We start from the raw sequence: 54,604 nt of genomic DNA, 5'->3' as shown, positions 1-54,604 counted from the left end.
GCCGCGACGTCCTCGACGACCCCAACTGGGGCCTCGGTGACGCCCACGACTGGTACGCGGCCGCCCAGGAGGCCGCCGACCGCATCCTCACCGAGGCCAACCCGAACCTGCTCATCGTCATCGAGGGCATCAACTGGACCGGCATCCCGGTCGACGGCTTCCCGCACGGACGCCCGGCCCTCACGCCCGTCCGTACCCTCTCCCACACCCTCGTCGTCTCCCACAAGCTCGTCTACTCCGCCCACTTCTACGGGTACACCGGCCCGCACCACAGCGGAGCCACCGGCCTCGGCGAGACCAGCGACCTCCGCTACCAGGACATGAGCCCCGCCCAGCTCGAACAGACCGTCTACGACCAGGCCTTCTTCGTCTCCGCCGAAACCGGCAACCACTTCACCGCCCCCGTCTGGATCAGCGAGTTCGGCATCGGCGCCGACGAGGGCGGCGCCGCTCCGCGCGCCTGGTTCACACGCTTCACCTCCTACCTCGCCACGTCCGACGCCGACTTCGCGTACTGGCCGCTCGTCGGCTGGAGCACCACCGCCCAGGGCGCCCCCGGCGGCGACAGCTGGGCGCTGCTGCGCTACGACCAGACCGGCCGCCGCACCGGAGTCCTCGACCAGGGCGACTGGCGGACCCCCGCGTGGTCCGGGCTCCTCACCGCCGGCGGCCGCACCGGGCCGGTCCCCGCCACCCCGGCCTGGTACCAGCTGAACACCGACCACCAGGACCACAGCGCCTCGCTGCTCACCCGCGCCGCCGGCGACTGGGACAGCGGGGCCCGCAAAGCGGTCTGCCCCGACGGCGCAATGCTGACCGGCCTGAGCCACACCGGCGGCCGGGGCCTGTGCACCGGGTCCGACCTGCGCGCCCCGGCCGGCGGCCACACGGTGGTCCGCGACGAGACGTACGTGCCGCCGGGCGGCGACTGGGCCTCCGGGTACACGAAGCTCCAGTGCCCGGCGGGGCGCTTCCTGATCGGGTACAGCCTGCGGGGCGAGCGCGTCTCGGCGGCCCTGTGCGCGCCGGCCCGTACCGCCCTCCCGGCGGCAGCGGGCCGTACGGTCTGGTTCGACCGGGGCGACAGCCGGCCGCCGGGCGCCGCCGGAGGCGACTTCGCGTACGGCGGCTACAAGGGCCAGTGCCTGCCCACCGAGTACGCGGCCGGCGTCGCCTTCACCACCCGGGCGGGATTCCGCCCCTCCGCGGCGGCCCTGCTCTGCCGCCCGCTGGCCGCCTCCTGAACCCGCGCCCCCGGGCCCGGTTCGGCATGCGATGGGTCAAGTGCCGTGCCGGGGCGGGCTATCCGCCCTAGGGTGCGCCCGTACGCACGACCGCCCGGCCCCGGAAGCGGGCCGGAGGGCCGTACGGCCGTGCCCCGCGCGGCGCCACGGCGGGGGACGCACACCGAACTGGGGGGTTCATGCGTAGATCCAGAGGATTTGCCACCGCTCTCGCACTTTCCCTGGCCGGCACCGGCGCCGTCCTCGGCCCCGTCCCACCGGCGGCGGCCGTCACCCCGCCCGTGGCCTTCACCGCCGACGCGCTGCCCACCTGGCAGCCCAACGGCATCGTCTGGGCCCTCGCCGAGACCGGCGGCACGGTCTTCGTCGGCGGTACCTTCTCGGCCGTACGCCCCCCGGCGGGCGGCGGCGGCAGCGAGCGGCCGGCGGTGAACTTCGCGGCCCTCGACGCCGCGACCGGCGCCCCGACCTCCTGCTCCCTGGACTTCACCCTCGGCGGGGGCACCGCCACCGTCCGCGCGCTCACCCTCTCGCCCGACAAGAAGACCCTCTACGCGGGCGGTTACTTCGGAGCCGTCAACGGCATCCCCGTCTCCAGCATCGCCGCCATCGACGTGGCGAGCTGCACGGTGAAGACCTCCTTCCGGCCGGCCTTCGCCGCCACCGTGCGATCCCTCGCCGTCACCGACGACACCGTCTACGCGGGCGGTGACTTCCTGACCGTCTCCGGCCAGCCGCGCAGCCGCTTCGCGGCAGTCGGCGCGGCCGACGGCGCCGTCAAGCCCTTCACCGCCGACGCCGACGAGCCCGGCCGGGCCGTCGAGGTCACCCCGGACGGCGCCAACGTCGTACTGGGCGGCGACTTCTTCACCGTCAACGGTACGAACACCCACGCCCTGGCCGTCGTCAACGCCACGAGCGGCGCACTCACCAAGGCCTACCCCGGCTTCATCGAGACCAACTCCGTGGTCAAGGACATCGCCACCGACGCGACCGGCTTCTACACGGGCAACGAGGGCACGGGCGGCGGCGTCTTCGACGGCCGCATCGCCCTCGACCTCAGCGACTTCAACCAGCGCTGGCGCGACACCTGCCTCGGTGCCACCCAGGCCGTGCTGCCCTACCAGGGCGTGCTGTACAGCGCCTCGCACGCGCACGACTGCTCCAGCGTCGGCGAGTACCCCGACGGCCGGCGCCACCACCTGCTGGCCCAGCCGACCACCTCCGTCGGCAAACTGGGCTGGGCGCCCGACACCGACGACGGCATCGGCGAGGGCATCGGCCCGCGCGTGATGACGGTGGGCTCCGAGGCCGGGGTCAAGTACCTGTGGGTCGGCGGGGAATTCACCACCGTCAACGGGACCGCCCAGCAGAGCCTGACCCGCTTCGCCTCGACGGGCGACACCGGCGCGCCCACCGTCCCCGTCGCGAGCGCCGTCAGTTTCAGGCCCGGCGAAGTCCAGGTGCGCTGGCGCACCAGCCTCGACCTGGACGACAGCGCGCTGACCTACCGGATCTACCGCAACGGCTCGGCGGCACCGATCGGCACGGTCGCCGGGGACTCGCTGTTCTTCAGGCGACCGCAGGCCTCCTGGACGGACACCACCGTCCTCACCGGGCAGTCCTACACCTACCGGGTGACGGCGACCGACGCGGCCGGCAACACCAGCGCGCTGTCCGCGACCGCGTCCGTCACCGTCCCGGCCTCGGTCGACGCGTACCCCAACGCGGTCCGTACCGACGGCGCCCAGCAGTACTGGCGCTACGACGAGTCGGCCCTGCCGTTCGTCGCCGACTCCTCGGCCGCGGGCAACCGCAGCGGCGTCCACCTGAACGGACCGGCGCTGCGGCAGTCACCCGGCGCGGTCACCGGCGCGAGCACGGCGATCGGTTTCAACGGCAGCAACACCCAGGTCTACGGGGACCAGCGGCAGACGGTGGGCAGCAGCTACTCCATCGAGACCTGGTTCAAGACGAACACCACCCGGGGCGGCAAGCTCGTCGGCTTCGGCAACAACCAGGACCGGACCAGCAGTCAGTACGACAAGCACATCTACATGACCAATGACGGCCGGCTGGTCTACGGCGTCTACACCGGGGCAACCCGCACCATCACCACCGGGGGCACCGACCGGTACAACGACGACAAGTGGCACCACGTCGTCGCCACCCAGGGCCCCGGCGGAATGACCCTCTACGTGGACGGCGCCCCGAAGGGCACCCTCAACGTCACCACGCACGAGAACTTCGCCGGCTACTGGCACGCGGGCGGCGACAACCTGAACGCCTGGCCCGACCGCCCGACGAGCGACTACTGGGCGGGCCTGCTCGACGAGACGGCCGTCTACCCCGGCGTACTGAGCGCGGCGCAGGTCCAGAACCACTACGCCCTCGCCTCCGCACCCGCCGACTCGGTCGTGCAGCTCACGGCGGCCGAGGACACGTACGCGAACGCGGGCGCCCCCGACGCCAATTTCGGGACCTCGGGCTCACTCGCCGTCCGCGGGGCTCCGCTGTACGCGAGCTACCTGCGCTTCGACCTGCCCGCCGCGCCCGCGGGCACGGTGCTCAAGTCGGCGACGCTCAGCGTGAAGACCAGCACCATGTCCGGCGCGGGTACTACGGACACCGTCCCGGTGGTCCCGGTCACCGGCGCGTGGACCGAAGGCGGGACGACGTACAACAACCGCCCCGGACTGGGCGCGCCGGCGCTCGGCAGCTTCCCGGGCATCCCGGACGGCTCGGCCGTCCACACCACCGGACTGGACCCGGCCACCGTCGCGTCCGCCCTCGGCGGCAGCTACGGGCTGGCGCTGACCAGCACCGGGACGGACGCCTTGTGGCTCTGGTCCTCGGAAGCCGCCGCCAACGAAGGAACCCCGCGGCTGACGCTGACGTTCGGCACCCCGTGACCCCCGGCTGAGCCCGAGGCGGTACGGTCCCTCCCGGTTCGTACCGCCTCGCCCGCCTCAGCCCCCGGGCCGGCTTTCCCAGCGGACCTCGCCGTCCCGGCGGTGCGGGGTGGGAGCGAGGCCGCAGGCCCGGGCGACCGCCGCCGAGGCGTGGTGGTCCGGGTGGACGTGGGCCAGGAGGCGGCCGACGGGCAGTGCCAGCAGCCACGCGCCCACCGCACCGGCGGCCTCCGTCGCGAAGCCCCTGCCCTGCCAGGGCGCGCCGACCACCCAGGCCAGTTCGGCGCTGTCCTCGGCCGGGGCGACGGTGGTCTGGACGGTCCCGACGAGCCGCCGCTCCGCGCGCAGCCGCAGCGCCCAGTTGCCCCACACCAGCGCCGGATCCGGTGAACCGGCGGCCAGCCGCCCGTAGCGCTCGCGTAGGGCGGCCGGGTCCGGCGGCTCGCCGCCGATGAAGGCGTACAGCGCGGGGTCCTCCAGTACCCCGGCCATCTCCTCGGCGTGCTCGGGCCGCAGCGGCACCAGGTCCAGCCGCGGCGTGGCGAGGGCGCCGGGCCGGATCGCGGGACGGGTCCCGTCCCGGGCGGCGGCCGCGCCGGGAGGCGTGTCGGGAATCGCGTCGGGCTCGCTCATCCGCCGAGTCTGCCCGGGCAGTGGGGCGGCGCGGAAACCCTTTTCGGGCTGTTGCGAAGCAGGACGGGCCGGTTCAGCGGGCTGGTTCGACCTCCAGGAAGCGGCGTCGGCGGGGGCCGCGGTACAACAGGCACTCCCATCCGTGCCGCTCCAGCACCCGGGCGCACTCCGCCAGCCGGTCCTGCTCCTCCTCCACCGCGCCGCCACCGGGCGGGCCGAGCCACGACACGTGCACCCGCCCCGGCTCCGGCGCGGCCGCCACCCGGTAGCCGGTGTGCGAACGCCGCCCGTCCGGGGCCACCGCCGACGGCGCGATGCCCGCGGCCTCCAGTACGAGGGCCACCGCGCGCGGCATCCGGCGCAGCTCCCACGGGGCGGGAACCTCCGTACCCCGCGGGCCGTTCACCAGACGCCGGATCTGCATCAGCCCTTCGTACGCCGTCCGCACCTCGGCCGCCCGCCCGGGGACCGGATGCGGCGCGGGGCCGTCCCCGGTCGCCGCCTCGAAGCCCTGCCCGTCCGGTCCGTCCGCCACGCACACCACCCACCCCGTCTGAGTACCTCAGGTCCAACGGCTCGAGTATCCGCGCCGATTCCCCGCCCGGCCCGCGCTGATCCAATGGCGCCATGACGTACGAAGCCGCGCGCGGCACGCACCGCCCGCGCATGCAGCAGGTGAGCACCGCCGGTTCGGCGCTGGCGGTGGCGCTGGTACCGCTGGTGGCCGGGATCCTGATCGCCAAGGGGATGGCCGCCGACCCGCACGCCCCGGTCAACGCCTTGATCACCGGCGGCGGCCAGCGCGCCGGGCTGCCCCGCGCCGAGTGGCGCCGACGCGGCCACACCGCCCTGCGCCGGCTGCGGACCGCCCGCGAGGGCACCACCCGCTCGGCCCGGCGCTGCGCCGCCGCCTGCGGGCGCCGCGCGGAGCGGGTCCCGGCGGCGCTCAGGGGGCCAGGGGCTCCTGGAGCTCGGTGACCCACTGGTCGCGGTCCTGCGGACAGGCCAGGTTCAGCTCGCGCGCGAATCCGGTGGAGCGGTGGCCGTGGGCGTCGATCCACCGGGCCAGCGCCTGGGCCGTCGGCAGCACGCCGTCCATCGACCCCCGGTGCACCACGGTCGCCGCCCGTTCGACCCCGGGCAGCTCGACGATCCGCACCCCGCCCCCGAGGTCCTCGGCACGGACGGCCGCCGCGACGGGGAGCCCGGCGTGCACCAGGACGGATCCGGGCGCGGCGTCCGGAGCGTCCTCGTAGTAGGCCAGACCCGGACCCGTCGGAACGACCCCAGCGGCCTCGACCCGGCCGCACAGCTCCTCGTACAAAGGACCGATGACCGGCCCGATGTCCTGCGGGGCGTACCCGGCGGCGACGCCGGTCAGTTCCGCCAGGCGGACGGGCGGCAGGCTCTTCACAACGATCTCGTCGGCCGGCATGGTTCCCTCGCTCTCGATGGTCCGGAGCCTCGTCTCGACCGCCGCCAGCCGCGCCGCGGCGGCGGCCACGGCGTCCTCCAGTTCCGCCTGCCGCTGCCGCAGCATGCCGCGCAGCCCGGCCACGCCAGGCCGCTCGTTGAGGATGGCCCCCACCTCTTCGAGGCTGAAGCCGAGTTCCTTGAGCGCGATGACACGGTTGAGGCGGGAGAGCTGTTCGGCCTCGTAGAAGCGGTAGCCGCTCGCGGGGTCGACACGTGCCGGGCGGAGCAGTCCGAGGGCGTCGTAATGGCGCAGCATGCGGACCGATACCCGGCCGTACTTGGCGAAGTCTCCGATGGTGAACATGACGCCTCCCACGGCACAGCCTGACACGGTGTGAGGGTCAAGCCCGATGCGTTCGCAGGGGAGTCCTGGCCGGTCAGCGGGTGTACTGGCGCACGCAGAGGTCGACGACGGAGGGCGGGACCACGCCCTGCGCCGCGGCGCACAGCTCCTCCCCGCGCGGGGCGTGCGCCGGGTGCCGGGGAACGGCAGGTTTCGCGGCGTGCTCGCCGCCCCGGCGGGCGGGACGGGTCCGGGGCCGCTGCTTCGGCCCCCCGGCCGCGTCCGGGCCGGTGTCGGGGGCCGGATGACGGGGGCCGGCGTCGGGGAGCGGGCTCAGCGGCAGCGCGGGGGGCGGGGGCGCGGCGGGCGGGGTGTCCGCCGCTCCGACCGGAGGCGGGGAACCCGGCGCGGCACCCGCGGCACGTTCCCCCGGTCCGGCCGGCACGCAGCCGGTGCTCGTCAGGAGCGCGAGGAGGCAGAGGGGCAGGGCGGCCCGGCGGAACTGCATTCCTCCACCATGCCGTACGCCCGGACGGCCGAGCCGCACCCCTCACACGTCCGGGTGACGCCGGTTCAGGCCGGATCTCCCGCCCGGAGGGAACGGGCGGATCGGACACCCGGCTTGACCCGGGGCGTCCCGGGAGGCGAGAGTGCGCCCGATCCAGAATCACGGCGCGACCCGCACTCCGAAAGACGCAATCCATGCTGCTGCCCGCCCGCACGGCGGTCCCCCGTGCCACCGGCCCGAAGCGGGCCCATGCCTGACGACGGCCTGCTGGTGCGCCCCTACGTCGCCGCCCCGGGCCGGCCGTCCCCCGCGCCGGACGGTCCGACCTGGCCCGAGGACGCGGCGCCGCCGGTCCGGGCACCGCAACCGGTTCCCGGCGCCGCGCCGTCGGGTGCGCCCGGGCGGCGTCGGCGGCCGCGGACGCCGGCCGTCCTCGCCCTGCTCGCGCTCGCGTGCGCCGGGGGTCTGGTGCTGCTGCTGAGCGGTCCCGACCCGCAGCCCCGGCGGGCCGGGGCGCCGCCCGGCCTGACCGTGCCGGCGCTTCCGGCGCGCAGCCCCGACACCGGGCCGGCCGCCCCGTCCGCCGCCCCGCCCCGGCCGAAGGCCTCCGCCTCGCCGCCGGGCACGACGGCCACGCCCTCGGCGCCCTCGGTGCCCGCGGCGGGCCCGAGCACCCGGCCCGCGGGCCCGTCCGGCGCCGCCCCGCCGCCCCCGGCCGGGGGCGGCGGCACCCTGCGCCAGGGGGACAAGGGCCCCGAGGTGCGGATCCTGCAGCAGCGGCTGTACGAGCAGGGGTTCACGTACGTCGCCGTCACCGGCGTCTACGACGGACGCACCCGGCGCGGCGTCGCGCAGCTCCAGAGCGACCGCGGCATCAAGGGCGACCCGCCCGGCGTCTACGGTCCGGTCACGCGGGCCGCCTTCGGCTGACCCGCGGCGGTCCCGCGCCGCCGGCTCAGCGGCCGCCCGACACCCGCAGCACGGCTCCCGTCGTGTACGAGGAGTCCGGAGACAGCAGCCAGGCGATGGCGCCCGCCACCTCCCGCGGGTGGCCCGGCCGTCCGAGCGGGATCGTCCCGGCGGCCCGGGCGGGCCGGCCGGGGTCGCCCATCGCGGCGTGCATGTCGGTGTCGATGATGCCGGGCGCCACGGCATTGACCCGGATCCCGTCCGGGCCGAGCTCCTTGGCCAGGCCCACGGTCAGTGCGTCGGTGGCCGCCTTGGTCGCCGCGTAGTGGACGTACTCCCCGGGGCTGCCGAGCGTGGCCGCCGTGGAGGAGACGTTGACGATCGCGCCGCCGCCGGAGGCCGCCATGTCCTGGGCGGCCCGGCGGCAGCAGAGCAGGTACCCCAGGAGGTTCACCTCCATCACGCGGCGCAGGTCCTCGGTCCGGGCTTCGGCGAGCCGCCCCAGCGGGCCGGTGACCCCGGCGTTGTTGACCAGCCCGGTGACCGCGCCGAGTTCGGCCCCCGCGATGTCGAAGAGCCGCTCGACCCCGCACTCCGTGGACGTGTCGCCGCGTACGGTCACGCACCGCGAACCGGTCGCCCGGACCAGGCCGGCGGTGGCCTGGGCGGCCGCGTCGTCGCTGATGTAGCCGAGCGCCACGTCGTGCCCCTCGGCGGCGAGCCTGACGCAGGTCGCCGCGCCTATGCCCCGGCTCCCTCCGGTGACGACGGTGACCGGACGATGCGACATGTGAGCCTCCCAAGTGACGGGGAGGCAGGCTAGCAAGCGCCGGGGTCCGCCCGAGCACCGGCGGCGCGGCTTGCCGGGGCGCGCCCGGCCGTCCGTGATGGGATTGGCGCCACGCAGCCGATCGCACGAGCTCACGAAAGAGGCCGGGTACATGTCCGAGGAAACGATGCGGGCCATGGCATACGAGACGTACGGCGGTACGGAGGTACTCGCCGAAACCAGGCTCCCCGTCCCCAAGGTCGCACCCGGCGAGGTGCTCGTCCGCGTCAAGTACGCCGGGGTGAACCCCGTCGACTGGAAGATCATGGCGGGCGCGCTCGACGGGCTGATGGACGTCGTGTACCCGGTGGTCCCGGGCTGGGACGTGGCCGGCACCGTCGAGCGGGTCGGCATCGACGTCCCCGAGTTCGCGGTCGGCGACGAGGTCATCGCGTACACCCGGAAGGACTACGTGCACGGCGGCACCTTCGCCGAGTTCGTGAGCGCGCCCGTACGGACGCTGGCGGCGAAGCCCGCGTCGCTCGACTGGAAGCAGGCGGCCGGGCTGCCGCTGGCCGGTCTCACCGCCTACCAGTTGCTCACCCGCCTCGGCACCGGCAAGGAGGACACCGTCCTCGTGCACGGCGCGTCGGGCGGGGTCGGCTCCCTCGGCGTGCAGATCGCCCGTGCGCTCGGCGCCCGCGTCATCGGTACCGCCTCGCCGCGCAACCACGACCGGCTGCGCGAGCTGGGCTGCGAGCCCGTCGCGTACGGGGACGGCCTGGCGGGCCGCGTCCGCGAACTGGCCCCCGAAGGGGTGACCGTCGTCGCGGACTTCGTCGGCGGGGTGCTGGACGTGACGCGGGCGGTCCTTGCCGACGGCGGGCGGCACGCGTCGATCGCCGACCACACCGTGCTCGGCGCGGGCGGTCAGTGGATGTGGGTCAGGCCCGTCGCGAGCGACCTCACCGAACTGGGCCGGCTCGCCGACAGCGGGCTGCTGACGGTGCCGGTCGCCGAGACGTTCCCGCTGGCCGAGCTGGCGGCCGCCTTCGAGCTGAGCCAGGCCGGGCACACCGCCGGGAAGATCGTCATCGAGCTCTGAGCACCGCCCGGCCCCGGGGGGTTCAGCCGAGCGAGGGCACCGCCCCGCACTCCGCCCACGCGACCTGGACACCGGGCAGCCCACGGGACCACGGGGCGGCGAGGGCGGCGAGCCGGGTCGCGTCCGGCGGGGCGGTACCGAGGCCGATCGCGTACCGGGCCAGGGTGTCGCCGCGCTCGAACGGGCGGGGCCACGCGTGCGCGTCGGGCAGGCCGGCGTCCGCGAGGGCGCCGAGCAGGGCGCGCAGCCGGCCGCGCATCCGGCCCAGGTTCTCCTCGAACTCCCCGGGCCGGGCGCCCCGTACGGTGACCACCGCCCAGGCGGCGTGCCGCCGGTGCGGCGGAGCGGGGGCGGCGGGGGAGCGGCGGTCCGGGTCGGCCTCCAGCCACTCCCACGCCGCGTACAGCTCCCGTACCAGCAGGTCCCGCATTCCGGGGGTCACCTGTGCCGTGCAACTGCGGACGGGGTGGGAGGGCGTGAGTACGGTGACGGCCGCGCCGGGTCCGGGGGCGGCGGGGTGCGCGTCCGGGCCGCTCGGCCCGCTGAGGGTGACCGGGACGTGCCAGTCCCATGCCGCCCACGTGGCGAAGAACTCCCGTACCAGCGCCGCAGGGGCCAGGTCCGCGGCCTCGGAGACGGTGCGCGCCGCCAGTACCGCCCAGGCCAGCCCGGGCAGGCCGCCGAACGGCGCCGAGTCCAGGCCCCGGGCCCGGGCCCAGGCCTTCACCTCGCGCGCCAGCCCCGCGAACGCCTCGGACCGTGCGGATACGGAGCCGCGCACCGCGTCGGCGTCACTCACCGCGCTGAGCGCCACCGCCGCCGCGCCCGCCCCGGCCCGCCGGGCCACCGCTTGCGCCGGGGCCGCCCCGCCCGTGGCGACGGCCACCAGGTCCACGTCCAGGGCGCCCATCCGGAACCGCAGCCCCGGCACCCGCGCGCCCGTGACCAGCCGGAGCCGCCGGGCCTCCGGCAGCGCCGCCGCCATCCGCTCCCGCAGCCGTTCGGGGCTCACCTCGCCCGGCAGGGCCGCCACCAGGTCCAGGTCCGCCCCGGGCAGCGCGCAGCCCATGCGCCGCGAACCGGCCAGGTGCACCACCCCGTCGGCGAGCGCGGCCGCGACCCGTTCGGCGACCGGCCCGGCGGGTCCCGTCTCCCTCGGCGACGGAGCCCCCTCCGGGAGCCACCGCACCGAACCGGTGCCCAGTTCCACGGCCGCCCGGATCCGCATCGGCTCGTCCCCGCGCCGCGACAGCACCGCGAGCGATCCGACCCGCGCCGCCGAACCCCCTTCCGGGAGCCGGGCCCCGAACTCGCGGACCGCCCGCTGCGGATCGCGGCTGCGCCCCAGCGTCAGGTGCGGGGTGAACCCCCGCGCGTCGCCCCGCCCGCCACACCCGGGGAAGCGTTCCGCCAGCGCCCGGCGCAGCTCCTGCCACGCCGCGTCGCCGTCGGCCGCCGGGTCCAGCCACAAGGTGGCGTCCTCGCGGTGCCCGAAGCTGTGCACCCCGGCCAGCCGGGCGGTGAACGGAGCGGTCCGCGCGGCCGCTTCGGCCAGCAGCGGCAGTGCCTCCTCGAAGCAGGACTCGGGAACGAAGCCGAACAGCAGGTTCACGTGCGCCGGCCAGCGGCCGGCCCCAGGGTCGTGCTCCCGGCGCAGCGCGTCCACCGCCGGGTCGGGCGGCGGCAGCCAGGCCACCGCCGTCCGCGCGGTCGCCGGTACGCCGAGGGAGCCGCCCGAGCCGTCCGGCCCGAACTCGACCGTCGCCTCGACCCCGTAGTGGTCGGAGACGAACAGCCCCTCGGCGGTGGGCGCGTCGCCGCGCAGCGCGGCCTCCCGCACCCGCGCCTCGGCCGACCGCAGCAGGATCCGGTCCAGCCGGGCCGGCCGGCCCGACAGGGAGCCGACCGCGGCCAGCGGATTGACCACCGGGTCGAAGGTCGGGGTGTCGTCCGCCGGCCCGTGCACGTCGCTCCACGCGTCCCGCAGCCCCAGCGCGGCCGCCGGTCCGGCGGCCCCGGACCGGCCGTCGTTGAAGTCGCCGACCAGCGCCAGCGCGGCCTCGACGCCGCCCAGCCCCTCGGCCAGCCGGGCGAGTTCCGCCGCGCGCCGGTCCGCCCCCTGCTCGGTGTGGTCGCTGGTCAGGTGGGTCGCGGCCACCACGAGCGGACCGCCCGCCGTGTCGACGGTGACGGCGGTCACCGCCTTGTGCGGGGCCAGCACGTGCAGGGCCGCCTCACGCACCGGCAGCCGGCTCAGCAGCACCAGCCCGCTGTCGGCCACATCGGCGCAGTCCGGGTCGGTGCCCAGGGTGTAGCCGGACCGCACCCACGGCTGCGCCAGCAGCAGGGCGAGCAGCGCGGGTTCGACCTCCTGGAGCGCGATCACGTCCGCATCGGCCGCCGCCAGATCGGCCAGCAGCAGCGGCCTGCGCCGGTCGGTCGCGATGCGCGGGGCGTCGTAGCGGTCCCACAGCGTGTTCCAGGTCAGCAGCCGCACCCGCGCCGGACCGGCCGTCGTCCCGGCGCCGGGCGCGTCCACCGGCCGCCAGCCGCCGCCGTCCGCCGCGTCCCAGGCGTACGGGGTCCGGGCGGTGAAGAACGGCGCGCGCAGCAGCCGGGGCTCGCGCACCCGCCCGGCCCGGGTCACGTCGATCCGGTCCACCCCGGTGGCCCGGTCCCACACCAGCTCGCCGTCCGCCTCGACGAACAGCACCCGGTGCCAGGGGATGTCACCGCCCGGCACGAACGACGGCAGCGGCACCCGCTTGGGGGCGGCCCCGCGCTGGAGCAGGCCGAGCGTGAACCGCGCCGGGTCGAAGCGGGCGTCCCAGCGGACCTGGTGGTAGAGCTCCTCGCTGGTACGCATCAGCCGTCCGCGCCCGGTGTTCCGGCCGTCGCCGGGAGTCTCTCCGCGTCGGCCCGGGGAGCTTCCGCACCCGCCGGGGGTTCCTCCGGGCCGCCGATGGACCCGGCGCTGTCACCGACCGTCCCGTCGGCGCCGACGTACCACGTCAGGTGCGCCTCGCCCGGGTACGGCGGGGAGAACCGGCGCAGCTGCGAGGCCAGCACCGGTTCCGGTACCGGATGGGCCCTGGCCGCGTTGCGCCGGGCCAGTTCGGCCTCCTCGACCCACACCACGGCGTGCGTGACCAGCGCGTCGCGGCGGCGGGCGAGTGCCCCGGCCAGGCCCCGTTGCCGCGCGGTGAGGGAGGTGGCGTCCCAGACCACCGTCCCGCCGGTGCGCCCGGCGGCCGCCAGAGCGGCGTCGAGCCGCTCCAGGCCCTCGCGCAGGACGTCGGCGTTGGCCCGCTGGTCGGAGCGGGAACCCCGGGCGGTGCGCAGGTCGTCGAGACTGACGTACGCGTCCACTCCGGCCAGCCGGCCGGCGTAGCTGCTCTTGCCGCTGCCCGAGGGTCCGCACAACTGCACGAGGTGCGGGAAGGCCCCGTCGCGCCAGCGCCAGGTCGCCGCCACCGCCTCCTCGGCGGTGTGCACCCTGCCCTGCCCGAAGGCCTCCCGCGCCTGGGCCCAGCACCGGTCGGCGGCGCGCAGCCCGAGCCCGCCGAGCGCCTCCCGCAGCCCGCGGCGCAACGGCCCCAGCGGATCCGGTCCGAGCAGCCCGGCTTCCTCCGCGTACAGGGCCGACCACTCCACGCACTCGCGCCCCGCCGCGTCCCCGGGCTCGCCCAGCGCCCCGGCCAGCGCGTGGAGCACACCCAGGTCGGCGGCCCCGGCCAGGCGGACCAGCCCGGCCCGCCGCTCCGCGTCCGGGAACGGCCTGCGCAGAGCCGGGTAGAGCCCGACCAGGTCAGCCACCCGCCGGGCCGACGGCATCCCCAGCGGCCCCGCCGCCAGCCGCGCGCCCAGCCGGGCCCGCGGTACGCCGTGCAGCGCGGCGGCGAGCACCCCGGTCAGCCGGCTCTCCCCGGTCCGCCCCAGTCCGTCCAGCCGGCCGGCCACCTCGGCGACGGCCGCCGCGACCCCGGGCGCGGACGCGGGATCCATGCCGAGCGCGCCGAGCAGGGCCGCCGGGTCCGGCTCGGAGCCGGAGCGGACCGCCCACAACGGGGCGGAGGGCCCCAGCCCGTTGGGCACCACCGGCGCGTACATCCAGTGGGTGTCGGTCCGCACGTGCCCGCCACGCACCCACTTGGCCACGCACCGCCCGAAGTCGGCCCGCGCGAAGCCGTCGACGGTCCGTACGACGTAGCCCTCCTGGCGCGCCGTGTCGATCCGCAGCCTGCGCAGCGCGCGCTCGTCGTAAGCGCCGCGCCACAGCACGCGCGGGGTGGGGACGCCCAGCCGCCGCAGGAAGCGCACGGTCCGGTCCCAGTCCAGGCAGTGGTCGCCGTCCCACACCGAGAACCCGTAGAACCAGCTGTCCAGGTCCTCGTACGGCAGGGAGTGCCGGGCGTACAGGTTCTCCCCGCACACCCGCAGGCCCGCCGGTATCCCGGGGCCGATGCGGCCCTGGAGACCCTTCACCCAGGCCCGGGAGGGGTGGTGCCCCGAGTCCGGGGACCGGGCGTGCAGGCCGTCCCGGTAGAGGGTGGTGTTCTCCCCGTCGAGCTTCTCGGTGACGACGACCTCCCGCCCGGCCAGCGCGACCGGCCCGGACACCCGCACGTCGTCCGCGGCCGCCCCGGGGGACCAGGGCAGGTGCGCCGTACGGGGGTAATGCGTACGCATGATCCGCTCCTGCCCGCGACGACGTCCTCCCACGTCACTCTAGGTAGGTGGCGCGCGCGGATCCACCCGATATCCGGGCCCCCGGCAGCCGGGCCGGCCGGGGGCCCGTCCGCCCTACGGCCGACGGCCCGCCCACGCCACCAGCCGGTCGATGGCGGGAGCGTCGTCGGCCACCGTCACGACCTCCGCGAAGGGCACCCGGCCACCACGGGTGCCGGCGGGCAGGGACCGGCGTACGACCTCCAGCACCCGCTCCACCAGGGCCGGGTCCCACTCGGGGTGCTGCCCGGTCGCTCGCGCCAAGTCCCAGGTGTGCACGGTGAGTTCGTTGGTGTAGATCAGCGCGCCCACCGCCCCCGGCTTGGGCCCGACCGGCAGCCGCAGCTCCCGGGCCAGGATCCCCTCGTCCGCCCACACGGCCTCCGCCTCCACGGCGGCCGGTGCCCAGGCCGCGGCCCAGGCGCCGTCGGGCAGTTCGTCGGCGAAGGACGGCACGCTGAACGGGTCCTCGCCCCGCCCGATCACGGCGATCCGGCGCAGGACGGCGACGAGGTGGCTCGACAGCCGCCGGACGTCGAACTCCACGCAGGGGGTGGGGGAGTCGTACTGGTCCGGGCGGACCGCGGCGAGGGTGCGCCCGGCGAGCGCGATGGCCGCCGAGAGGTCGTGGCGGGGGTCGAAGGTGTGGGCGGTGGTCGGCTGCGGGGCCGCGAGCTGCGCGGTGTTCTCGTTCATGCCTTCATCCTTGCGGCTAAAGTGGCCATCTTCTGGCCAGTTTTCCGGCTGATCCGGCAGTGGGTCCCAGGGAAGTGAGCGGTGTGTACGGACGTGAGCGGGCATGAGGGCTGACCGGCTGGTGGCGACACTGCTGTTCCTCCAGGAGCGCGGCCGCGTCACGGTGCCCGAAGTCGCCGCCGAACTGGAGGTGTCCGAGCGCACCGCACGCCGGGACCTGGAGGCGCTGGCCGCGTCCGGGATCCCGGTCTACTCCCAACGCGGCCGGGGCGGCGGCTGGTCGCTGGTGGGCGGGGCGCGCACCAACCTCACCGGCCTGACCGCCGCCGAGATCCGGGCGCTGTTCCTGCTCACCGGGCCGCTCGCCGCGACCCCGGAACTGCGCACCACCCTGCGCAAGCTGGTACGCGCCCTGCCCCCGGCACTGCGCTCCGACGCCGAGGCCGCCGCCCGCGCCGGCATCACCGATGCCACGGACTGGTCCCGCAACGCCGCCACGGCGGAGGCCGGCCACCGTTCGCGGCTCCAGAGCGCCGTGGTGGAGGGGGAGCGGGTCCGGCTCGGCTACGAAGGGGTCGGCAAACCGCCGGGGATACGGGTGGTCGACCCACTCGGGCTCGTCGCCAAGGCGGGGGCCGACTACCTCGTCGCGGGCACGGAAGCGGGCCTGCGGACGTTCCGGCTCAGCCGCGTCACATCGGTGGAGCCCACGGGCGAACCGGTGGTACGGCCCCCCGGCTTCGACCTCGCCTCGGTGTGGCGGGAGCGGGCGGAGGTGATCGAGGGCAGCATGTTCGCGGTCACGGCCCGGGCCCGCGTCGCCCCCGAGGCACTGGCCCGCCTCGAACGGCTGCTCCGCGGCCGGGTCACGGTCGGCGAGCCGCTGGACGACGGCTGGACCGAGGTCCGCGTCGACGGACCGGCCCACCGCGCACTGGCCGCCCAGCTCTCGGGCTTCGGCGCCATGGTCGAGGTGCTGGAACCCCCGGAACTGCGCCGGGAACTGGCCCGGATCGGCGCCGAACTGACGGCGCTGTACGCGTCCGACGCCTCCTCCTGACCGCCGCCCGCCCCAGCCGGGCAGCGTGACCAGCCCCATCCCCTGGGCCGTGATGACGAGCGAGCTGGACGCGGTCCCGCGCGGCCGGCTTGGTGAGCGGGCGCGACACGTGCGACTTGGTGGTGGCCACCGTGACGAAGAGGTCCTGCGCGATCTCGGTGTTCGACCGGCCCCGCCCGATCAGGACCACAACTCCCGTTCCCGCTCGTTGATGCCCTCGACCGCCCGCGGTGAGCGCTCTTGGGGCAACCGCAGGGCGCCCGGCGAACTCAGCGATCAGCCGGCGCCTGCGCCCGCCTCCGCTGCCTGCTCACCGCCGGGTGGATCGAGCCGCGGCCGCCACCGCCGCGCCGGGAACCGGACCCCGGCTCCCCGGGTCACACCGCCACGGTTCCCGGAACCTGGCCCGGGTACGCCCTCTGGCCGCTCGGCGCGGTCGCGCTCGTGGTGTTCGTCGTGCGGCGCGACGTGCGAACGGCCCTGCCGGGGAGCCGGGAGGGCCGTCCGTACGTCGAGCGCCATGACCCGACCGTCACACCGCCGTCATGTCCTGGCAGCCGTGCTCTTCGGCCAACTCGCCCTGGCCTCCGGCGGCAGGGCGGCGCAGGCGGCGGCCCCCGGCCGGCCGTCCTCCTCGGTCCAACCCGTCACCCGGGCCGTGCACCTCGGGAAGGACGGACGGACCGTCACCACGGTGGTGGCCGTGGGTGGCTGTCGGACGGGACGGTTGACGGGGGTGGAAACGGACACCGCGATCACTCTGGCGCCGGCGACGGCCACCCGGCGGGAACCCGGTGAAGTCTGCCCGGCCGGCATCCGGCTGCAACCGGTGAGCCTCACACTCCGCTCGCCCCTGGGCAGTCGGAGGGTGATCGATGCGGCCACGGGACGGACGCTCGCGGTCGGTTCCTGACCTGACCTGACCTGACCTGACCTGACCTGACCTGCCCCTGGCCGGAAGCGGAACGCGCTCGCGCCGGGCGCCGACGGGCAGCGCGCCGTCGGCGTTCGTCATACCGGCGCTGCGCTCAGCGGCCGGTCACGTGGTCGGACGGGCGGTTTTCAGGCCGCCTGTCCGCATCAGGGAAGCTAGCAAGATCGACATAATTAGGCAATAAGGAGGTATCGGAGCGGCAAAACAGCGGAGCGCCCTTCCGCATCCGGGCGCCCGCCGTAACCGGAGGGCGGCACCCGCTGTTGCACAGCCGGCGGGTCCCCCCACGGCGAAACGGAGTCCCCATGCCCCAGCTGACCGATGACGCCGGGCAGGCCGCCGGAGAGGCCGGCACCTGGATGACGCCGGCCGAGTACGGCGCCTCGCGCGCCGCGCTCTGGACCGGAGCGGTCGTCCTCGTCACGGACCCCGACGGCCGGGTGCTCGTCCAGACGGTCGACTACCGCCCCGACCGGCTCCTGCCCGGCGGCGCCGTGGACGCGGGCGAGTCCCCGTCCGCCGCGGCCGCCCGCGAGATGCGCGAGGAGCTCGGGATCGACGGCCACTACCCGCGCGGGCTCGCCGTCGACTGGATCCCCGCCAACGCCCCCGGGTTCCCGCCCGAGATGCGCTTCCCCGGAGAGATCCTCTACGTCTACGACGGCGGCGCCTGGACCTCCGACCGGATCGACGCCGTCCGCCTCCCGGCCCAGGAGATCACCGGCATCGACTTCGCGGAACCCGCCGACCTGCCGGCCCTGATGGACGCCGGTGACGCCCGGCGGAGCCTGTCCGCCCTGCGCGCCCGGATCGCGGGCAACGGCCCCGTGCTGCTGGAGGACGGCCGGCCGGCCGCCCCCACCGCGCTCGACCGGCTCGGGGTGCTGCGGACCCGCCGCACGCCGGGGCACGGCGCCTGGCACCCCGGCCCGGTGCCCGCCGGGCTGCCGGTGCGGGACCGCTCCGGGTGGCTGTTCGCCCCGGACGGCCGGGTCCTGCTGCTGATCGCCCGCGCGACGGGGGCCGCGCAGCTGCCGCCCCCGCACGCCGAGCCCACCGCCGGGGCCGCCCCGCTCGGCTACCGGTACGCCGACCGGGGCGCCCACGCCCGTACCGTCGCCCGTCTCACGGCGGTGTCCGCGCACCGCGATCCCGCGTACGCGCGGCTGCTGGCCACCCCCGAGCAGGTCCGCGAGCTCAGCGACTGGGGCGCGGCCGGCCGGCACGAGCTGGCCGCCGTGCACGCGGCCCGCGCGCAGCTCTCGCTCCCGGCCCCGCCCCGCACCCCGCCCACCGAGCTGCCCCGCGAAGGCGTCCGCTGGTGACGGCCCGGGTGCCGCCGCGTCCGCAATCCTGGTCACGCGCGGCGCGGTCCCGCAGCATGGAGGCCATGAGCGACAGCGCGATCACCTACACCCTGTACATCCAGGCAGACCCCGACCGCGTCTGGCAGGCGCTGACCGAGCCCGCCCTCACGCGCCGCTACTGGGGTGTGAGCTTCGAGACCGACTGGGCGGTGGGCTCGCGGATGGACTGGTTCGAACGCGGAGCCCGCACCAGCGACCCGGCCCAGGTGGTACTCGACTGCGTCCCGAACCGCAGGCTCTCGTACAGCTGGCACAGCTTCACGCCGCAGTGGGCCGCCGCGGTGGGCATCGGCGAGGAACTGCGGGCCGAGCTGGCCGGCGAACGGCGCACGAAGGTCACGTACGAGATCGAGCCGGTCGGTGACACGCTCGCCCGACTGACCGTCCACCACGAGGGGTTCGAGCCCGGCGGCACCCTCATCGGCATGTGCTCGCGGGCCTGGCCGCTCCTCGCCTCCAGTCTCAAGACCCTGCTGGAGACCGGCGCCCCCCTCCCCGAACCCGGCCACGACGCCGAACAGGGCCACGGCGGCCACGAGGCCTACGAGCGCTGACCCCCGGCCCGTGCCGAGGAGGCACCCGCGCACCTCCCCGCGTACCCCTGGGCGGCAACCGGCGGCGGGGTTCGTGTGGAATGGGGGCATGGGGAGCAGTGAGCGCGAGATGCGCGGGGCGGGGAGCGGGCCGCAGGAGCCGTTCGAGCGGTGGCGCTACGCCCGCCACCTGGCGGCGCTCGCGGCCGCTTGCGGTGAGGCGGCCGAGGCCGAGGCGGTCGCCGCCGTCCTGCGGGACCCGGACCCGGTGATGGCCGAGAGCGCCGTCGTCACGCACCTGGACCGGCGGGCGGTGCGACTGCTCGCCGACCGGCGGTTCCCCGCCTGGGCCCGGGCCATGGAGGCGGCGCTCGACGGACGCCTCTTCCCGTCCCGGCGGCTGCGCGAGTGGACCCTGCTGAGGACGATCGTCGGGGGCGGGCGCTGGTCGGCGACGGAGCTCACGGCCGCCTCCGACTGGTGCCAGCGCACCGCCGCCCGGACCGTGGACTCGTCCGAGGCGCTCGGCGCGCTCGCCGCCTCCGCCCGCAGCCACCGGGTCCGCGCCGACGCCGCCCGGCGGCTGCGCGGACGTACTTCGGTCTGAGCGGGGGACCGTCCGGGCAGCGGTCGGGCGGCCCTCGCTTACCGTGACGAAAGGGGCGTATCGCCCTGTCCGCGGAGCGGATTGCGGACGCTCTCTCACCGAAGCCTCGTCACACGCGCGTTCGTAGGCATATGGTCGGCTTACCTGGCCGGGTATCAGCGTTGGACCATGCCATTCCGCTGGAGGATGACTCTCCGTGTCGCACCTTTCACAGGCTCCCGTCAGCACCCCGGAGGCCGAGCCCACTCCGCCCACCCCCCGTGCGTTCAGCGAGGTGAAGGGCTGGTTCTCGGCCTACGACCAGGTGCTCTTCGACTGGTTCCTGACCCGCCAGAACAGCGACGCCGCCTCCTCGGGCGACCTCCTGGAACTCGGCGCGTTCATGGGGAAGAGCGCGATCTTCCTGGCCGGATACCTCCGCGACGGCGAGGAGTTCACCGTCTGCGACCTCTTCGACTCGCCCCCGCCGGACGACGAGAACCTCAGCGAGGTGCGCGACTCGTACCCCACCCTCACCCGTCGCGGCTTCGAGACGAACTACCTCGCCTTCCACGAGACGCTGCCCACCCTCATCCAGGCCCCGACCTCCGTGGTCGCCGACCGGGTGCGCGCCAAGAGCTGCCGCTTCATCCACATCGACGCCTCGCACCTCTACGAGCACGTCGTGCAGGACATCGCGTCCTCCCGGCTGGTCGCCGCCCCGGACGCGGTGGTCGTCTTCGACGACTACCGCTCCGCCCACTGCCCCGGCGTCGCCGCCGCGGTGTGGGCCGCCGTCGTGACCGAGGGGCTGCGGGTGATCGCCGTCTCGGCGTCGAAGCTGTACGCCACCTGGGGCGACCCGGCGCCCCACCAGGCGGCGCTGTTGAACTGGCTGGAGGGCCGCACCGACCTGTGGCACGGCGTCGACATCGTGGCCGGCCGGCCACTGGTGCGGATCGGCGACGAAGGCGTGGCCCCGATCGCGCCCCCGAAGCCGTTGCACCCGGCCGGGGAGGAGGAGCCGGCGGCGCCCGTCGCGCCGGCCCCCGCCGCCGTCCACCGGCCCCCGGTCCGCTGGCGCAAGCTGGCCAAGGACCTGCTCCCGCCGGTCGTCACCCGCGTGATCGTGGCCGCGCGGCGGCGGCGCCGCCGCTGACCGCGGCCACGCCGCGCGGGCGTCAGTTGCCCTTGCGCACCCGCGCCGCGCGGCGGGCCTCGGCGGCCTGCCTGGCCTCGATGGTCCTACGGGACTCCTTGCCCTTGCCCGGGCGGCCCGGGCGGGTCCCGATGCCCCGGAAGCCGAGGTCCGTTCCGCTCGGCCGGCCCTTCGCGTCCGTCGGCGCCGACCCGGACAGCGGGACGCCGGACGGGGCCTTGGCGCCGGTGATCCGGCTGAGCGCCGCCTCGCCGGAGCGGACCTGGGTGATGGTCGGCCGGATCTTGGCGTCGGCCATCAGCCGGACGATGTCGCGCCGCTGGCTCGGGGTGATGAGCGTGACGACCTTGCCGGACTCGCCGGCCCGGGCCGTGCGGCCGCCGCGGTGCAGGTAGTCCTTGCTGTCGGCCGGGGGGTCCACGTTGACGACGAGGTCGAGGTCGTCGATGTGGATGCCGCGGGCCGCCACGTTCGTCGCGACCAGGACGTTGACCAGGCCGTCCTTGAACTGACCGAGGGTCCGGGTGCGCTGCGGCTGCGACTTCCCGCTGTGCAGGCCCTCCGCGCGGACGCCCATCGCCCGCAGGTGCTTCACGAACTGGTCGACGCCGTGCTTGGTGTCCAGGAACATCAGCACCCGGCCCTCGCGCGCCGCGATCTCCGTCGCGGCCGAGATCTTGTCCGCCGCGTGGATGTGCAGCACGTGGTGGTCCATCGTCCCGACCGAGGCGGACTGCGGGTCCACCGAGTGCGACACCGGGTCCTTCAGGTAGCGGCGCACCAGCTGGTCCACGTTGCGGTCCAAGGTGGCGGAGAACAGCATCCGCTGACCCGCGTGGTGCACCTGGTCCAGGATCTCGGTGACCTGCGGCATGAACCCCAGGTCGCACATCTGGTCGGCCTCGTCGAGGACCGTGATCCGCACCCGCTCCAGGTGGACGTCGCGCCGCCCGACGAGGTCGCTCAGCCGCCCCGGGGTGGCCACGACGACCTCGACGCCGGTGCGCAGCTCACCGGACTGCCGGCCGATCGACAGACCGCCGACGACCGTCGCCATCCGCAGCTTCAGCGCCTTCGCGTACGGGTCCAGCGCCTCGGTCACCTGCTGCGCCAGCTCCCGGGTCGGTACGAGGACCAGGGCGAGCGGGCGCTTCGGGTCCGCCTGCTGTCCCGCAGTACGGGCCAGCAGGGCCAGCCCGAAGGCGAGGGTCTTGCCGGAACCGGTCCGGCCGCGGCCGAGGATGTCGCGGCCGGCGAGGGAGTTGGGCAGCGTGGCGGCCTGGATCGGGAACGGCTCGCGCACCCCCTGGTCGGCCATCGTCTTCACCAGCTCGACGGGCAGACCGAGCTCCGCGAACGACGCCACCGGCGCCAGCGCGGGCGAGACGGTCTTCGGCATGGCGAACTCGCCCTGCGGTCCCAGGGTCCGAGGGGCCTTGCCGGCGCCCTTGGCGCCCGGCTTGCCGCCTGCCTTGGCTCCGGCCTTGATGCCGAAACGCCCGTGAGCTGACGGGTTCTTCATGCAGAACCTTCCGTGAAGGAGAGCGTGCGCGGCGCCGCAGTGCCCGGTACGGCAACGAGCCGGGGCCCGTACCCCTCGGTACGGGCCCCGGCTCGTCGTACACGTCCGCACCGGGCGAGAGCGGCCCGCGCATCAAGTTTCCCGCCCATTTTACCAGTCGCGGGGCCGGGGCCCGGGCGGCCGCCGACCCCGCCGCCCGCGGGCGTACCGCTCGAAGGCGGCGCTCACCCCTTCCGCCGACGAGGCGGGCAGAAGTTCGAACGACCCCGGTTGGCCGCGCCTGGAGTGTGACGCGCGGGGCGGTTGGGCACTATCGAGACGGCCGCGTGTGTGGCCCGAGAGGCACGTCGAGAAGGATCAGTACCCATGGCAACTGGCATCGTGAAGTGGTTCAACGCGGAGAAGGGGTTCGGATTCATCCAGCAGGACGACGGCGGTCCTGATGTGTTCGTGCACTTCTCCGCGATCCAGACCACCGGCTTCAAGGAGCTGGCGGAGGGCGCGAAGGTCGAGTACGACGTGACCCAGGGCCCCAAGGGTCCGCAGGCGGAGCAGGTGGTCCCCCTTCACTGACCCCGCTTCACGAGCCGAGCTGTCCGTGGGCCCCGCCGGAAAGTGATTCCGGCTGGGCCCGCGCCGCTCAGGAGCGGCCCGCGGCGTGCAGGGCCAGCAACAGCAGCCAGAGCCGGTCCGCCAGCTCGGTCGCGGTGGCCGGGACGCTGCCGTGCAGCCAGTCCGCGAGGACGCCGGTGAAGGTGGCGGCGACGGCGGAGGCGACCAGGTCGGGGTACGGGGCCCCGACGGCCGCCCGCTCGGCCCGGGCGCGGGCCCGCAGCTCCCGGTACAGCCGCTCGCCCAAGGGGCCGAGGCCGCCGGGCAGCAGCAGGGTGCGGTACAGCGGTCCCCGCGCCGCCGCGCCGGAGAGGAATCCGGCCAGCGCGGCCGGCGGCTCGGCCGGGGGGCGCGCCGCCGGGTCCGTCTGCCAGGCGTGCAGGGCGTCGACCGCAGCGTGCACGACCTCGGCGCACGCGTCCACGGCCAGCGCGGCGAGGTCCTCGTAGTGCAGGTAGAAGGTGGCGCGGCCGACCGCGGCCCGGCGCACCACGGCAGAGACGCTCACTTCGTCCAGCGGCCGCTGCGCGCACTCCGCGAGCAGGGCCCCGCGCAGCCTGGCCTTGGTGCGCGCCGTGCGCGGGTCCTCCCCGCTCACGCCGCGAGCAGCGCCGCGCCGAGGGCGAGTGCGCCGGGCAGTGCCTGTGCGATCAGGATCCGGCGGTTGGCGGTCGCCGCCCCGTACAGCCCCGCGACGATCACGCAGATCAGGAAGAACAGCTGGGTGGCGAGCGAGTCGATGACCAGCGACCAGACGAGCCCGGCGGCGAGGAAGCCGTTGTAGAGCCCCTGGTTGGCGGCCAGCGGCGCGGTCAGCTTCGCGGTGGCGGCGTCGAATCCGGACAGCGAGCGGCCCGGGGGCCGCTCCCACAGGAACATCTCCAGCACCAGGAAGTACGCGTGCAGCGCGGCGACGACGCCGATCAGGACCTGAGCGAGCGTGTGCACGGCAACCCCCGGGGTAAAAGGCTCGATTTCCTGGACAACTGTACAGGAACTCCCGCGGACGGGCAGGCGCGACGGCGCGACTACGCTGACCGCATGACTGTGCTGTTGTACGAAGAATTCGGTACCGGAGCCCACCGCGAGAGCTCCCTGATCCGCCACGCCCTGGGCAGTTCCCACGACGAGGCGCTGATCGCGGGGCTCGCGGGCGGTATCGGCTTCATGTACTTCGTCTTCGAGTACCCGGACCGCCCGCCGGTCGCCACGATCGTCGCCCAGGCCCACCCCGAGCCGTGGGCACAGGTCGCCCTCGGCCGGCTGCACGTGCCCTACGACGCCACGCGCAGCACCAAACCCCGCTGGGGCCGGGTCCGCGCGGCGCTCGACGGGGGGCAGCCCGTGTTCTGCGTCGTCGACCGCGCCTCGCTGCCCTGGCACGAAGCGGTCCCCCCGATGCCGGGCGCCGACGCGTACACCGTGGTCATCGCCGGGTACGAGGGCGACGACCTCTTCGTGGAGGACGGGGCGGCGGAGCCGTACCGGGTCGACCGCGAGGAGTTCGGTGCGGCCTGGACCGCCCACCCCACGGGGCGCCACCAACTGGTCGTACCGATGGGGCCGGCCGAGGCGGAACCGGACGTCGAGGGGGCCGTCGCCGCCACCGTCACCCGGTTCACCGGGCCGGTGCTCGGCAACCGGTTCGACGTGAACTTCGGCTTCAGCGGCATGGAGCGGCTCTCCGCGGACTTGCGGGACACCGGCACCCCGGCGGGCTGGGAGCAGCGTTTCGGCGCCACGCCGCAGACCTTCCGGGCGGCCACCCGGCGGCTGTACGCCTCCCTGGAGGAGGAGTGGACGGCGCCCGGTGCCACCCGGCCGCTGTACGCCGACTTCCTCGACCTCGTCGGCCGTCCCGAGGCGGCCGGGCTCTTCCGGGAATCGGGCCGGCATTGGTCGGAACTCGCCGCCGTGGCCCGGGCGGCCGCGCCCGAAGCCGGAGCGGAGCAGCGCCGCGCACTGTTCGACGCGTGCGCCGGACTCGTCGACCGCTGCGCCGAGCTCGAACGCGAGGCGGTCGCGGCGCTCGCCAAGTAGTCGGCGGGTCGCGCGGGACCGCCGCTGCGCGGGATCGCGCCCGGACGGCATCACCCGGGCGGCGGCCCCGCGCGGTCCGTCAGGCGTTCTGCACGGAAATGGCGGCGACCGGGCAGGCCCGCGCCGCCTCGCGCACCAGCGGGCTGCCGTTGCCGTCCTCCCGGCCCGGCAGCAGTTCGCCGAAGCCGTCGTCGTCCTGCGTGAACACGTCGGGCGCGGTCAGCGCGCACTGGCCGGCGCCGATGCAGACGCCTTGGTCGATGGAGATCCGCATACCGTTCACCATGCCACGGGTAGTTCGATCATGCCCTGGATGGTGTCACCGGGCTTGAAGGGGATCAGGTCCGGTTCGGCCGCCAGCCGCAGCCCGGGGAGCCGGGCGAAGAGCGAGCCGAGCGCGATCTCCGTCTCGGCGCGGGCCAGGTTCTGGCCCAGGCACTGGTGGATGCCGAAACCGAACGCCAGGTGATGGCGGGTCGGGCGGTGCCAGTCCAGGGCGTCGGGATCCGGGAAGACCGACTCGTCGCGGTTGATGACGGAAGTGGAGAACACCACCCCGTCCTCGGCGCCGATCGTCACGCCGCCGATCTCGATCTCCTCCGTCGCCACCCGCAGCATGCCGTCGGCGATCGACAGGAACCGCATCAGTTCCTCCACGGCCGCCGACATCAGCGACGGGTCCGCGCGCAGTTCGGCGAGCTGCTCCGGGTGGCGCAGCAGGGTGAAGGTGCCCAGCGAGATCATGTTCGCGGTGGTCTCGTGCCCCGCGATGAGCAGGATCACGGCCAGGGCGACCAGTTCCTCCACATCGGTCTGACCGGTCTCCAGACGCTGCGCGATGAGTTCGTCCAGCAGCCCTTCGCCCGGATCGGTGCGCTTGCGCGCGATCAGCTCCCCCAGATAGGCGTCGAGGCTGCGCCGGGCCTCCTCCACGTCGGACAGTTCGGGTCCGCGCAGCAGCTGCCTCGACTGGGCCTCGAAGAACTCGTGGTCCGCGTAGGGGACTCCCAGCAGGGAGCAGATCACCATGGACGGCACGGGCAGGGCGAAGGCGCCGACCAGTTCCGCCGGTGAACCCTGGGCGGTCATCCCGTCGAGCAGCCGGTCCACGGTCCGCTGGATCTGTGGCCGCAGGGCGGCGACGCGCTTGACGGAGAAACTCGGGATCAACATGCGGCGCTGGGCATTGTGTTCGGGGTCGTCGACGCCGAGCAGGGCCGTCCGGCGGGCCGTCAGCCCCTTGAAGCGCTTGGTGGTGGCGGGGAAGGCGGCGTGCTGGCGGTCGGAGGAGAGCCGGCCGTCGGAGAGCAGGGCGCGCGCCTCGGCGTGCCCGGTGACCACCCATACCGAGCGCCCGTCGAAGAGGGTGACGCGGGAGAGCGGCCGGGTTTCCCGCAGGGGCGCGTAGGCCGCCGGGGGGTGGTAGGGACAGGTTCGGTCCTGGGGGAAGGCAACGGTTTCTGACATGCAGCACCTCGCGAGCGATGGTCCGTCTTGCCGGCTCCATTACATGCCCGAGGCACCTATCTCACCTATGCCACTTTCGGCCATACCGGGCGGAAGTCGCCCGAAGGGCCCAGTGGCCCCCGGGCGGGGTCAGAGGTGGGCTTCGAGGAACGCCCGGAACTCCGCGCGGGTCATCGGGCCGGCGTGGGACGCGACCACCTCGCCGTCCTTGACGAGGACCGCGGTGGGTGCGCCGGTCACGCCGTAGCGCCTGGTCGGGCCGGGGCAGCGGGTGATGTCGGTCCGTACGGCGGTCAACCGCGTCCCGTACTCCTGTGCCAGCTCGCCGACCAGGACGTCCATGGTCCGGCAGGCCGCCAGGGCCTTGGGCCAGGTGCCGGTGAAATAGGCGAGAACCGGCCCCGGGGACATTCCCAGGATGAAATCGAACTCCTGGTCCTCCAGCGGCTGGTGCACCCGACGTGTCATGTGTGCTGCTCCTTGAGTGTCTCGGCGCGGCCCGGTTCGTCCAGGGATGCCGGGGGAACCGGCCCCGCGCGGCCGGCGCCCGGCCGACGCGCGCGGCCGGCCCGGCTGGTGGCCCGCGCACCCCATCATCCCCGTGATGGGGGCTCCCGTTGTCAGTGGCGGCTGGCAGCCTGGACGCATGGACGACAGGATGCTGCGGCGCCGGGTCTACGGCGCCGACCACGACGACCCCGACCCGGGCCCGCGCCCCGGCCACGTCTACGGCGAGCTCGTGGGCGGGCCGCTCGACGGCCTCCTGCTCGACGTCACAGGCTGGAGCGGGCGGCAGATGGCCGAAGAGGCCCGCCTCCCCACGGAGATAGGCCGCTACGGGGCGGGCGGCCGCGCCCACTACCGCCGTCGCGTGGCAGACCCGCAGCGCTGGGACTGGTCGGGCGACAGCCCCTGACGTGCGGCAGCGGAGGCAGGGCGGCGCGGCGAGCCCCCGGTCCGCCGACGTGTGACCGGGGGCTCTGTGCGGCACTTCCGCCGCGGGGGCGGGATCGGATGCGGCGGAGGTCAGCCGACGGTGGCGCTCCGGCTGACCTTGCGCGCCCACAGCACCAGCGGCACCTGGAGCGGCAGCCGGGCCAGGGTCGCGACCCGCGCGGCGGGGGCGCCGCGGCGGGCGTCCACCGCCATCTTCACGTTGGCCGGGAAGACGCCGACGAAGAAGGCCGCCGCGGCCGACGCCGCCACCCGGCGGGTCCGCGGATGGGCGATCCCGGCGGCGAGGGCGAGCTCCGCCGCGCCGCTCGCGTACGTCCACTGCCGCGGGGTGCCGGGCAGGGAGCGGGGGACGATCGCGTCGAACTGCTTGGGCGCGACCGCATGTGCCACTGCCGCGGTTGCCAGCAGGCCGGCCAGCAGCAGGGGTGAGGAAGGAGTGCGCGGCATGAGGACCCTCTCGGAAGCCGGGGACGGGCGGACGGCGGGACGGCCCCGCGATCCTACTCACCGGTAGGGCCGGGCCGTGAGGCCTCAGCGTTCGGGGGCCTCGGAAGAAGTCCGAAGAACTTTCTCGGGAGCTGTCGATCCGGGCGCCTCCCGTTCGACACAGGAGTGAAAGGCGGGACATCCCGCACGCAGCGACCGACCCGAGAACAGCGACCGACCCGAACACCGACCGAGGAGTCACCATGCCCCGCTTCCTTTCCCTGATCCGCATCGACGAGCAGAGCCTCCCCGCCGACACCCCCTTCCCGCCGGACTTCGAGCAGCGGATGGGCGCACTGCTGGAGGAGATCACCAAGGCAGGGGTGATGCTGGACACCGCCGGACTGCTCCCCACCTCCGAGGGAACCCGCGTGACCTGGTCCGGCGGCAAGCTGAGCTACACCGACGGCCCCTTCACCGAGACCAAGGAGGTCGTCGGGGGCTACGCCATCCTCCAGGCCAAGGACAAGGCGGAGGCGCTGGAGTGGACCAAGCGGTTCCTGGAGGTCCACCCCGAGCACTGGACGGTGGGCGCCGAACTCCGGCAGATCGCGGAGGGCTGAGCCACTCCGGGGACGGGCCCTGTTTGCCCCGTACCGTCACGGCTGCTCTGATGGGTGGCCGTGACGGCAGTGACCCCGGCCCAGGCGGTCGAAACGGTGTTCAGGATCGAAGCCCCGCGGATCATCGCCGGCGTGGCCCGGATCGTGCGGGACGTCGGCATCGCCGAGGAACTCGCCCAGGACGCCCTGGTCGCCGCCCTCGAACAGTGGCCCAGGTCCGGAATCCCGGACAACCCGGGCGGCTGGCTCATGGCCGCCGCCCGGCACCGGGCGGTCGACCTCGTCCGGCGCAAGGAGACCTACGCGCGCAAGCTCACGGAGGTCGGCCGCACCCTGGAGGACGTACCGCCCCCGCCCGAGCCGCCGGCCCCGGACGACATCGACGACGACCTGCTGCGCCTGGTCTTCACCGCCTGCCACCCCGTCCTGTCCGCGGAGGCCCGGATCGCGCTCACCCTGCGCCTGGTCGGCGGCCTGACCACGCAGGAGATCGCCCGGGCCTTCCTCACCTCCGAAGCCACCGTCGCCCAGCGCGTCGTCCGCGCGAAGCGGACACTGGCCAAGGCCGGAGTGCCCTTCGAAGTCCCGTACGGGGCCGACCGCGAACAGCGGCTCGGCTCCGTCCTGGAAGTGATCTACCTCGTCTTCAACGAGGGCTACTCGGCCACCGCCGGGGACGACCTCGTCCGCCCCGCCCTGTGCGAGGACGCCCTCCGGCTGGCCCGCGTGCTGGCCGCGCTGATGCCCGGCGAGCCCGAGGTCCAGGGCCTGGTGGCGCTGCTGGAGTTCCAGGCCTCCCGGATCGCGGCCCGCACCGGCCCCGACGGGGAGCCGGTCCTGCTGGCCGACCAGAACCGGGTCAAGTGGAACCGGATGCTCATCCGGCGCGGTTTCGAGGCCGTACGCCGCGCCGGCAGCGGCCCCTACTCCCTCCAGGCGGCCATCGCCGGCTGCCACGCCCGGGCCGTCCGGTACGAGGACACCGACTGGCAGACGATCGCCGCACTCTACGGACGCCTCGTCCAGCTGGTCCCCTCACCGGTGGTCGAACTGAACCGGGCGGTCGCCGTCTCCATGGCCGAAGGCCCCGAGGCGGCCCTGCCGCTCGTCGACGCCCTCGCCGTGGAACCCGCGCTGCGCGCCTACCACCTGCTGCCGAGCGTACGGGGAGACCTGCTGGAGCGGCTCGGCCGGCGGGCGGAAGCCCGCGCCGAGTTCGAACGGGCCGCCTCCCTCACCCGCAACGCGCGCGAGCGGGACCTGCTGTTGAACCGGGCGCACCCGCGCGGTGCACCCTGACGGGCGATGGGCTCAGACCCGGACGGGCGCGTCCAGCGGCCGCCGGGGCGCGGTCAGCGCGATCGGCCGCCGGAACCCGCCGGAGCGGGCGATGTCCCGTACGGTCTCGCGCAGCGCCTCCTGGAAGGCGCCCATGGTGCGGCGGGCGGCCGGGGTGTCGACGTAGATCGAGTTCATGTGCAGTCCGTCCGCGTCGCGCTGGTACCAGGAACAGGCCCCGTTCGCGCGCGCCGACCACACGTGCGAGGCGGGCCGCCAGTCCTCGTACCGCTCGGCGCCCCGGCACTTGCGCATGTCGATGTACGAGAAGAAGTTCACCGGGTAGGGCCAGGAGCGGGCGGCGAACTCCTCGGGTGCCAGCAGCTCCCACGCCCGCACGAACGGCACGTCGATGTGGCGGAGCAGTTCCCCGAACCCCGCCCGGATCCCGGCCATCACCTCGGCGAAGTCCCGCCCGGGCGAGGCGTCGAACTCGATGGGCATGGTGTTCACGAACCAGCCGACCGAGTCGGACCAGCCCTCCCGGCCGCGCTCGCTGACCGGCATGAAGCCCCGGTAGACGCCCGGGCCGCCCGCCTCCCGCAGGGACAGCGCGACGGCGGCGAGCACCCCCATGAACGGCTTGCCGTCCACGGCCAGGCAGGACTTGTCGAAGACCTCCGCCTCACCGGCGTCCAGCAGCGGCGACGCCTCGTTGACGATGGGGTACATCCGGTCCGGCTCCACCCCGAGGTCCAGCGGGAACCTGGGGAAGAACTCGCCGTTGCGCGCGATGAACGACTTCCAGTAGCCGAGCCGTTCGTCGTCCGCCTCGATGGAGAGGTAGCGGCGCCGCTGCTCCTCGGCGAAGTCCAGGTAGCTGGGAGCGGTGGCCGGCAGAGCGGGACGCTCGCCCCGGCACAGGGCCTCGTAGGCGGTCGACACCTCGTTCACCACGATCGGCATCGACATGCCGTCGCAGACGATGTGGTCGAAGGCGAGGTAGACGGTGGCGGATTCCCCGCGCAGCACCGCGCCCATCGTGAACAGGGGCCAGGACAGCGTGTCGATGCTCCGCCGGAACCGTTCCCCGAGGAAGGCGCGCAGCAGCTCGGTGGTCGCGAAGTCGCCCACCGGTACGGCGTCCAGGGCGAGTTCGTCCGCGGCGAGCGGCTCGCACGCCAGCTCGCCGGCCAGGCGGCGGAACTCGCACCGGAGTACCTCGTGCCGCCGGACGAAGCCCAGCAGGGCCTGGGCGAGGGCGCGTTGGTCGAGCGGGCCGCGCACCTCGAAGGTCACCGCGAGCCAGGACGCCACCGGGTCGTCGGCCCCACGGCTCTCCTCGGCCACCGTGAAGTGCTTGTCCTGGTTGAAGGACGCCCTCCGGCCCGCCGGGTCGCCGGGGCCGGTGGCCCGGGCGGCCGTGGACCGCACCCGCCACTCGACCACCCGTCCGGGCGCCAAGGTGTGCATCTCCAGAGGAAACTGCCGCATTCCGTCATCCCTTCGCCCCCAAGTCAACCCCGTGCGCCTAACGACACCCGGCCCGCGGAAGTGACGCCCGCGCGCGGCGCGCGGGGGACGGGGTCCGTCGTAGCCGGGCGGTGATGACCGACAGTGGTCGGCGTGGATGCTTTTGACGAGGTCGAGCGGGTCATCGACGCCCTGTACGTGCTGGCGCCCGCCGGGTTCACGGCGGCCCGGGACGCGGCTGCGGCCAGGCTGAAGGCGGCCGGGGACAAGGCCGGCGCGAAACGGGTCGCGGGACTGCGGCGGCCGACGCTCGCCGCCTGGGCGTCGAACACGCTGGTCCGGACCGAGCCGGACGAGGCCGGACAGTTCCTCCAGCTCGGCCAGGCGCTGCGGGAGGCGCACCGGGACCTGGACGGGGAGCAGCTGCGGCACCTCTCGCACGAACAGCACGTGGTGATCGGGGCGCTCGCGCGGGAGGCCGTGCGGCTGGCCGAGGAGGCGGGGACGCCGGTGTCGGACGCGGTGGAACGGGAGGTGGAGCAGATCCTGCACGCCGTCCTCGCCGACCCGGGAGCGGCCGAGGACTGGGCGTCCGGGCGGCTCGCGAAGGTCCCGGCGGTGGCGGCGGAGTTCCCGGTGGCGGCCCCGGACGCCGTGGCGCGGGCGTCGGCGGCGGCTCCCGGGACCCGGCGGGAGGCCCGGCGGCAGGCGGAGCCGGCCGCCGCCGGCGGGGCCGATGAGCGGGCCGAGGCGCTGCGGGAGGCCGAACGGGCCGGGGCCGCCCGGGAGGAGGAACTGCGCGCGGCCGACGAGGAACGGGAGCGGGCGCTCGGGCGGGCCGCGGCCGCGGACGCGGAGGCGGAGCGGCTGGAACGGGACGCCGCCCGGGCCCGGGCGGCGCGTGACCGGGCCCACGCGGACCTCGCCGAAGCCGAGAAACGCCGCCGCGCCGCGGCGCGGGCCGCACAGCAGGCCGGCCCCGCCGGACCCGGCCGCCGCCGGGGCGCCGCACGTGACCCCGAGTGAGCGGGGTGCGTACGTCCGCCGCGCGGTCTGCGAGGGTTCCCGGGCGGCGCTGACGGCCGGCCGGGTCCGGCGGGGGCCGCCCCCGGATACGGGCCGCGGGACCCGGCCCCGGCGTACGTGCTCGACGCGGGCCGCCGCACGCGGTCCGGCGCGGCCCCGGCCGGTCCGGCGGACACCGCCCGGCCGCCGGGTACGTGCGACGGCCCGCTGGCGGGCGTGCCCTTGCCCTCACCGTCCCGGCCGACGACACGACGCGGACGAAGCCGCACCCGCAGCCGTGCCGGGCGGCCGCCGAGCGGCTCGGCGTCGACCCGGGCGACTGCGTCGCCGTGGAGGACTCCCCGGACGGCGCGGCCTCGTGGGAGGCCGCCGGGTGCGCGGTCCTGGTGGTCCCGTCACTGCTGCCGGTGCCGCGGTCCCCGGCGCGCACCTTCGCGGGCACCCTGGAGGACGTCACCTTGGACGGCCTGCGGAAGTGCCTGGTCCGCAGCCTCCCCGGCTGACCGGACCACGCCCCGCGGCGCGGGACGCAGGACCCCGGCCGCCCCGGCGGCGGCCAGGCACAGCGCCACCGGCAGCAGCAGGGCCGGGCCGAGCGGCACCAGCCGGGTCAGCGGCCCGATCAGCGCCGGCCCGGCCAGCATGCCGAGGTAGCCGAGACCGGCGACCCGGGACACGTTGGCCCCGGAGGAGTCCCGGTCCGCGTGCCCGGCCGCGCTGAAGAACTGCGGAACGCAGCCCGACAGCCCGACGCCGAACACCGTCCACCCGGCCAGGGCCGCCGGCACCGATCCGCCGAGCGCCGCCGCCGTCAGCCCGGCGGCGGCCAGCAGGGCCCCGTACCGGACGACGGCCACCGCGCCGGTACGGGCCACCACCCGGTCGGTGACCAGCCGTCCGGCGGTCATCGCGGTGGAGTACGCGGCGTAGGCCAGTGCGGCGGTGGCCGCGGGGGCGCCGAGTGCGTCGCGCACGTGCAGCGCGCTCCAGTCGTTCGCCACGCCCTCGCAGAGCATGAGGGCGAAGGCGAGCGCGGCCAGGGCCCATATGCGCCCGGGTGTCCGGCGCTTCGCCCGCGGCCCCGCCACCCGCTCGGCCGCGGCCCCGGAGCGCGGGAGCAGGGCCGGGGCGGACAACGCGGTGACGACGAGCCCGAGCCCGGCCACCACCGGCAAGGTCACGGCCGGCCCCCAACCGAGCGCGAGCGTCAAGGCGCCGCCGAGGGCCGCGAACACCCCGCCGACCGAGAAGACGGCGTGGAAGGCGGACATCACCGGCCGTCCGTAGGCCCGTTCCACCCGTACGGCGTGGGTGTTCATGCTGACGTCGAGGCAGCCGTTGCCGAAGCCGAGGACGAACAGGGCCGCGCCCAGGGTCCAGGCCCGGTCGGCGAACGCGGGCAGCACCAGGGCCGCGCTGCACAACGCCGCACCGGCCGGGACCGTCCGGCGGCAGCCGATGCGGTCGGTGAGCGGTCCGGCGAGCTGCATGCCGAGGAAGGCGCCGGCGCCGAGCAGCAGTAACAGCGAGCCCAGGACGGCGTGACCGATGCCGGTGCGGTGCTCCACGGCGGGGATGTGGACGATCCAGACGCCCATCACGAAGCCGTTGAGCCCGAAGAACGAGAAAGTGGCGAGGCGTGCCGCCCGCAGGGATCTGCTCATGCAGTCCACCATAGAGAACAGAATTTGTGTTCGCTAGATTGAGTTTCGAACATTGACGGTGTTCAATTGCGTTATGGCGAGCATGGAACGACTGAGGCAGATCACCGAAGCGGTGCGCGACCGGGAGCAGCTGAGCGTGGCCGAACTGGCCGCGGTCACCGGGGCTTCGGAGATGACCGTCCGCCGGGACCTGGAGGTGCTGGCGGAGCAGGGAGTGCTGGAACGGTTCCGCGGTGGGGCCCGGAGCCTGCTGCTGCGCGGGGAGGAACCGCCGTTCGCGTGGCGCGCGCGGGAAGGTGCGGACGTCAAGCACCGGATCGCCGTCGAGGTGGCCGCGCTCCTCGCGGACGGCGAATCGGTGGTCCTCGACAGCGGCACGACCTGCCTCGCGGTGGCCCGGGAGCTACCGGACCGGCGGCTCACCGTCATGCCGCTGTCGCTGCACGCGGCCAACGCCCTGACCGGCGCGCCCCAGCTGACCCTCCTGCTGCCCGGTGGCCGGCCGCGCCCCGGCGAACTGGCGCTGACCGGACCGCTCACCGAGGCGTCGCTGGCCGCGCTGCGCTTCGACACGGCCGTCATCGGCTGCTGCGGCCTGGACCCGGCGGACGGCCTCACCGCCTACGACCTGGCCGACGCGGCGGTCAAGCGCGCCGCGATCGCCTCCTCCCGCCGGGTGATCGCGGTCGCCGAAGCCGCCAAACTCGGCCGTACCGCCCTGGCCTTCGTCACCTCCGTCGCCGCCCTGCACACGGTCGTGACCGACGACGGCGCCCCCGCCGAGGCCGTCGCGGCCCTGACCGGGGAAGGGGTCACCGTACGGGCCGTGTGAGCCGTCAGGCGCAGAGGTCGAGGATCTCCACCACGCCCTTCGCGTACGCGCCGGTCACCGAGCCGGGGCCGGCGGCGGCCTCCCGGCGCAGCGCGGGCAGGGCCGTACGGATGAACGCGGCGCACTGCCCGTACAGCCCGGCCTCGTGGGAGCCGCCGTCGTCCTCGGTGCCCAGCAGGGCGAGCAGCGTCCAGAGCAGGGCCTCCCGGGTGGTCTCGCGGGGCGGACCCGCCGCCCACACGGCCATCAGCACCCCGCACGCCGCGGGCGCCGGCGGCTGGAGCCTGGTCTCGGTGAACACGTGACCCGCGAGGGCGTGGAAGGCGGCCGGGTGCCCCTCGGCCGCGTCCCACAGCATGTCCTGGAGATGGCCGGCGGAACGCCCGCACCCGCACGGCACGGACTCCCAGTCGTGCCGCGCGATCTCGGCCTCCACCGCCTCCGGTACCAGCGGGCTGCGCAGCGGCTTGTCCGTCCGTCTCATGGCGCAATTATGTGATCCCGCCACCGGCCCTTACCAGAGGGCGGGGAACCGGATCCGGTGGCCGGTCGTCCCAGACGCCGTGTGGAACGCAACGATAAGAAGAAGAGTCCTGACCTTGCTGTTCGCCCTGCTCGCGACGCAGCTGGGATCCCTCGTCGGCCCGGCGTACGCGTGCGGCTGCGGAGCGATGATCCCCGACGGTTTCTCCCGGATCGGAGTCCAGCGGGAGACCTCCGTCGTGCGCTGGGACGGACGGACCGAACAGATCGTCATGCGGTTCAGGGTCGACGGGGACGCGAAGAAGGCCGCCTGGATCATGCCGGTGCCCGGCCGCGCCACGGTCGAGCTGGGCAAGGCGGAACTGTTCACCGACCTCGGCCGGCTCACCGTGCCCGAACACCGGACCCGCGGCTACTTCTGGCCGCGCGAGGACGACTGGCCCTTCTCCTCCGGTTCCCGGGACGGGGCCAGGGCCGCGATGCCCGGCGCGTCCGTCGGTGTCGTCGGCCGCGAGCAGCTCGGCGACTTCGACGTCGCGCGGCTGACGGCAACCGACCCCGATGCCCTGCGGCGGTGGCTGGAGACCAACGGCTTCAAGCTGCCGGACGGGCTCTCCGCCGAGCTGCGGCCGTACGTCGACCAGGGGTGGGAGTACGTCGCCGTCCGGCTCGCCCCCCGGGACCGGTCCAAGGCGCTGGCCGGGGACCTCGACCCGTTGCGGATCCGCTTCGACAGCCCCCGGCTCGTCTACCCGATGCGGCTCTCCCGCAGGGCCAAGTCCGCCCAGTCGCTCGGGCTGTACGTCCTGGCCCCGCACCGGATGGAGCCCGTCTCCCCGATCGGCGGCGCCGCGCCGAAGGTGGCCTTCGCCGGGACCGTCACCCCGAGCGGGGCCGTGGCCGAACTCACCGGCAGTACCGACCCGGTGTTCCTCACGGCGATCGAGCAGGAGTTCCCCGAGCCGGCCCGGATCGACGGCGACCACGAACTGCGCGCCACCGCCCAGGACACCCCGTACCGGCGGGCCGTCTACCGCGACGAGCTGCTCACCGTCGGCGGCGTGCCCGCCTGGCTCCTGACGGTGGCGGCGGCGCTGGCCTCCTGCCTCGCCCTGGCCGTCGCCCTGACCCTGACCCTGGTCCGCCGCGCCGCCAGGCGCCGTACCGCCTGATCAGCAGGGACCGAGCGGCCCGGCCGCCCGGCGCAGCGCCAGGGCGGCCAGGGCCTCCGGGGCGCCGGGGCGGCCGCGCAGGCCCGGGAAGGCGTTGACGTCCACGATCAGCGGGACGCCGTCGCCGGTGTCGATGAAGTCCACCCCGTAGACGTCCAGTGCGAAGACCTCGCCGACCCGGCGCGTCAGCTCCGCCCACCGCGGCGGCGGTTCGCTCCGCGGCCGGCCGGGTTCCGTCCCCTCCCGGGCCATTTCCGAGCGCCGCACCCCCGAGAAGACCCGGTCGCCGATCGCGTACAGCTTGTGGTCCCAGCCGTTGTTGGGAACGAAGGCCTGCACCACGACCGGCTCCTCGCCCCATCCGGCGGCCAGTTCGCGCAGCCGCGCCGGACCGTCGACCCGGGCCACCAGGTCGCCCTTGCGGCTGCGCCGGCTCTTGACCACCACGGGCCAGGGCAGTCCGGGCAGTCCCGGGCCCTCCCCGGCCTGCCGGGCCAGCCGGTCCAGGGAGGGGAAGGCCGTGGTCGCCGCGAAGGGCAGCCCGGCCCGGCGGGCCAGCTCCGCCATGCCCGTTCGGTCCTGGCAGCGCTCCGTCGCCTCCGCGGTGTTCACCACCGGTGCGCCCCGCCGCTCCAGGGTCCGCGCCAGCTCCAGTGCCCGGGGATCGCGGGCCTTGAGCAGGTAGACGTCCGCCCGCGCCCGGGCCGCCACCGCCGCCGCGTCCGGTTCCCGCGGGTCCAGTACCACCACCTCGTGCGCGGGGGCGAGCGCGGCGGCCGCCCCCGCCAGCAGGGGGTGTCCGGCGTCCGGGGTGATCAGGCCGACCCTCATGCGCCGTCCCCCGCCCGGGCGGCCACCTGCGCCGGGATCGACACGGTGAGCGCCGTGGGGTGCGGCGGGACACGGGGCCCCGAGCCGCCGGTGCGGGACAGGTCGAGCACGGCCCGGGCCACCCGGGCCGCCGCCTCCGGCACCTGACGGAAGCTCGGGAAGTCGTTCACGTCCACCACCACCGGCCCGTCGGGGCCCAGCAGCACGTCCAGCCCGTACAGGTCCAGCCCGTACACCACACCCACCTGGGCGGCGATCGCGGCCACTTCCGCGGGCAGCGGTACCCGACGCTCGCGCACGGAGCGCTCAGGGTGCATGGGGGAGCAGCGTTCGGTGGCGAACAGTTCCCCGCCGACGCAGTACACCTTGATGTCGATGCCCGAATTTGGCACGTACGGCTGGGCGATGAGCATGCCCTCCCCGGCCAGGGCGGGCAGCAGCGCGGCGAGCCGGTCGGGGGAGGCCACCAGGTGCACCGCCCGGCCGGAGCTGCCGTCCGCCGGCTTGACGACCAGGGGGTACTCGGACGCCGGGATCTCCGCGAGCAGCTCGGGCCGGGCCACGGCGTACGTCGGCGGCAGCGGCAGGCCCCGGGCGCGCCCGATGGCGGCGGCCAGCGCCTTGTCCCGTACGCCCCTGATCGACCGGGCGTCGTTGACGGTGGTCATGCCGGTCGCGGCGGCCGCTTCGAGCAGGGTCAGGCCGGGGCCGCCGGACACCGTCTTGAGCACCCAGGCGTCGTGGACCCCGGCCCGCACCAGGTCGGTCATGCGCAGCAGCGAGCCACCCGGCCGCAGCACGTCCACCTGGTGGCCCCACGCGCTCAGCTGCCGGATCACCTCGTTCGGCATGCCGTCGTGGCGGTAGTGCTCCTCCACCAGGAAGCAGAGCCTCATGGACCTTCCCCATATTTTCCGGACGTCCGCCGATCCCGCCCGGCGAGTTGTGACGTCACAGGATGCCATGGCCGCAATGTGATGATCGTCCGGTAGCAGCCGGGGATTCCGCAGAAAACGCCTGAGAACTGCCTTAAGTGGCCATTACTCAGTGTCACTTTCACCAAGAACTTTCCAAACTGATCAACAATTCTCTTATAGTGAGGGCTTGTTGCCACAGGAACCCTCTCTTCCATTTACGCCCCGGTTTGAGGCTTTGATTGATGACGGCGTCGCCCTCCCCCCTTCGCCCCTCCGCCCTCGCCCTGCTCGTCACGGCGGTGGCGGCCGGAGTGCTCTGCACGGCGGCGGTGGCCGCGGCCCCGTCGGCCGTCCAAGTCCCCCTCGGCTGGTTCTCCGTCTTCGGAGTCCTGCTGCTCTCGGTCGCCGCGTTCGCCGTCACCTGGCTGACGCGCACCAGCCGCCTGCTGCGCGGCCGGATCGCCGGACTCGGCGCCGACCTCGCCGAGCGGGACGGGCACATCGCCCGGCTCACCGCCGACGCCACCCGTGACGCCGCCGCCCGCACCGCCGAGCACGCACGCCTCGCCCAGGAGCACGCCGCGGAACTGGAGCGGCTGAAGACCGCCCACCGGGTCGAGCTCGACCTGGTGACCGTCGCCCAGCTCGCCGACCGCGAGCGGCTCGGCGAAGAGCTGCGGCGCGCGGAGTCCGGACGGGCCGCCGCCATGGCCGCCGCCGCCAACGCGGCCGGCCGGATGCAGGCGCTCGCCACCGGAATGCTGGCCGACCTGCGCGAGATGGAACACCGCCACGCCGACGAGGACGTCCTCGGCGACCTGCTCCACCTCGACCACCGCACCGCCCAGGCCGGCCGCCTCGCGGACTCCATCGCCGTCCTCACCGGGGCCCGCTCGGGCCGCCGCTGGGCGAAGCCGATCGTCATGGAGTCGATCCTGCGCGGCGCCATGGGCCGGATCGGCGGCTACCAGCGGGTCCGGCTCCACTCCACCAGCGACGCCGCCGTCGCCGGACACGCCGCCGAGGGCGTCATGCACGCCCTGGCGGAACTTCTCGACAACGCCGCCAACTTCTCGCCGCCCACCGCCGAAGTCCACGTGTACGTGGAGGAGGTGCCGGCCGGGATCATCATCACCGTCGAGGACAGCGGCCTGGTCATGAGCGAGGTCCAGCTGCGCCGCGCCGAACAGGCGGTGACCGGCGAGTCCCTGGACCTGGCGGGGCTCTCCGGAACCCGCCTCGGGCTCGCGGTCGTCGGCCGGCTCGCCCGCAAGCACGGGCTGACGGTGTCGTTCCGGCCCTCGGCGCGCGGCGGTACCGGCGCGCTGATGATGCTGCCGCAGGAGCTGATCAGCCGTGCTCCGGCCGAAGCAGGGCCCGTGCCCGCCCTGGTGGCCGCGCCCGCCGGAGCCGCCGGGACGCGGACCGGGGAACCGGCCGGGCAGCCCGGGCCGGGCCCGCGCGGCGCCGCCGGCGCCGGGCGCGCGCAGAACCGTACCCCCGTCCCGCGGGACGACGCCCCGGACGCCGCACCCACGGCCTCCGACGCGGACCCCGGAGCCGCCGGCCGCGACCCCCGGCCGGGCGACACCGGGCTGCCCCAGCGGCGGCGCGGGCGCACCCTGGCCGCCGCCCACCCCGAAGGACCCGAAGCCGCCGCCCGCGCGGCGGCCCGCACCCCGGCCGCCCCGGCCGGCGCCTCCCAGTCCGCAGCCCGCTTCGGCAGCTTCCGGCAGGCCGTGCGCGGCGCGTCGGCACAGCAGCCCCTCAACCCCCCGCACCCGGAAGGCAACACGCGATGACCGGCTCCACGACCGACGAGACGCTCAGCTGGCTCCTGGAAGGCCTCCTGGAACGCACCCCCGGTGCCCGCCACGCGCTCGTGCTCTCCCGGGACGGTCTCAAACTGTGCCGCACCCCCGAGCTCTCCGTCGACCAGGCCGATCAGCTCGCCGCGATCGCCGCCGGCATCCAGAGCCTGTCGCACGGTGCCTCGATCGAGTTCGGCGACGGCACCGGGGGAGTCCGCTCCGCCATGGCCGAGTTCTACGGCGGCATCCTGTTCATCGTCGAGGCCGGGGAAGGCGCGCACCTCGCGCTCGTCGCCGCCGAGGACGCCGACGCCGGTCTGGTCGGCCACAACATGTCCGAACTGGTGGAGCAGCTGAGCGAGCATTTGATCGCGAGGCCCCGGGGTTGAGCCGGACCAGGCCGGGCCGGGACGACTCCCCGGACCGGCTCTACACCCTCACCGGCGGCCGCAGCAGCTCCGGTTCGGACGCCTTCGACCTCGTCACGCTGATCGTCGCCGAGTGCGATCCCGTTCCCGGCATGCAGTCGGAACACGCGGCGATCCTGCGGATGTGCCACTACCCGACGGCGGTCGTCGAGATCGCCGCCGAGCTGGGCCTGCCCGTGTCGATCGTCCGGATCCTGCTCGCCGACCTGCTCGGCACCGGCCGGATCAGCGCCCGGCACCCGCGTTCGGCGTACCGCCTTCCCGACCCCGACATCCTGGAGCAGGTGCTCGTTGGACTCCGCAACCTCTGACCGGCGTGAAACCCGGCAGACCCTCAGCAGCACCGCCGACAACGGCCTGAAGATCGTCATCGTGGGCGGCTTCGGCGTGGGCAAGACCACCATGGTCCGCTCGGTCAGCGAGATCCGGCCGCTGAACACCGAAGAAACCATGACCAGGGCGGGCGAAGGGGTCGACGACACCGACGGCGTGGCCGGGAAGAACGCCACCACGGTCGCCTTCGACTTCGGCCGGATCACCCTGGACGCGCGCAACGTGCTCTACCTCTTCGGCGCGCCCGGGCAGGAACGCTTCTGGTTCCTGTGGGACCGGCTGTTCTCCGGCACCCTCGGCGCGGTCGTCCTCGTCGACACGCGCCGCCTCGCCGACTCCTGGTACGCCATCGACCGCCTCGAACACCACGGCACGCCCTTCGTCGTGGCCTGCAACGACTTCGGCGGCCCCGGCCACACCGCCGAAGAGATCCGCCAGGCGCTCGACCTGCCGCCCGAGGTGCCGCTCGTCTTCTGCGACGCCCGCTCGCGCGCCTCCAGCAAGGACGTCCTGATCTCCCTCGTCCGCCACCTGCAGACGGCCGCCCTGTCCCACACCCCGGAGCCCGCCCCGTGACCACCCCCGCCGACCGCGAACCGCAGCCCGTCTACCTCGGCGGCGCGCGGTTCCAGACCGATCCCATCGCGCTGTACCGGGAGCTGCGGCGCGAGCACGGAGCCGTCGCCCCGGTCGTCCTCGACGGCGACGTACCGGCCTGGCTGGTCCTCGGCTACCGCGAACTGCACCAGGTCACCAGCGACCCCCAGCTCTTCTCCCGCGACTCCGACCTGTGGAACCAGTGGGACCGCATCCCCGCCGACTGGCCCCTGCTCCCGATGATCGGCCGCAAGCAGCCCTCCATCCTCTACACCGTCGGCGAACGCCACCGCCGGCGCGCGGCGGTCGTCTCCGGCGCGCTGGAGGCCGTCGACCCGTTCGAACTCAAGGGCCACGCCGAACGCTTCGCGGACGAGCTGATCGACCAGCTGTGCGGCAAGGGCGAGTGCGACATCGTCGGCCAGTACGCGATGCTGCTGCCGCTGCGCGTCCTGGCCCGGATCTACGGCTTCTCCGACGAGCAGGGCCCCGGCCTCGTCACCGCCATGAACGACATGATCAACGGCCGGGAGGGCGCCCTCGACGGCCAGCGCCACCTCGCCGAATCGATGTTCGCGCTGATCGCGGACAAGCTGGTGCGCCCCGGCCACGACGTCGTCTCCCGGATGCTCGCCGACCGGGGCGACTTCACCGTCGAGGAGATCGCCCAGGACCTGATGGTGATGCTGGCCGCCGGACACCAGCCGACCGCCGACTGGATCGGGAACTCGCTGCGCCTCATGCTCACCGACGACCGGTTCGCCGCCTCCCTTGCGGGCGGCCGGCACAGCGTCGCCGAAGCGATGAACGAGGTCCTGTGGGAGGACACCCCCACCCAGAACGTGGCCGGCCGCTGGACCTCCCGCGACACGCACCTCGGCGGCCAGCGCATCAACCGGGGCGACCTCGTGCTGCTCGGCCTGGCCGCCGCCAACGCCGACCCGCAGGTACGCACCGACGCGGGGGCCCTGACCGGCGGCAACAACGCCTTCTTCTCCTTCGGCCACGGCGAACACCGCTGCCCCTTCCCCGCCCAGGAAGTCGCCGAGGCCATCGCCCGGACCGGCATCGAGGTGCTCCTCGACCGGCTCCCGGACGTCGACCTCGCGGTGCCCGCCGCCGACCTCGCCCGGCGGCCCTCGCCCTGGCTGCGCGGCCTCTCCGCCCTGCCCGTGACCTTCACCCCGACCCCCGCCCTCGGAGGCTCCAGATGACGTGCCCGATCGACCACACGGGACCCGCCGCCATCACCCTGGACCCCTTCGTCGCCGACCTCGACGCCGAGAGCGCCGCGCTGCGGGCCGCCGGACCGCTGGCCCGGGTGGTCCTGCCCGGCGGCGTCGGCGTCTACGCCGTCACCCGTCACGCCGAGGCGCGGGCGCTGCTCACCGACGCCCGCCTGGTGAAGGACATCAACGTCTGGGGCGCCTGGCAGCGCGGTGAGATCCCCCAGGACTGGCCGCTGATCGGCCTCGCCAACCCCGGCCGCTCCATGCTCACCGTCGACGGCGACGAGCACCGGCGCCTGCGCACCCTCGTCGCGCAGGCCCTCACCGTCCGCCGGGTGGAGAAGCTGCGCGCCGGCATCGAGGCCCTGACGACCGGGATGCTCGACCGGCTGGCCGGACTGCCGGCCGGCGGGACCGTGGACCTCAAGGCGGAGTTCGCCTACCCGCTGCCGATGAACGTCATCAGCGGGCTCATGGGCGTCGACGGCGCCGAACACCCGCGTCTCAAGGCGCTGTTCGAGAAGTTCTTCTCGACGCAGACGCTGCCGCAGGAAGTGCCGCAGATGATGGCCGAGCTGTCCGCCCTGTTCTCCAGGATCGTCGAGTCCAAGCGCGCGAACCCGGGCGACGACCTGACCAGCGCCCTGATCGCGGCCTCGGAGAACGGCGACCACCTCACGACCGAGGAGATCACCAACACCCTCCAGCTGATGGTCGCCGCCGGTCACGAGACCACCATCAGCCTCATCGTCAACGCCGTCGTCGCCCTGGAGACCCACCCCGAGCAGCGCGCACGCGTCCTCAAGGGCGAAGTGCCGTGGGAGAACGTCATCGAGGAGACCCTGCGCTGGTCCACTCCGACCTCGCACGTCCTGATCCGCTTCGCCGCCGAGGACATCGAGGTCGGCGACCGGATCCTGCCGAAGGGCGAGGGCCTGATCGTCTCCTTCGGCGCCATCGGCCGCGACGAGGCCCAGCACGGCGAGGACGCGGGCGAGTTCGACGTCACCCGCACCCCCAACCGGCACATCTCCTTCGGGCACGGCCCGCACGTCTGCCCCGGCGCCGCCCTCTCCCGCCTGGAGGCGCTGGTGGCGCTCCCCGCGCTCTACGCCCGCTTCCCGGACCTCGCGCTCGCCGTCCCGCGCGAGGAGCTGCGCAACAAGCCGATCCTGACCCAGAACGACCTGTTCGACCTGCCGGTCCGGCTGGGCTGAGCGGTTTGCGGTCGGCGGAAAAATACGAATGCCCGTACGAGTGGCCCTGCTAGGTTGACCACGTGCCGAAGCTGAATCAGATCATCGCCGTCGAAAAGGGCGTCAAGTCCAAGTCGCTCCAAGAGCTCACCCAGGCTCACCAGGACGTCCAGAAGCCCGCCCTGCTCGCGGGCATCTCCCGGACGTACCAGCCCAAGGACGAGGAGGGCGAGCAGCTGCCGCCCGAGTCCACCCGGGTGCAGGTCAAGGCCGAGGACGTGCTGCGCGCGACCGCCGGCACCCTCACCCGGCTCTTCGACGTGACGGCCACCAAGGACTGGGCCAACCGCACCGCAGCCGCCGACGTCGTCGTCGACGGGCAGGTGCTGCTGGCCCAGGTCCCCGTCCCGTACCTGCTCTTCCTGGAGAAGCAGCTCACCGACCTGCACACCTTCGTGCGCAAGCTGCCGGTGCTGGACGCGTCGGAGTCCTGGAACCTGGACCCCTCGACGGACTCGTGGAAGACCGACCCGGTCCGCACCATCCGGACGAGGAAGGTCCCGCGCAACCACGTCAAGGCCGAGGCGACCGAGAAGCACCCGGCGCAGGTCGAGGTGTACTACGAGGACGTCCCGGTCGGTTACTGGACCACGGTGAAGTTCTCCGGGGCGCTGCCGGCGCGCCGGGTGAACGAACTCCTCGACCGCGTCGAGAAGATCCAGCAGGCCGTCAAGTTCGCCCGCGAAGAGGCCAACGGCGTCGAGGTCACCGACCAGCGGATCGGCGACGCCGTGTTCGGCTACCTGTTCAGGTAGCCCCGAGATCGCCCCCCGTGCGAGCGGGGGGTGGCGCGATGAGCGCAAGCTGAAACTGATGTTGAAGCTGACACGGGGCGTCAGTTGGGGGTTCGAATCCCTCCCCCCGCACCACACGCGGGGGTGGCCCAAGCCTGGCAGAGGCGGCCCCTGAACCTCAGATTCTCGCTCCAGTCTCAGTATTCGCCGCCGAACACCGGATCGACCGAGCGCGGACGATCATCGACGGATGGGGGTTCAAGTCCCTCCTGCGCCTCTCTCCGTGGCGCGGTAGTTCAAAGGCAGAACACGTCGGTTTAAGACTGATCCGCGACTCTTAAACGCCGCCGGTGTGCGCAATTGGGTGGCACACAGGGGCCCGGGAACTGGATATGTTCCCGGGCCCCGTCACGTCCGGCCTCCGGCCTGCGGTCGCTACGTCCGCACCGGCACCGACACGAACGTCCTGCCCGACTCGTTCTCGACCAGGACCTCCTGGACGTCGGCCGCCGCCACGGCCGCCGAACCGTCCAGCGAGGCCCCCTTGCCCTCGCCGTGCTCCGCGGTGCCCACGACCCAGCCGCCCGCCGTCCTGCGCGTCCCGTCCCGGGAGACCACCACCAGCCGGCAGCGCTCGCCCGCAGGCACGCCGGTCACGGCCGCGTGCACCCGCACCCAGGCCGCCGCCGGCACCACCTGCACCGTCATCCGCGCGCCGCTGCCCCCGTCCGTCGCGGACGCCACCCGCGTTCCGGGCACCGCCGAGGGCGCGGGCGGTGCCGTCGGGGACGGCGGCGGGGGCTGTGCGACGTTCTGCGCGCCGTCCGTGCCCAGCTGCGTACCGGCCCAGAACACGGCCGCCAGCGCGGCGGCGGCGGCCACTCCCGCCAGTCCGTAGCGCCGGCGCGCCCGCGCGGCCCGTTCGCCGCGGACCTGCCGCAGCGTGCGACGGAGCAGCAGGTCGCCGCCCTGCGGCGGCCCGTTGAGGAACGCCTCCGGTGGAACCTCGCCCAGGGCCCTCTCCATCTCGCGCAACGCGGCCACCTCCTCCCGGCACTGCACGCAATCGCCGACGTGCTCCTCGACGCGCCGTACGTCCGCCTCGTCGAGGACTCCGAGTACGTACGGGCCGAGCAGTTCCTCCTCGTGCCGCTGCCGGCTCATGCCACCACCTCCCGCAGTCCGCCGGGCTGCTGGGGCGGCCTGCCCGATCGTTTGCTCCTGTTGCCTTCCTTCGCGCTCTCCGTGAAGACCTCGCGCAGGGCCTTGAGCGCGTAGTGCGCACGCGATTTGACCGTGCCCGCCGGGATGCCGAGCCGGTCGGCGGCCTCGGCGACGCTGCGCTCGCGGTAGTACAACTCGGTGAGCACGTCGCGGTGTTCCGGCGTCAGCCGGTCCAGTGCGCCGAGCACCGTCACGGTGTCGACGACGGAGTCCGCGTGGTCCAGTTCCACCGGGGGAGCGGCCGCCGCGCCCGAGACCTCCGGCGGCCGGGCCGCCTTCGCCCGGTACCGGTCGGTGATGATGTTGCGGGCCACCGTGAGCAGCCAGCCGCGCACCGAGCCCTTCCCGTTGACCAGCACCTCGGAGTGCCGCCAGGCCCGCAGGAGGGTCTCCTGGACGACGTCCTCGGCGGCGGCCCGGTCCCCGGTGAGCCGGGTGGCGTACGCGAGCAGGGCGTGGCCGTGCTCCTCGTACACCGACGTGATCAGTGCCTCATCGGTCGAGCCCCGCCGAGTGCGGGGCCACAGTGGTCCGGCCATCTCACCCTCTCCGTCTTCCTCGCTTGCGTGGTGCGGTCCGAACACGAACCCCGGTCGGCGCGGGTTCATGTGACCCGCGTCACGCGGCGGCTGCGGCGCTCAGTTCCGGCAGCCGCGGCCCTCGTTGAGGCAGTCGGCCACGCCCCGCATCTGCGCGTCGGTCATCACGTTCACGAACATCGCGTGGTCCGTCTTCGGACTGTGCAGCTGCTCGGGGAAGGAGTCGAGCGCGAAGGGCGCGCCCGGGGGCACGTCGTACGCCAGCGAGATGCGCAGCTGCGGGACCGGGAAGGTGCCCTGCGGGCAGACGCCGCTCGACGTGGGGAACCGCAGGTGCGAGCGGTGGCCGGGGCTGTCGTTGTCCAGCCCGTTCCAGCAGCTCGGGAAGACCAGGGTGCGGGTGACGCGCTGCCCGGCCGGACAGCGCGGATAGTGCGCGGAGGCCAGTCCCGGTGAGCCGGAACAGCCCCAGCGGGCCCGGACGTCCGCGCCGCCGCCCGCCGTGTACGCGACGGCGTCGCCGGTCACCGCGCGCAGGAACCGGGGCATCGGCACCACCTTGCCGACCGGGCTGCCGCGGAACTCCACCGTCACCGCCGACTCCGGCAGGATCTCGCCCGTGTTGCCGTGCCCCGCCGCGCTCTCGTGCGGATCCCGGCCCGGGCGGTCGGTGCGGCGCAGGACCGGCCAGTAGTACGTCGACCGGTCGCCGCCCGCACAACTGGTGGGAGCGCCCGCGAGGGAGGCGTCCGTGGACAGCGCGTCGGTGGAGAGGTTGCCCACGTAGGCGTGGGTGTGGTGGGCACCCGCCCGCAGCCCCGGCGAGACCACCAGGTTGTCCTGGTTGTAGTGGCCTTCACCGTTGCGGCCGCAATCCACCGTCACGGTACCGGTCGAGGCGTCCGGCCCGGCGGGCAGCAGTCCGGGCTCGGGAAGCATGTCGTGCGGGGCGGCGAAGTCCGCGGCGACGGAGCCCGCGCCCGGCCCGGCGGCCCGGGACGCCCCGAGTACGGCGGCCGTCAGCCCGCCGCCCAGGACCAGGCAGACCAGCAGCGCGAGCAGTCGGTGTTCGTTCCCCATGGCGGTCACGGTTGCCGGTGCCCGCCACCTGAGTCAACCGGGCATCCGCGGGCCGGACGGTGGCGTTCTTGCGCGGCCGCGCGGCGACCGCGCACAGTACCCGGTATGACTCCCGAAGAGAGCTTCCAGGCCTTCGCCCGCACCCGGGCCTCGCTGGACGGCGGTGAGGTGGCCTTCTGGTGGACCGGTGACGTCCACTCCTGGTCGCCGGGAGAGCCCTACCGGCACCTCTTCGGCTTCGAGGGCCTCAACCTGGCCCGGCTCGTACGGGGCGAGGAGGAGGGCACGTACCAGCTCCTCACCCGCGAGGCGGCCTTCTACCTCGACCCGGGGACCCGCGAGATCCTGGAGACCTGGCAGGACAAACCGGTCGTCCACGTCTGGAACGACCCGGCCAACCAGCGGTGGCGCCCCTTCCCCGTCCCGCTGACGGAACTCGGCGACCAGGTCTGCTTCAGCCTGGAGATCCCCCTGGCCTACCCCTCGCCCCTGCCGGTCGCCCAGTACCCGCTGAACTCCGCCGACGACACCTACCGGGCCCTGGAGCTGTTCCAGTTCTTCGCCCCCGCGTCCGTCCTGACCACCGACGCACCCAGCGTCCCGGCCACGATGTCCTGGACCCGCATGTCCCCGTGGCTGCCGTGGATGGAACAGGGCCAGCGCCCCGGCGGTCTCACTTTCCACTGTCGCGGCCGCAAACTCGCCTCCTACGACGAAGCCCCCGAGCGCACCCGTTCCCACATCGCCGCGCACCGTCCGGAGTTCGCCCGCGCCCCGGAGAAGTGGACCGGGCCCAACGAGACCAGCTGGACGTATTTCCGAACACTCCACCCGCTCCGGTAGCCCCCTTCGCCGAGGGGAGAGGCCGGACAAGGGTTTTCCCCGTATCGAGTTCATCCGGGTGTTGCCTACTGTCTGCCCACCGGCGGTCTTCCCCCGCCACGAACTGCCCCCGCACCAACCCCACATGGTGTGAAGCCTTGCGCGGCCGGGCGGGATCGCCGGTACCGCCGTTGCCCTGCCCCGCCGTCGCGGTCGGGCAACGCGGCGCGCGGTGGTGTCCGGAGCGGGTCTGACCAGCCCGCTCCCGGCCCGCCCCGGCCGCCGGCCCACCTCCCACACAGCTCGAACCGGCCGCTCCGGCCTGCCCGGAAACGGCCCGCGAAAGGGAACACGTGCACGCATCCAGACGTCGGCTCATATCCGTGGCGGCCATGTCCGTCACCCTGCTGGCAGGCTCCGCCACCGCCTCCATGGCCGTGACCGGCTCCTCGGACCCCGCCGCCACCCTCCCGGCCGCCGCCGCCCCCGCCGTCCCGGGCGCCGCGCCCGTGCAGAACCTGATCGTCGGCTACAAGCCTTCCGCCGCCGAGGCCGGCTCCAACACCGCGGCCGCCGCCGATGCCGCCGCCAAGGCCAAGAAGGCCGGCAAGAAGGCGAAGTTCGACCGCCGCCTCGGTACCGGCGCCGCCCTCGTCAGCCTGGGCGGTGCGACCGCCCCCGCCGACGCGGCCGACGTCATGGCCCAGTTCCGCGCCGACCCGGACGTCGCCTACGTCGAGCCGGACGCCCGCGCCTACGCCATGGCCACCCCGAACGACACCGAGTACGCCAAGCAGTGGGACCTCTTCGAGCCCACCGCCGGCATGAACGTGCCCGCCGCCTGGGACAAGACGACCGGCTCCGGCGTCACCGTCGCCGTGATCGACACCGGCTACGTGACCCACTCCGACGTCGCCCCCAACATCGTCGCCGGCTACGACTTCATCAGCGACTCCACCGCCGCCCGCGACGGCAACGGCCGCGACAACAACCCCGCCGACCAGGGCGACTGGAGCGCGGCGGGCGAGTGCGGCACCGGCTCCACGGCCAGCGGCTCCTCCTGGCACGGCACCCACGTCGCCGGCACCATTGCCGCGGCCGCCAACAACGCCAAGGGCGTCGCCGGCATCGCGTACAACGCGAAGATCCAGCCCGTCCGCGTCCTCGGCAAGTGCGGCGGTGCCACCTCGGACATCGTCGACGCCATCACCTGGGCCTCCGGCGGCTCCGTCCCCGGCATCCCGGCGAACGCCACGCCCGCCAAGGTCATCAACATGAGCCTCGGCGGTTCGGGCACCTGCGGCACCAGCTACCAGAACGCCATCAACGCGGCCGTCGCCCGCGGCACCACCGTCGTGGTCGCCGCCGGCAACAGCAACGCCGACGCGTCGGGCTTCACCCCCGCCAGCTGCAACAACGTGATCACCGTGGCGGCGTCCAACCGCACCGGCGACCGCTCCTTCTACTCCAACTTCGGTACCCGCATCGACATCACCGCCCCCGGCGGTGAGACCCGCCGCGCCACCGACACGCCCGGCACCGTCACCACCCCCGAGAACGGCATCCTCTCCTCGCTGAACGCGGGCGCCACCACCCCGGGTGCGGAGATCTACAAGCCGTACCAGGGCACCAGCATGGCCTCCCCGCACGTCGCGGGCCTCGCCGCGCTCCTGGTGGCCGCCAAGCCGTCCCTCACCCCGGCGCAGATCAAGTCGGCCATCAAGGCCAACGCCCGCCCGCTCGCCGGTGCCTGCACCGGCGGCTGCGGCGCCGGCCTCGCCGACGCGGCCGCCACCGTCAACGCCGTCACCTCCACCCCGGTCACACCGGTGTTCGAGAACACCACGGACGTGGCGATCCCGGACAACGGCGGCGCCGTCTCCTCCTCGGTCACCGTCTCGGGCATCACCGGCAACGCCCCGGCCGCCCTCAAGGTCAACGTCGACATCAAGCACACCTACCGCGGCGACCTCGTCATCGACCTGGTCGCCCCGAACGGCACCGTCAAGCGGCTCCAGAGCTCCTCCGGCGACAGCGCGGACAACGTGTTCACCACGTACACCGTGGACGCCTCCGCCCTGCCCGCCAACGGCACCTGGCAGCTGCGCGTCCAGGACGTCGCCGCCGCCGACACCGGCTACATCGACTCCTGGAGCCTCGGCTTCTGAGCCCGGCCCGCACGCGCGTCCGTCAGGCAGCCGGAGCCCCCCAACTCCAGCCCTGACGGGCCCGTTGGTACGGACCAACCCAGCCCCCGGACCTGCCGGTACCTCCCGTACCGGCAGGTCCTTCGGGCATTCCGGCCGGCCGGCTGATTTCTGCGTCACAAAGGGGGTCCGCCCGGCGGCTGACCTCGTATTGTCGCGTCTCACAGGAAAAGCACAGGACAGGGGCGCGAAAGGCTGGTGGCTCTGCGTGGCGGCGACGGGGAACGCTGACACAGGCGTCGGACACGGGGAACTCATCGCGGCGGTCGACCGCGCGCTGACCACCCACGGCCGGGCGATCCTCACCGGACCGGCCGGCGCCGGCAAGACCGAGGTGGTGCGCGCCGTCGCGGCCGCCGCCGAAGCCCGCCGCGAGACGGTGCTCCACCTCGCCCCGGAAGCCGCCGACCAGCGAATACCCGAGGCGTCGGCCGCCGCCCTGCTCGCCTCCGTCCCCGGCGCCGCCCTCGAACGGCTCGCCGGACCGCAGCGCACCGCGATCGCCCTGCTGCGCCGCGAGACCGACACCCCGGGCGCCGGGCGCGACCACGTCGCGCTGCGCCTCGCCGTCGTCGAGGTGCTGCGCACCCTCGCCGTCCGCAGTCCCGTCCTCCTCGTCATCGACAACGCCCAGTGGCTCGACGCCGAGAGCACCGGCCTGCTGCGCTTCGCCCTGCGCCTCACCCCGCCGCGGGTCCGGGTGCTGGTCGCCGAATGCGTCCAGGGCGGCGCGCCCGTCGCCGGACCGCTGTGCGGGCCCGCCACCCCCGCCGTCCGGGTGCCCCCGCTCGGCGCGGAGGAAGTCGCCGAACTGCTCGTGCGCCACGGGCTGCCCGCCCGGCTCGCCGGCCGGATCCACCAGGCCAGCGGCGGCAACCCGCGCCTGGCCCTCGCCCTCGGCCACTCCCTGACCGAAGCCGCCGGATCCCGCGACGGCGGCCCCGGCGCCCACCACGCCGACACCCTGCCCATCTCCGGGCAGGCCCGCGAAGTCGCCCGGCGGCTGCTCGCCGAAGCCCCCGCACGGGCCCGCCGCACCCTGCTCCTCGCCGCCCTCGCCGCCCGCCCCACCACCGCCCTGCTGCGCCGGGCCGGCCGCCCCGACGCCGAAGCCGAACTGGCCGAGGCGGAACGGGCCGCACTGGTCACCGTGGGGGAGGACGGCGCCGTCCGCTTCACCGCCGGCGCGCTGCCCACGGCGCTGGCCGCCGACGCGGGCTGGCCCGAGCGGGCCGCCGGGCACGCCGCGCTCGCCGCCGCCGTGGACGACCCCGTCCAGGCCGTACGGCACCGGGCGCTGGCGGTGGACACCCCCGACGCCCGCCTCGCCGCCGAGATCACCGACGCCGCCGCGGCCTGCCGGCGCCGCGGCCAGCGGGCCCTCGCCGCCGAACTCGGGCTGCTCGCCGCCGAACGCACCCCCTCCGGCCGGCCCGAGGAGGAACTGGCCCGGCTCGTCACGGCCGCCGAGGACGCGGGCTGGGCGGGCCGCGCCGACCTCGCCCGGCGCGCCACCCGCGCCGTCCTCGCCCGCGACGCCTCGCCCGCCGACCGGGTACGCGCCCGCCTCGCCGTGATCGACGCCGCCGGGCAGGCCCTGGCCGACCTCGACGAGACCTTCGCGTACGCCATCGACGACGCCGCCGGGGACCCGGCGCTGCTGGCCGCCGTCCGGCTCCGGGTCGCCTGGAAGCACAACCTCAGCGACGGCGACCCCGTGCGCTCCCGGGACGCCGCCGCCGAGGCCGGAGCCCTGGCCGCGCTCGGCGGCGATCAGGTGGCCGAAGCCATGGCCCTGACCGTACGGGCCCGCATGGGCCGCATCCTCGGCGACCCGGGGGCCGAGGACATCCTCGCGGAGGCGCTCGCCCTGCCCGCCCCCGAAGTGCCGCTCGGCATGCGCAACGCGCCGCAGTACCTCGCCGTCCGGCACGCCCTCTTCGACGACCGTCTGGAGGACGCCCACCGCCAGCTGCTCGTCCTGCTCCCCGCGGTACGGCGCACCGGCTCCGCCGAGGACGTCTTCGAGGTGCTGCGCAGCCTCACCGAGGTCGAGCTGCGGCGCGGCAGGTGCGCGGCCGGAGCGGCGCACGCCCGGCGCGCCCTGGAGCTGACCATCGAGGCGGGCCTCTCGCCCGGCCCCGCCTGGTACGTCGCCGCCATGGCGGAAGCCACCGGCGGCAGTTTCGCCCGGGCCGCCGGTTACGCCCGCCGCGGCATCCAGGCCTCCGAGGAGGAGCACGACCAGGTCTTCCTCTCCCGCGCCCTGTACGCCCTCGGCCTGGTCGAACTGGCCACGGGCGACGCCGCGAAGGCGGTGGCCACGCTGCGCCGGGTCGCCGGCCTGGAAGCGGCCCAGCAGGTGGTCGACCCCTCGATCCTGCGCTGGCACGGGGAGCTGGCCGAAGCCCTGGTCGCGGCCGACGCCCCCGGTGAGGCCGCCGAACTGCTGGACTCGGTCCGTACGGTGGCCCTCGCGCTCGGGCGCTACAGCGTGCTGGCCGCCCTCGACCGGGCCCGGGGCCTGTGCCTGTCCGCGCAGGGTGACGCGGAGGGGGCCGTGGCCCTGCTGGAGGCCACGGCCCGGCGGTTCGACGTGCTCGGCCTGCCCCTCGAACGCGGCCGTACGCTCCTGGCCCTGGCCCGCGTCGAACGCCGCCGGCGGCGCCGCGCCCCGGCCCGTACCGCGCTGCGCGAGGCGGCCGAGGTGTTCGACCGGGCCGGTGCGAAACCCTGGCTGGACCTCGCCCGCGACAGCGCCCCCGAAGCCGCCGCCCGGCACCCCGGGGTGGCGGCGCTGACCGAGGCCGAGACCCGCCTCGCGTTGCTCGTCAGCCAGGGCGCCAGCAACCAGGAGGCCGCCGCGAAGCTCTTCCTCAGCGTGAAGACGGTGGAGTCCCGGCTGACCCGCATCTACCAGAAGCTCGACGTCCGTTCGCGGGCCCAGCTGGCGACGGCCCTGCGCGCGGGCTGAGTGCGGGCCGGGTCAGCAGGTGAGGTGGTCGCCCGGGGTGACGCCCAGCACCTGGGTGAAGCTCTGGTAGGCGTTCACCCGGCTCTGGACCTGCGCCGGATTGCCGCCGTTGCACTCCAGGGAGCCGTTGATGGAGCGGATCGTCTCGCCGAAGCCGGCGCCGCCGACCATGGCGGTGTGGGCGGTCATGGTGCCCGGCCCGTTCTGCGTGTTCCAGTACCAGAGCGCCGTCTTCATCGCGACGGCCGGGTCCTGCTCGACCAGGTAGGGGTTGGCGAGGAGGTTGATGCCGAGCGCGTCGCCCGCCGCCTTGTAGTTGAAGTTCCAGCTCAGCTGGATGGGGCCGCGGCCGTAGTAGGCGGCCTGGCCGGCCGGGCAGCCGTAGGGCTGGGAAGCGTCGCAGTAGTGCGGGTAGTTGGCGGTGTTCTGCTCCACAATGTAGACCAGGCCGCCGGTCTCGTGGGAGACGTTGGCGAGGAAGGCGGCGGCCTCGCGCCGTTTGACGGTGTCGTCGCCGGTGTGCGCGAAGGCGGGGTACGCCGAGAGCGCCGCGACCAGCCCGTTGTAGGTGTAGAAGGGGTTCCGGTTCGGGAACATCCGGTTGAACTGGGCTTCGCTGACGACGAATCCGGACGGATCGCCGGTGCCCGGGTCCGGGTCCTGGCCGCCGCCACCGCAGGCGCCCTGGTCCGACCAGACCCCCCACTGTCCGGTGGTGCCCGGGGTCTCGCCCTGGGTCCACCACTTGGCCTGCCAGTTGTGTCCGGCGTACGAGGCGCTCATGCCGTTCGTGTAGACGGCGGAGGCGGCCCAGGAGCCCGTGCAGGCGGGAGCCGCGGCGGCGGGGGAGGCGGGCAGGGCGATGGCGAGGCCGAGGGTCACGGCGGCGGCCGCGGCCATGGACAGGGCGCGGCGGCGTAGCGCACGGATCACGGAACTGCTCCTTCAGTGGGGGGAGTTGCCGTGGGGGCAACTACGGCCACTGAAGCGAAGCTGGTCTGGACCTGTCAAGGTCTAGACCAAAGCTGTTGCTTTTGGCGCGTTCGGCTTGCACAAACGCCGGACCGGGGGGGAGGGCCCCGGCCGCGGCGCCCGGGGGGGGGGGTAGGTGGGGACCGCCGCCGGGGGCGGATCGCGCGCCGGCC

53 protein-coding genes and 1 pseudogene (1 of these 54 running past the window's edge) are annotated in these 54,604 nt (G+C 74.6%); 29 read left to right on the top strand and 25 right to left on the bottom strand.

What is annotated here, in order from left to right:
* Both ACWGH1_RS00920 and ACWGH1_RS00915 read left to right on the top strand, forming a co-directional pair.
* Positions 1–1,244, top strand: the 3' portion of a protein-coding gene (locus ACWGH1_RS00920) for a glycoside hydrolase family 5 protein (RefSeq protein ID WP_453408304.1). It extends 679 nt beyond the left edge of the window; 1,244 of the gene's 1,923 nt are visible here — the last part of the coding sequence; the start codon falls outside the window, past its left edge; it ends in the stop codon at positions 1,242–1,244.
* A gap of 179 nt (positions 1,245–1,423) precedes the next feature.
* Positions 1,424–4,156 carry a DNRLRE domain-containing protein gene (locus tag ACWGH1_RS00915; RefSeq protein ID WP_453408303.1) on the top strand — a complete coding sequence of 911 codons (2,733 nt, stop codon included), beginning with the start codon at positions 1,424–1,426 and terminating at the stop codon, positions 4,154–4,156.
* 57 nt (positions 4,157–4,213) lie between these two features.
* Here ACWGH1_RS00915 and ACWGH1_RS00910 read toward each other — a convergent pair whose 3' ends face one another.
* Together ACWGH1_RS00910 and ACWGH1_RS00905 are read right to left on the bottom strand one after the other, a co-directional pair.
* Positions 4,214–4,789, bottom strand: a complete 576-nt coding sequence (locus tag ACWGH1_RS00910) for a GNAT family N-acetyltransferase (protein ID WP_453355571.1) — start codon at positions 4,787–4,789, stop codon at positions 4,214–4,216.
* 73 nt (positions 4,790–4,862) lie between these two features.
* Positions 4,863–5,324 carry a hypothetical protein gene (locus tag ACWGH1_RS00905; protein WP_453355572.1) on the bottom strand — a complete coding sequence of 154 codons (462 nt, stop codon included), beginning with the start codon at positions 5,322–5,324 and terminating at the stop codon, positions 4,863–4,865.
* A 92-nt stretch (positions 5,325–5,416) separates the two neighbouring features.
* On the opposite strand from ACWGH1_RS00905, the gene ACWGH1_RS00900 reads away from it, so the two are divergent.
* A complete protein-coding gene (locus ACWGH1_RS00900) occupies positions 5,417–5,767 on the top strand; it encodes a hypothetical protein (protein WP_453355573.1) in 351 nt (116 codons plus the stop codon).
* Here ACWGH1_RS00900 and ACWGH1_RS00895 read toward each other — a convergent pair.
* Both ACWGH1_RS00895 and ACWGH1_RS00890 read right to left on the bottom strand, forming a co-directional pair.
* Positions 5,736–6,569, bottom strand: coding sequence for a MerR family transcriptional regulator (locus ACWGH1_RS00895; RefSeq protein WP_453355574.1), 834 nt, complete (start codon positions 6,567–6,569; stop codon positions 5,736–5,738). The two genes, ACWGH1_RS00900 and ACWGH1_RS00895, sit on opposite strands and share 32 nt — an antisense overlap.
* Positions 6,570–6,642: 73 nt before the next feature.
* Entirely contained in the window at positions 6,643–7,056 is a 414-nt protein-coding gene (locus ACWGH1_RS00890; protein WP_453355575.1) for a hypothetical protein, read from the bottom strand.
* A 249-nt stretch (positions 7,057–7,305) separates the two neighbouring features.
* Here ACWGH1_RS00890 and ACWGH1_RS00885 point away from each other — a divergent pair, with 249 nt between their 5' ends.
* Complete coding sequence (locus ACWGH1_RS00885) at positions 7,306–7,986, top strand: peptidoglycan-binding protein (RefSeq protein WP_453408302.1); 681 nt, start codon at positions 7,306–7,308, stop codon at positions 7,984–7,986.
* A 25-nt stretch (positions 7,987–8,011) separates the two neighbouring features.
* Here the strand turns inward: ACWGH1_RS00885 and ACWGH1_RS00880 are convergent, their stop codons facing one another.
* The gene (locus ACWGH1_RS00880) at positions 8,012–8,755 is read right to left on the bottom strand and encodes an SDR family oxidoreductase (protein ID WP_453408301.1); all 744 of its coding nucleotides are present in this window, start codon (positions 8,753–8,755) and stop codon (positions 8,012–8,014) included.
* A 166-nt stretch (positions 8,756–8,921) separates the two neighbouring features.
* On the opposite strand from ACWGH1_RS00880, the gene ACWGH1_RS00875 reads away from it, so the two are divergent.
* Positions 8,922–9,839 (top strand): NADP-dependent oxidoreductase, encoded by a 918-nt coding sequence (locus ACWGH1_RS00875; protein WP_453353913.1) that lies wholly within the window; start codon positions 8,922–8,924, stop codon positions 9,837–9,839.
* A 22-nt stretch (positions 9,840–9,861) separates the two neighbouring features.
* Here the strand turns inward: ACWGH1_RS00875 and ACWGH1_RS00870 are convergent, their stop codons facing one another.
* The 3 genes from ACWGH1_RS00870 to ACWGH1_RS00860 all read right to left on the bottom strand — a co-directional run bounded on the left by ACWGH1_RS00870 (position 9,862) and on the right by ACWGH1_RS00860 (position 15,263).
* On the bottom strand, positions 9,862–12,705 hold the full coding sequence (locus ACWGH1_RS00870; protein WP_453353908.1) for a poly(A) polymerase: 2,844 nt from the start codon (positions 12,703–12,705) through the stop codon (positions 9,862–9,864).
* The gene (locus ACWGH1_RS00865; RefSeq protein WP_453353909.1) at positions 12,705–14,528 is read right to left on the bottom strand and encodes an RNA ligase family protein; all 1,824 of its coding nucleotides are present in this window, start codon (positions 14,526–14,528) and stop codon (positions 12,705–12,707) included. The genes ACWGH1_RS00870 and ACWGH1_RS00865 overlap by 1 nt, the downstream gene beginning before the upstream one ends.
* Positions 14,529–14,642: 114 nt before the next feature.
* A complete protein-coding gene (locus tag ACWGH1_RS00860; protein WP_453353910.1) occupies positions 14,643–15,263 on the bottom strand; it encodes a TIGR03086 family metal-binding protein in 621 nt (206 codons plus the stop codon).
* Positions 15,264–15,366: 103 nt separating this feature from the next.
* On the opposite strand from ACWGH1_RS00860, the gene ACWGH1_RS00855 reads away from it, so the two are divergent.
* Positions 15,367–16,323 carry a helix-turn-helix transcriptional regulator gene (locus tag ACWGH1_RS00855; protein ID WP_453408300.1) on the top strand — a complete coding sequence of 319 codons (957 nt, stop codon included), beginning with the start codon at positions 15,367–15,369 and terminating at the stop codon, positions 16,321–16,323.
* A 64-nt stretch (positions 16,324–16,387) separates the two neighbouring features.
* Here ACWGH1_RS00855 and ACWGH1_RS00850 read toward each other — a convergent pair.
* Positions 16,388–16,513: pseudogene (locus tag ACWGH1_RS00850) on the bottom strand (LuxR C-terminal-related transcriptional regulator); the annotation flags it as partial.
* 1,049 nt (positions 16,514–17,562) lie between these two features.
* Between ACWGH1_RS00850 and ACWGH1_RS00845 the strand changes: the two are divergent.
* From ACWGH1_RS00845 to ACWGH1_RS00830, 4 genes are all read left to right on the top strand, one after another.
* Positions 17,563–18,582, top strand: coding sequence for an NUDIX domain-containing protein (locus tag ACWGH1_RS00845; protein WP_453408299.1), 1,020 nt, complete (start codon positions 17,563–17,565; stop codon positions 18,580–18,582).
* A gap of 65 nt (positions 18,583–18,647) precedes the next feature.
* Complete coding sequence (locus ACWGH1_RS00840; protein WP_453357246.1) at positions 18,648–19,178, top strand: SRPBCC family protein; 531 nt, start codon at positions 18,648–18,650, stop codon at positions 19,176–19,178.
* 88 nt (positions 19,179–19,266) lie between these two features.
* On the top strand, positions 19,267–19,764 hold the full coding sequence (locus ACWGH1_RS00835) for a hypothetical protein (protein ID WP_453357247.1): 498 nt from the start codon (positions 19,267–19,269) through the stop codon (positions 19,762–19,764).
* 196 nt (positions 19,765–19,960) lie between these two features.
* Positions 19,961–20,902, top strand: a complete 942-nt coding sequence (locus ACWGH1_RS00830) for a class I SAM-dependent methyltransferase (RefSeq protein ID WP_453408298.1) — start codon at positions 19,961–19,963, stop codon at positions 20,900–20,902.
* 22 nt (positions 20,903–20,924) lie between these two features.
* On the opposite strand, the gene ACWGH1_RS00825 is transcribed toward ACWGH1_RS00830, so the two are convergent.
* Positions 20,925–22,424 carry a DEAD/DEAH box helicase gene (locus ACWGH1_RS00825; protein WP_453408297.1) on the bottom strand — a complete coding sequence of 500 codons (1,500 nt, stop codon included), beginning with the start codon at positions 22,422–22,424 and terminating at the stop codon, positions 20,925–20,927.
* Positions 22,425–22,790: 366 nt separating this feature from the next.
* Between ACWGH1_RS00825 and ACWGH1_RS00820 the strand changes: the two genes are divergently transcribed.
* A complete protein-coding gene (locus ACWGH1_RS00820; RefSeq protein WP_453356204.1) occupies positions 22,791–22,997 on the top strand; it encodes a cold-shock protein in 207 nt (68 codons plus the stop codon).
* A gap of 67 nt (positions 22,998–23,064) precedes the next feature.
* On the opposite strand, the gene ACWGH1_RS00815 is transcribed toward ACWGH1_RS00820, so the two are convergent.
* Positions 23,065–23,634, bottom strand: a complete 570-nt coding sequence (locus tag ACWGH1_RS00815; RefSeq protein WP_453356205.1) for a TetR/AcrR family transcriptional regulator — start codon at positions 23,632–23,634, stop codon at positions 23,065–23,067.
* Positions 23,631–23,984, bottom strand: a complete 354-nt coding sequence (locus ACWGH1_RS00810; RefSeq protein WP_453356206.1) for a DUF1304 domain-containing protein — start codon at positions 23,982–23,984, stop codon at positions 23,631–23,633. Before ACWGH1_RS00810 ends, ACWGH1_RS00815 begins: the two co-directional genes overlap by 4 nt.
* Before the next feature lie 93 nt (positions 23,985–24,077).
* On the opposite strand from ACWGH1_RS00810, the gene ACWGH1_RS00805 reads away from it, so the two are divergent.
* On the top strand, positions 24,078–25,076 hold the full coding sequence (locus ACWGH1_RS00805; protein ID WP_453356207.1) for a BtrH N-terminal domain-containing protein: 999 nt from the start codon (positions 24,078–24,080) through the stop codon (positions 25,074–25,076).
* A gap of 79 nt (positions 25,077–25,155) precedes the next feature.
* Here ACWGH1_RS00805 and ACWGH1_RS00800 read toward each other — a convergent pair whose 3' ends face one another.
* From ACWGH1_RS00800 to ACWGH1_RS00790, 3 genes are all read right to left on the bottom strand, one after another.
* Entirely contained in the window at positions 25,156–25,350 is a 195-nt protein-coding gene (locus ACWGH1_RS00800; RefSeq protein ID WP_453356208.1) for a ferredoxin, read from the bottom strand.
* 5 nt (positions 25,351–25,355) lie between these two features.
* A complete protein-coding gene (locus tag ACWGH1_RS00795) occupies positions 25,356–26,543 on the bottom strand; it encodes a cytochrome P450 (protein ID WP_453356209.1) in 1,188 nt (395 codons plus the stop codon).
* A 129-nt stretch (positions 26,544–26,672) separates the two neighbouring features.
* Entirely contained in the window at positions 26,673–27,011 is a 339-nt protein-coding gene (locus ACWGH1_RS00790) for a thioredoxin family protein (protein ID WP_453408296.1), read from the bottom strand.
* Between the two features lie 178 nt (positions 27,012–27,189).
* Between ACWGH1_RS00790 and ACWGH1_RS00785 the strand changes: the two genes are divergently transcribed.
* Complete coding sequence (locus ACWGH1_RS00785; RefSeq protein WP_453408295.1) at positions 27,190–27,459, top strand: hypothetical protein; 270 nt, start codon at positions 27,190–27,192, stop codon at positions 27,457–27,459.
* A 110-nt stretch (positions 27,460–27,569) separates the two neighbouring features.
* On the opposite strand, the gene ACWGH1_RS00780 is transcribed toward ACWGH1_RS00785, so the two are convergent.
* A complete protein-coding gene (locus tag ACWGH1_RS00780) occupies positions 27,570–27,947 on the bottom strand; it encodes a DoxX family protein (protein ID WP_453356155.1) in 378 nt (125 codons plus the stop codon).
* Positions 27,948–28,189: 242 nt separating this feature from the next.
* On the opposite strand from ACWGH1_RS00780, the gene ACWGH1_RS00775 reads away from it, so the two are divergent.
* Both ACWGH1_RS00775 and ACWGH1_RS00770 read left to right on the top strand, forming a co-directional pair.
* Complete coding sequence (locus ACWGH1_RS00775; RefSeq protein WP_453356154.1) at positions 28,190–28,549, top strand: YciI family protein; 360 nt, start codon at positions 28,190–28,192, stop codon at positions 28,547–28,549.
* Between the two features lie 69 nt (positions 28,550–28,618).
* Positions 28,619–29,848: an RNA polymerase sigma factor gene (locus ACWGH1_RS00770; protein ID WP_453356156.1), complete on the top strand. Its 1,230-nt coding sequence runs from the start codon at positions 28,619–28,621 to the stop codon at positions 29,846–29,848.
* 12 nt (positions 29,849–29,860) lie between these two features.
* On the opposite strand, the gene ACWGH1_RS00765 is transcribed toward ACWGH1_RS00770, so the two are convergent.
* Positions 29,861–31,321: a condensation domain-containing protein gene (locus ACWGH1_RS00765; RefSeq protein ID WP_453356153.1), complete on the bottom strand. Its 1,461-nt coding sequence runs from the start codon at positions 31,319–31,321 to the stop codon at positions 29,861–29,863.
* A gap of 132 nt (positions 31,322–31,453) precedes the next feature.
* Between ACWGH1_RS00765 and ACWGH1_RS00760 the strand changes: the two genes are divergently transcribed.
* Positions 31,454–32,326: a hypothetical protein gene (locus ACWGH1_RS00760; RefSeq protein WP_453408294.1), complete on the top strand. Its 873-nt coding sequence runs from the start codon at positions 31,454–31,456 to the stop codon at positions 32,324–32,326.
* A gap of 194 nt (positions 32,327–32,520) precedes the next feature.
* Positions 32,521–32,829: an HAD-IA family hydrolase gene (locus ACWGH1_RS00755; RefSeq protein WP_453408293.1), complete on the top strand. Its 309-nt coding sequence runs from the start codon at positions 32,521–32,523 to the stop codon at positions 32,827–32,829.
* Here ACWGH1_RS00755 and ACWGH1_RS00750 read toward each other — a convergent pair.
* Positions 32,722–33,990 (bottom strand): MFS transporter, encoded by a 1,269-nt coding sequence (locus ACWGH1_RS00750; RefSeq protein WP_453356613.1) that lies wholly within the window; start codon positions 33,988–33,990, stop codon positions 32,722–32,724. The genes ACWGH1_RS00755 and ACWGH1_RS00750 overlap by 108 nt on opposite strands.
* A 73-nt stretch (positions 33,991–34,063) precedes the next feature.
* On the opposite strand from ACWGH1_RS00750, the gene ACWGH1_RS00745 reads away from it, so the two are divergent.
* Positions 34,064–34,822: a DeoR/GlpR family DNA-binding transcription regulator gene (locus ACWGH1_RS00745; protein WP_453408292.1), complete on the top strand. Its 759-nt coding sequence runs from the start codon at positions 34,064–34,066 to the stop codon at positions 34,820–34,822.
* A 4-nt stretch (positions 34,823–34,826) separates the two neighbouring features.
* Here ACWGH1_RS00745 and ACWGH1_RS00740 read toward each other — a convergent pair whose 3' ends face one another.
* Positions 34,827–35,306 (bottom strand): hypothetical protein, encoded by a 480-nt coding sequence (locus ACWGH1_RS00740; protein ID WP_453356615.1) that lies wholly within the window; start codon positions 35,304–35,306, stop codon positions 34,827–34,829.
* A gap of 79 nt (positions 35,307–35,385) precedes the next feature.
* Here ACWGH1_RS00740 and ACWGH1_RS00735 point away from each other — a divergent pair, with 79 nt between their 5' ends.
* On the top strand, positions 35,386–36,477 hold the full coding sequence (locus tag ACWGH1_RS00735) for a DUF2330 domain-containing protein (protein WP_453356616.1): 1,092 nt from the start codon (positions 35,386–35,388) through the stop codon (positions 36,475–36,477).
* Here ACWGH1_RS00735 and ACWGH1_RS00730 read toward each other — a convergent pair whose 3' ends face one another.
* On the bottom strand, positions 36,478–37,308 hold the full coding sequence (locus ACWGH1_RS00730; RefSeq protein ID WP_453408291.1) for an ATP-grasp domain-containing protein: 831 nt from the start codon (positions 37,306–37,308) through the stop codon (positions 36,478–36,480). It abuts the gene before it with no gap.
* Positions 37,305–38,204 carry an ATP-grasp domain-containing protein gene (locus ACWGH1_RS00725; protein ID WP_453357039.1) on the bottom strand — a complete coding sequence of 300 codons (900 nt, stop codon included), beginning with the start codon at positions 38,202–38,204 and terminating at the stop codon, positions 37,305–37,307. Before ACWGH1_RS00725 ends, ACWGH1_RS00730 begins: the two co-directional genes overlap by 4 nt.
* A 263-nt stretch (positions 38,205–38,467) precedes the next feature.
* Between ACWGH1_RS00725 and ACWGH1_RS00720 the strand changes: the two genes are divergently transcribed.
* The 7 genes from ACWGH1_RS00720 (at position 38,468) to ACWGH1_RS00690 (ending at position 44,634) form a co-directional block, all read left to right on the top strand.
* Complete coding sequence (locus ACWGH1_RS00720; RefSeq protein ID WP_453408290.1) at positions 38,468–40,027, top strand: sensor histidine kinase; 1,560 nt, start codon at positions 38,468–38,470, stop codon at positions 40,025–40,027.
* Complete coding sequence (locus ACWGH1_RS00715) at positions 40,024–40,425, top strand: roadblock/LC7 domain-containing protein (RefSeq protein ID WP_136214855.1); 402 nt, start codon at positions 40,024–40,026, stop codon at positions 40,423–40,425. Before ACWGH1_RS00720 ends, ACWGH1_RS00715 begins: the two co-directional genes overlap by 4 nt.
* Positions 40,422–40,775: a DUF742 domain-containing protein gene (locus tag ACWGH1_RS00710; RefSeq protein ID WP_453354807.1), complete on the top strand. Its 354-nt coding sequence runs from the start codon at positions 40,422–40,424 to the stop codon at positions 40,773–40,775. The genes ACWGH1_RS00715 and ACWGH1_RS00710 overlap by 4 nt, the downstream gene beginning before the upstream one ends.
* Positions 40,756–41,373 (top strand): GTP-binding protein, encoded by a 618-nt coding sequence (locus ACWGH1_RS00705; protein WP_453354806.1) that lies wholly within the window; start codon positions 40,756–40,758, stop codon positions 41,371–41,373. The genes ACWGH1_RS00710 and ACWGH1_RS00705 overlap by 20 nt, the downstream gene beginning before the upstream one ends.
* Positions 41,370–42,608: a cytochrome P450 gene (locus ACWGH1_RS00700; RefSeq protein ID WP_453354805.1), complete on the top strand. Its 1,239-nt coding sequence runs from the start codon at positions 41,370–41,372 to the stop codon at positions 42,606–42,608. Before ACWGH1_RS00705 ends, ACWGH1_RS00700 begins: the two co-directional genes overlap by 4 nt.
* The gene (locus tag ACWGH1_RS00695; RefSeq protein WP_453354804.1) at positions 42,605–43,840 is read left to right on the top strand and encodes a cytochrome P450 family protein; all 1,236 of its coding nucleotides are present in this window, start codon (positions 42,605–42,607) and stop codon (positions 43,838–43,840) included. The genes ACWGH1_RS00700 and ACWGH1_RS00695 overlap by 4 nt, the downstream gene beginning before the upstream one ends.
* A gap of 62 nt (positions 43,841–43,902) precedes the next feature.
* Complete coding sequence (locus tag ACWGH1_RS00690) at positions 43,903–44,634, top strand: DUF7873 family protein (protein ID WP_453354803.1); 732 nt, start codon at positions 43,903–43,905, stop codon at positions 44,632–44,634.
* A 414-nt stretch (positions 44,635–45,048) separates the two neighbouring features.
* Here ACWGH1_RS00690 and ACWGH1_RS00685 read toward each other — a convergent pair whose 3' ends face one another.
* The 3 genes from ACWGH1_RS00685 to ACWGH1_RS00675 form a co-directional block, all read right to left on the bottom strand.
* The gene (locus tag ACWGH1_RS00685) at positions 45,049–45,777 is read right to left on the bottom strand and encodes an anti-sigma factor family protein (RefSeq protein ID WP_453354802.1); all 729 of its coding nucleotides are present in this window, start codon (positions 45,775–45,777) and stop codon (positions 45,049–45,051) included.
* A complete protein-coding gene (locus ACWGH1_RS00680; RefSeq protein ID WP_453354801.1) occupies positions 45,774–46,376 on the bottom strand; it encodes a sigma-70 family RNA polymerase sigma factor in 603 nt (200 codons plus the stop codon). The genes ACWGH1_RS00685 and ACWGH1_RS00680 overlap by 4 nt, the downstream gene beginning before the upstream one ends.
* 99 nt (positions 46,377–46,475) lie before the next feature.
* The gene (locus ACWGH1_RS00675) at positions 46,476–47,456 is read right to left on the bottom strand and encodes a DUF1996 domain-containing protein (RefSeq protein WP_453408289.1); all 981 of its coding nucleotides are present in this window, start codon (positions 47,454–47,456) and stop codon (positions 46,476–46,478) included.
* Between the two features lie 105 nt (positions 47,457–47,561).
* Between ACWGH1_RS00675 and ACWGH1_RS00670 the strand changes: the two genes are divergently transcribed.
* From ACWGH1_RS00670 to ACWGH1_RS00660, 3 genes are all read left to right on the top strand, one after another.
* Positions 47,562–48,299 (top strand): DUF1838 family protein, encoded by a 738-nt coding sequence (locus ACWGH1_RS00670; RefSeq protein ID WP_453357288.1) that lies wholly within the window; start codon positions 47,562–47,564, stop codon positions 48,297–48,299.
* Positions 48,300–48,670: 371 nt separating this feature from the next.
* Positions 48,671–50,446, top strand: a complete 1,776-nt coding sequence (locus tag ACWGH1_RS00665) for a S8 family serine peptidase (protein ID WP_453408357.1) — start codon at positions 48,671–48,673, stop codon at positions 50,444–50,446.
* 247 nt (positions 50,447–50,693) lie between these two features.
* Positions 50,694–53,459 (top strand): AAA family ATPase, encoded by a 2,766-nt coding sequence (locus ACWGH1_RS00660; protein ID WP_453408288.1) that lies wholly within the window; start codon positions 50,694–50,696, stop codon positions 53,457–53,459.
* A gap of 12 nt (positions 53,460–53,471) precedes the next feature.
* On the opposite strand, the gene ACWGH1_RS00655 is transcribed toward ACWGH1_RS00660, so the two are convergent.
* A complete protein-coding gene (locus tag ACWGH1_RS00655; protein WP_453357226.1) occupies positions 53,472–54,359 on the bottom strand; it encodes a glycoside hydrolase family 19 protein in 888 nt (295 codons plus the stop codon).
* Positions 54,360–54,604 lie beyond the last annotated feature (245 nt).

This window comes from Streptomyces sp. NPDC054883, assembly GCF_053610645.1.
The sequence above is the reverse complement of the archived record's forward strand: the minus strand, read 5'-3'. Positions and strand labels throughout refer to the sequence as shown.

Excerpts from the sequence above, each read along its gene's own strand:
- ACWGH1_RS00915 (WP_453408303.1), top strand. The coding sequence starts at position 1,424 with ATGCGTAGATCCAGAGGATTTGCCACCGCTCTCGCACTTTCCCTGGCC.
- ACWGH1_RS00910 (WP_453355571.1), bottom strand. The coding sequence starts at position 4,789 with ATGAGCGAGCCCGACGCGATTCCCGACACGCCTCCCGGCGCGGCCGCC.
- ACWGH1_RS00900 (WP_453355573.1), top strand. The coding sequence starts at position 5,417 with ATGACGTACGAAGCCGCGCGCGGCACGCACCGCCCGCGCATGCAGCAG.
- ACWGH1_RS00895 (WP_453355574.1), bottom strand. The coding sequence starts at position 6,569 with ATGTTCACCATCGGAGACTTCGCCAAGTACGGCCGGGTATCGGTCCGC.
- ACWGH1_RS00890 (WP_453355575.1), bottom strand. The coding sequence starts at position 7,056 with ATGCAGTTCCGCCGGGCCGCCCTGCCCCTCTGCCTCCTCGCGCTCCTG.
- ACWGH1_RS00885 (WP_453408302.1), top strand. The coding sequence starts at position 7,306 with ATGCCTGACGACGGCCTGCTGGTGCGCCCCTACGTCGCCGCCCCGGGC.
- ACWGH1_RS00880 (WP_453408301.1), bottom strand. The coding sequence starts at position 8,755 with ATGTCGCATCGTCCGGTCACCGTCGTCACCGGAGGGAGCCGGGGCATA.
- ACWGH1_RS00875 (WP_453353913.1), top strand. The coding sequence starts at position 8,922 with ATGCGGGCCATGGCATACGAGACGTACGGCGGTACGGAGGTACTCGCC.
- ACWGH1_RS00870 (WP_453353908.1), bottom strand. The coding sequence starts at position 12,705 with ATGCGTACCAGCGAGGAGCTCTACCACCAGGTCCGCTGGGACGCCCGC.
- ACWGH1_RS00865 (WP_453353909.1), bottom strand. The coding sequence starts at position 14,528 with ATGCGTACGCATTACCCCCGTACGGCGCACCTGCCCTGGTCCCCCGGG.
- ACWGH1_RS00860 (WP_453353910.1), bottom strand. The coding sequence starts at position 15,263 with ATGAACGAGAACACCGCGCAGCTCGCGGCCCCGCAGCCGACCACCGCC.
- ACWGH1_RS00855 (WP_453408300.1), top strand. The coding sequence starts at position 15,367 with ATGAGGGCTGACCGGCTGGTGGCGACACTGCTGTTCCTCCAGGAGCGC.
- ACWGH1_RS00845 (WP_453408299.1), top strand. The coding sequence starts at position 17,563 with ATGCCCCAGCTGACCGATGACGCCGGGCAGGCCGCCGGAGAGGCCGGC.
- ACWGH1_RS00840 (WP_453357246.1), top strand. The coding sequence starts at position 18,648 with ATGAGCGACAGCGCGATCACCTACACCCTGTACATCCAGGCAGACCCC.
- ACWGH1_RS00835 (WP_453357247.1), top strand. The coding sequence starts at position 19,267 with ATGGGGAGCAGTGAGCGCGAGATGCGCGGGGCGGGGAGCGGGCCGCAG.
- ACWGH1_RS00825 (WP_453408297.1), bottom strand. The coding sequence starts at position 22,424 with ATGAAGAACCCGTCAGCTCACGGGCGTTTCGGCATCAAGGCCGGAGCC.
- ACWGH1_RS00820 (WP_453356204.1), top strand. The coding sequence starts at position 22,791 with ATGGCAACTGGCATCGTGAAGTGGTTCAACGCGGAGAAGGGGTTCGGA.
- ACWGH1_RS00805 (WP_453356207.1), top strand. The coding sequence starts at position 24,078 with ATGACTGTGCTGTTGTACGAAGAATTCGGTACCGGAGCCCACCGCGAG.
- ACWGH1_RS00800 (WP_453356208.1), bottom strand. The coding sequence starts at position 25,350 with ATGCGGATCTCCATCGACCAAGGCGTCTGCATCGGCGCCGGCCAGTGC.
- ACWGH1_RS00795 (WP_453356209.1), bottom strand. The coding sequence starts at position 26,543 with ATGTCAGAAACCGTTGCCTTCCCCCAGGACCGAACCTGTCCCTACCAC.
- ACWGH1_RS00790 (WP_453408296.1), bottom strand. The coding sequence starts at position 27,011 with ATGACACGTCGGGTGCACCAGCCGCTGGAGGACCAGGAGTTCGATTTC.
- ACWGH1_RS00785 (WP_453408295.1), top strand. The coding sequence starts at position 27,190 with ATGGACGACAGGATGCTGCGGCGCCGGGTCTACGGCGCCGACCACGAC.
- ACWGH1_RS00780 (WP_453356155.1), bottom strand. The coding sequence starts at position 27,947 with ATGCCGCGCACTCCTTCCTCACCCCTGCTGCTGGCCGGCCTGCTGGCA.
- ACWGH1_RS00775 (WP_453356154.1), top strand. The coding sequence starts at position 28,190 with ATGCCCCGCTTCCTTTCCCTGATCCGCATCGACGAGCAGAGCCTCCCC.
- ACWGH1_RS00765 (WP_453356153.1), bottom strand. The coding sequence starts at position 31,321 with ATGCGGCAGTTTCCTCTGGAGATGCACACCTTGGCGCCCGGACGGGTG.
- ACWGH1_RS00750 (WP_453356613.1), bottom strand. The coding sequence starts at position 33,990 with ATGAGCAGATCCCTGCGGGCGGCACGCCTCGCCACTTTCTCGTTCTTC.
- ACWGH1_RS00745 (WP_453408292.1), top strand. The coding sequence starts at position 34,064 with ATGGCGAGCATGGAACGACTGAGGCAGATCACCGAAGCGGTGCGCGAC.
- ACWGH1_RS00740 (WP_453356615.1), bottom strand. The coding sequence starts at position 35,306 with ATGAGACGGACGGACAAGCCGCTGCGCAGCCCGCTGGTACCGGAGGCG.
- ACWGH1_RS00730 (WP_453408291.1), bottom strand. The coding sequence starts at position 37,308 with ATGAGGGTCGGCCTGATCACCCCGGACGCCGGACACCCCCTGCTGGCG.
- ACWGH1_RS00725 (WP_453357039.1), bottom strand. The coding sequence starts at position 38,204 with ATGAGGCTCTGCTTCCTGGTGGAGGAGCACTACCGCCACGACGGCATG.
- ACWGH1_RS00720 (WP_453408290.1), top strand. The coding sequence starts at position 38,468 with ATGACGGCGTCGCCCTCCCCCCTTCGCCCCTCCGCCCTCGCCCTGCTC.
- ACWGH1_RS00715 (WP_136214855.1), top strand. The coding sequence starts at position 40,024 with ATGACCGGCTCCACGACCGACGAGACGCTCAGCTGGCTCCTGGAAGGC.
- ACWGH1_RS00695 (WP_453354804.1), top strand. The coding sequence starts at position 42,605 with ATGACGTGCCCGATCGACCACACGGGACCCGCCGCCATCACCCTGGAC.
- ACWGH1_RS00685 (WP_453354802.1), bottom strand. The coding sequence starts at position 45,777 with ATGAGCCGGCAGCGGCACGAGGAGGAACTGCTCGGCCCGTACGTACTC.
- ACWGH1_RS00680 (WP_453354801.1), bottom strand. The coding sequence starts at position 46,376 with ATGGCCGGACCACTGTGGCCCCGCACTCGGCGGGGCTCGACCGATGAG.
- ACWGH1_RS00675 (WP_453408289.1), bottom strand. The coding sequence starts at position 47,456 with ATGGGGAACGAACACCGACTGCTCGCGCTGCTGGTCTGCCTGGTCCTG.
- ACWGH1_RS00670 (WP_453357288.1), top strand. The coding sequence starts at position 47,562 with ATGACTCCCGAAGAGAGCTTCCAGGCCTTCGCCCGCACCCGGGCCTCG.
- ACWGH1_RS00665 (WP_453408357.1), top strand. The coding sequence starts at position 48,671 with ATGTCCGTCACCCTGCTGGCAGGCTCCGCCACCGCCTCCATGGCCGTG.
- ACWGH1_RS00655 (WP_453357226.1), bottom strand. The coding sequence starts at position 54,359 with ATGGCCGCGGCCGCCGCCGTGACCCTCGGCCTCGCCATCGCCCTGCCC.